This window comes from Pseudacidovorax sp. DMC4 (assembly GCF_056314265.1).
Genome location: NZ_JBQUYR010000006.1, coordinates 169,967 through 227,637, shown reverse-complemented (window position 1 = coordinate 227,637; position 57,671 = coordinate 169,967). Strand labels below are relative to the sequence as shown.

The window sequence follows — 57,671 nt, the reverse complement described above, 5'->3', positions numbered from 1 at the left end:
TGTTCGTGCTGTATGCCGCCTTCGCCACCTGGGATTACCGCGTGCACGGCACCGGCCAGCTCGCCACCGACAGCACGCGGTTGCTGGCGGCCGGCTACGACGGCCGCGTCGACAGCGCCGAGGCCAGTGCCGGCGAGCGTGTGCAGGGCGGCCAACTGCTGGCCACGCTCGACACGCGCGAGCTGCGCCAGCAGGAGAACGATGCCGATGCCGAGATGCGCCGCTTCGGCGCCGAGGCCGACAAGGCGCGCGCCGCCGCCGCCTGGGCCGAGATGGAAGTGGCCAGCGCCCGCCAGCGCCAGGCCCAGGCGCGCCTGGCCCGCGTGCGCGAGGCGCTGTCCCAGGCCGAAGTGCGTGCGCCCTTCGACGGCGTGATCGTCGAGGGCGAGCGCAAGGACCTGCTCGGCGCCCCGGTCAAGAAGGGCGACAAGCTCTTTCGCATCGCCCGCGTGGAGGGCCTGTACGTGGTGGCCACCGTGCCCGAGGGCGACATGCCCCTGGTGCCCGCGCAGGCCAGCGGCGAGCTGGTGCTGGTCAGCGACCCCGACCGCCGCATCCCGCTGCGCGTGACGGCGGTGATCCCCGTGGCCCAGACCAAGGGCCAGGACGGCAACCAGTTCCTGCTGCGCGCCGAGATGCAGCAGCCCGCCGCCGACTGGTGGCGGCCGGGCATGAGTGGCGCCGTGCGCATCGACGCGGGCGAACGCAACGTGGCGTGGATCCTGACCCACCGGCTGGTGGACAAGCTGCGCCTGTGGCTGTGGTGGTAGCGGAGCGCACACGACATGCCCGGCGCCGCCTTCAGTGACACCTGGTACCGCGTGGCCGGCCAGCGCGTGGCGCTGCAGCCGGCCGTGCAGGCGCGGGCCCAGCGCTACCGCGGCCAGCTGTGGTTCGTGCTGGAGGACGTCTACGCCCACCGCTTCTTCCGCGTCACGCCGCAGGCCTACGACTTCGCCCGCGCGCTCGACACCGGCCGCACCGTCGACGAGGTCTGGCGCGAGTACGTGCGCGTGCACGGCGCCGCCGCGCCGGGGCAGGACGAGGTGGTGCGCCTGCTGTCGCAGCTGCACGTGTCCAACATGCTCGTGACGGCCGGCTCGCCCGACAGCCATGCCATCGACGAGCGCAGCCGCCGCCAGAAGGACCGCGAGCTGCAGGGCAAGCTGCTGTCCTTCCTGTACGTGCGGGTGCCGGTGTTCAACCCCAACCGGCTGCTCGACCGCCTGCGTCCGCTCGTCATGGCCTGCACCGGCCGCGCCGCGGGCGTGGTGTGGCTGCTGGCCGTGCTGGCCGGCGTGTGGACGGCGGTGGAGCATTCCGAGCGCCTGGGCCGCCATGCCGACGGCGTGCTCTCGCTGTCCAACCTGCCCTGGCTCTACCTGGGCATGACGCTGCTGAAGGTGCTGCACGAGACGGCGCATGCCTTCGTGGTCAAGCGCTACGGCGGGCAGGTCCACACCTTCGGCGTGATGTTCCTCATCTTCACGCCGCTGCCCTACGTGGACGCCACCGCCACCTGGGGCTTCGGCAGCCGCTGGCGGCGCGCCTACGTGGGCCTGGCGGGCGTGGCCACCGAGCTGTTCTTCGCCGCCCTGGCCGCGCTGGTGTGGGCCCACACGGCGGAGGGACCGCTCAACGGGCTGGCCTTCAACATCATGTTCATCGGCTCGGTCTCGGCGCTGCTGTTCAACGGCAACCCGCTGCTGCGCTTCGACGCCTACTACGTGCTCACCGACCTGGTGGAGATGCCCAACCTCTACCAGAAGGGCCAGCAGCAGGTGCTGGCCTGGTGCGACCGCGTGCTGCTGGGCAACCGCGCCGCCGCCGGCCCCGCCACTGATGCGACCGAGCGCCTGTGGTTCACCGCCTACGGCTGGGCCAGCTTCGCGTACCGCCTGCTGCTGAGCGCGACCATCCTGCTGACCACGCTGGACAAGTGGTTCGGCGTCGGCCTGGCGCTGCTGGCCACCACCGTCGTCACGCTGCTGGTGCTGCCGGGGCGCAAGTTCGCCGCCTACCTGGCCGGCCCGGCCGTGGCCGGGCGCCGCACGCGCGCCGTGGGCACCGTGGCGGGCCTGGTGCTGGTGGCCTACGTGCTGGCCGCCTGGGTGCCGCTGCCCCATGCGGTGCGCGTGCCCGGCGTGCTGGAGGCGCAGCGCCGCGCGCTGCTCTTCGTCGAATCGCCCGGCGTGCTCACCGAGCTTCGCGTGCGCCACGGCCAGAGCGTGCGCCGCGGCGAGGTGCTGGCCGAGCTGCGCAATCCCGACCTCGACCTCAACATCGACCTGGCCGCCCTGCAGCTGGATGAGCTGCGCACCCTGCAACTGCAGTCCCTGCAGCGCACGCCCGCCGACGCCGCGCCGCTGCAGGTGCGCATCGACGCCACCCGTCAGCAGCTGGACGAACTGCGCGCCCTGCGCGAGCGCCTCACCGTGCGCGCCCCGCAGGACGGCGAATGGGTGGCGCCCCAGCTGCACGAGCGCCGCCAGGCCTGGATCGAGCGCGGCCAGTTGCTGGGCGAGGTGGTCGATGCCGGCCACTACCGCTTCAGCGCCGTGCTGGCGCAGGGCGACGCGGCCGACCTGTTCGGCGCGCCGCCGGTGGCCGGCGAGCTGCGGCTGGCCGGCCAGGCGGGGCAGGGCATCGCCGTGCAGCGGCTGGAGGTGATCCCCTACCAGCGCGAGCGCCTGGCCTCGCCGGCCCTGGGCCTGCCCGGCGGCGGCGAGGTGGCCGTGCGGCCGGACGACAGCACCGGCACGCTGGCGGCCGAATCCTTCTTCGAACTGCGTGCACCGCTGCCCGCCGGCGCGCCGGCCACCACCTATGCCGGCATGTCCGGCGTGCTGCGGGTGGCCCTGCCCGCGCAGCCGCTGTGGGATCGCTTCCACAAGGGCTTCCTGCAACTGCTGCAGAAGAGGTACGCGCTGTGATCCTGCCCGGCGCCGACGCCTCCCACGACAGCACGCCGGCCGCGCCCGCGCTGCGCTCGCCCTGGGCCGGGCGCAGCACGCTGCCCGGCTGGTGGCGCCTGCAGGCCTGGCGCCGGCAGGCGATGCTGGCCGCCCTGCTGCAGGCGGCCCGCGCCGCCGAGCCGCCGTTGCAGCGGCTGGACGACGAGGCGCTGGCGGCATGCGCGCGCCAGGCCCGCCACGCCCTGCGCGCCGCCGTCCTGCGCGCCGGCGAGGCCGCCACGAGCGCCACCGTGCCCGCATGGGGCGCGGCTGCCGCGGCGGCGGCCGAGCTGGCCTCGCGCAGCCTGGGCCAGCGGCCCGCGCCGGCCCAGCTGCAGGCGGCCCTGGCCATGGCGCAGGGCCGGCTGGTCGAGGCCGGCGCCTGCAGCGGCAAGAGCCTCGCCATCGCGCTGGCCGCCGTGCTGGGCGCCTGGGCCGGCCGCCGCTGCCACCTGGTGTGCGGCAACGAACTGCTGGCCGCGCGCCATGCCGCCGCCTTCGGGCCGCTGTACCTGCGCTGCGGCGTGCCCTGCGCCGTGCTGCCGCCCCAGGCCCCGGCAGAAGCCGCGCCGCAGGCCTACGGCGCGCAGGTGCTGCTCGTCACCGCCCGCCGCCTCCTGGCCGACCGGCTGCGCGATCCCGCGCTGTGGCCGCGCGCCACGCCCTGCTGGGCCCTGGTGGACGACGCCGACCGCGTGCTCATCGACGACGCCGTGCAGCCGCACGTGGCCAGCGAGCCCGGCCACAACCCGCTGCTGCTGGAGGCCATCGCCTGCGCGCAGGGGCTGGCCGAGGGCTTCCGCGCCGGCGAGCACTACCACGACCGCCGCCGGCTGCTGCGCTTCACCCCCGCGGGCCAGGCGCTGCTGGCCGAGGTGGAGGCGCGGCTGCCCCCCTTCTGGCGCGCGCCCCGCCGGCGCGACGAGCTGCTGATGCAGGCGCTGGTGGTGCGCGACCGGCTGGTGCGCGGCCGCCACTACGACGTGCAGCCCGGCCCGGCCGGCGGCGCACGCATCGTGCTGGGCGGCGAGATGCCGCTGGCGCAGCTGGTGCCCGAGCGCAGCCTGCACACCGGCCTGCTGCAGGCGCTGGAGGCGCGCGAGGGCCTGCCGCTGTCGCATCCGCCCGCCACCCGCGGCCGGCTGTCGCACCAGGAGCTCTTCGGCGGCTACCGGCTGCTGGGCGGCATCGCCTCGTCGCTGCGCGGGCTGGAGTCCGAGCTGTGGCGCATCTACGGCGCCGTGGTGCTGCGCCAGCCGCGCACCGCCCCGCCGCTCGCCCTGCGGCATGCCCTGGCGGCGACCGATGACGAGGTGCGTGCCCGCCAGGCCGCCGAGGCCGTGGCCGAGGCCGTGCGGCAGGGCGCCGCCGTGCTGGTGGGTCTGCGCCGCATGGAGAGCTTCCGCCTGCTGGTGCCCGCGCTGCGCGCCCATGGCCTCAGCCCCGCCGTGCTGGGCGCCGCCGCCCCGGGCCCCGACGACGGGCTGCTGCGTCCCGGCGAGGTCGTGCTGGTGCCCGAGCCGCTGCTGGCCGGCCTGGATGTGCGCACGGTGCCGGTCACGACGCCGCTGCAGCTGCTGCTGCCCGAGCCGCTGGATTCGGCCCGCACCGAGGCGCTCTTCCATGCCCGCGGCCAGCGCCTGCCGGCGCCGCGCCGCGGCCTTCGGCTGTGGTCCGCCCCCGCCGGCACGCCGCTGGCGGCCGCCGTCGCGCGGCTGGAGTCGGCCCTGCCGGCGCGCCTGGCCGATCCCCTGGCGCTGGTGCTGCTGCGCACCGGCTTGCGCCTGCAGCGCGCCGTTGCCGCGCGCCAGGCGCGCCGCCAGCGGCGCCAGCTCTTCCTGCACGAGCAGCAGCTCGTGCTCCAACTCTCCTTCGCCGCCCGCGGCGAAGCCCCTGTCCTGCGAGGTGAACTGCATGCCCCCCTTCCTTGAACCGATGCGCGCCCTGCGCCGCGCGCGCCCCTGGCCGCTGCTCGTGCTGGCCCTCGCCGGCTGCGGCGGAGGCGGCGGCGGCGGTGGTGGCGGCGGCTTCTTCCTGCCGGTGCCCGAGACGCCGCTGGTGCTCAGCATGGCCGACAGCGTCGCGCTGGAGTCCGGCAACGGCATCATCTTCACGGTCAAGGTCGAGTCCGGCCCCAACGTGGACAAGACCATCACCTTCACCACGGCCGACCTGGCCCCCAACCTGGCCGCCAAGCCGGTGGCGGGCTATGCCCGCGGCGGGGCCAACTGCCCCGCCGGCGGCGACTACGTGGCCGCCAACGGCACCTCGCTGCGGGTGCCGGCCGGCGCCTCCAGCGTGACCTTCGCCATCCCGCTGTGCGACGACGGCACCTTCCAGGCCAACAAGCGCTTCCGCGTGAGCATCGGCGGCGCCTCCAATTCGCCGGTGGCCTACGGCACCATCCTCAACGACGATGCGGGCGGCCTCAACGACACCGGCATCGCCCAGTGCTACACGGCGGCGGGCGCGGCGGTGGCCTGCCCGGCCAGCGGCCTCGCGGGCCAGGATGCCGAATACGGCCGCGACAGCCGGGCCCTGACCGGCGGCGGCAGCGACGGCCCGGCCGGCTTCAGCTATGCCAAGGTCTCGGCCAGCGGCCAGGCCATGGCCTCCGGGGCCAGCGGCTGGGCCTGCGTGCGCGACGCGGTCACCGGCCTGATGTGGCAGGTGCAGCAGGGCGTGAGCCAGCCGGCCGCCACCGCCTTCGCCGACGTGCAGGCGCAGATCGACGCCGCCAACACCGCCCGCCTGTGCGGCGCCAGCGACTGGCGCCTGCCCGAGGTCGGCGAGCTGGACAGCCTGGTCAACGCCGGCCGCAGCACCGGCGTCGCCGCCACCACCGAGTGGTTCTCCGACCTGGCCGGCCTGGGCAACCAGGCGCGCTCGGTGTTCTGGAGCAACACCACCTATCCCGACGACGCGCAGACCGCCTGGGTGGTGGACTTCTCGCTGGGCATCGTGGGCCCGCGCAACAAGGCCGATTCGCCCGGCAATGCCGTGTCGCTGCGGCTGGTCAGCGGCGGCAGCGCGCCGGCCCTGTCGTCGGCGGCGCCGTGCACCGCCGATTCGGCCAAGTCGGCGTCCGACCGCTACAGCACACCCGGCGACGGCACCGTCACCGACCGGCGCACCCAGCTCATGTGGGCGCAGTGCCCGCAGGGCCAGAGCGGCGGCAGCTGCGAGTCGGGCAGCGCCGCCAGCTTCAGCTGGAGTGGCGCGCTGGCGCAGGTGGCGGCCGCCAATGCCGCGGGCTGGCTGGGCTACAGCGACTGGCGCCTGCCCAACCGCAACGAGCTGGCCTCGCTGGTCGAGCGCCACTGCCGGGCCCCCGCCTTCAACCGGGCGTACTTCCCCAACAGCGCGGGCGCCAGCTACTGGAGCAGCTCGCCGGCGGTGCCCAGTGCGGGCAGCGCCTGGTACGTGGACTTCGTCGATGGCGACGTGGCCATCGCGGACATGGCGGGCAACCGCCGGCTGAGGCTGGTGCGGGCGGGCCAATGACAACCGGCTGCCGGCTGGCGCCGCGCCCCCGTGCCGATCGCGCACGGGGGCGCTTCGCGCTTGCAGGCGGGCCGATGACGCAACCACAGGGCATGCCGCGGCCAGCCGCGGCGTGATGGCGAGACGGGCCGGCGAGAGGCCCGATCGGAAACGAGAGAGACGGAGAAGATCATGAAGAAGGCACTCAAGAAGACGGTGGCGCGCATGGTGCGGGACGCCTGGCGCCTGGAAGCCCTGGAGCCGCGCGTGCTGCTGTCGGCGGACCCGGTGCTGGGCGTGCTGCCCGTGGTCATGCCGGACGACCAGGGCCATGCCCAGGCCCTGCACGGCGCCTACGACTTCGACGCCGCCGACAGCCAGGCGCCGGCCTCGCCGCTGATCTCGCCCGAGGCCTACCAGGCGCTGGTCGAGCAGCCGCGCCTGACGGCCGTGCCCACCACCTTCTCCGTCGACAGCCAGGTCTTCGACGTCGGCAACCTCGCCAGCCAGGGCTATTTCGACAGCACGCTTGCCGTGGCGGCCAACGAGACGCTGTACGGCTCGGGCTCGCTCAACGTGGCGCTGCTCAACAGCGGCACCGTGAGCCCGGGGCATTCGCCCGGCGTGCAGAACGTGCTGTCGTACACCCAGTCGGCCGGCGGCACGCTGGAGATCCAGCTGGGCGGCAGCGACGCCGGCACCGGCAGCGGCCATTACGACCAGCTCAACGTGAGCCAGCTGGCCACGCTGGACGGCAAGCTCAGCGTCAGCCTGATCGACGGCTTCCGGCCCACCGAGGGGCAGGAGTTCACCTTCCTCACCTACGGCCAGCTCAGCGGCAGCTTCGCCCACGGCACGGGCTTCGTGCAGGCCGACGACGACCTGTACTTCACCATCGAGCAGCGTGCCGGCGACAACGGCGGCGGCGCACTGGTGCTGGTGGCCCACCAGCTCGACGGGGCCGCGGCCTTCCTGGTGGACGCGCTGGCCCAGAGCGCCGCGGGCACCACGGCCACCGACCGCATCGGCGAGTTCCTCAACCATTCCTACTTCGCCGACAACCAGAGCGTGGCCTTCAGCGGCGCGGTGGACCTGGGCCAGGGCCTGAGCCTGTCCGGCGACTTCCAGCTGGGCCACACCGCGCACCTGCTGCTGGGCGAGGGCGCCGACCAGGGCTACTACGACGTCTTCACGCTGTCGCTGGCCGGCGGCAGCGGCTACCTGGGCCTGGACGCGACCGACAGCCAGGCGCCCGGCCTCGCGTTCAGCGGCGCCGACGTGGGCATCGTCTTCATCGCCGCCACCGACGGCAGCGACCGCGGCTGGGTGATGGCGCAGGGCCAGGCCAGCGGCGCCAGCCTGCAGGGCGTGGCCATGCAGCTGGACGCGACGCAGCTCACGCTGGAGTTCAGCCTGGGGCTGGGCGCCGGCAACAGCGGCAGCCTGGACCTGCACAACACGCCGCTGCACATCACCGACGCGCAGCAGCAGGTGCTCTACACCTTCGACGGCACGGGCTCGGACAGCAACGCCGCCACCCTCGCCGGCCATGCCAGCCTGACCGTGGCGAGCGACCTGCGGCTGGAAGGCGACATGGGCTTCTCGGTGGCCGACGGCACGCTCCAGGCCGCGGGCCAGGACATCAGCGCGCGGCTGCAGGCCGGCGGCATGGCGGTGGGCATCGACCACGGCGCCTTCGGCCTGGTGGTCGACGGCGACGGGCTGATCGCGCTGGAGGCCTCGGGCCGCGCCTTCCTGCAGGGCGGCGACTTCGCCTCGGTCAGCGCCGACTCGGCCACGCTGCGCTTCAACCAGCAGGCGCAGGCGCTCACCGGCCATGCGCTGGCCTTCGGCGACTTCGCCTACACCTTCTCCGACCTGCCGGGCCACAGCGCGGCCACGGTGGGCATCTACGGCCTGCAGGCCGTGGTGGGCGGCAGCATCGCCATCCACGGCGACTTCTTCTTCCAGCCCGGGGCCGACGGCGCCATGGCCATCGTGGCCAGCAAGGCCTCGGTCGCGCTGCGCAGCGGCGCCTTCGATGCCGGCGTGACCGATGCCGATGTGGGCCTGCTCGTGCTGGCCGGCGGTGGCGGCACCGTGCTGGAGGCCACCGGCGGCATCGACGTCGCCCTGGGCGCGGACGTGACCCTGGCCGCGGCCGTGGCCAGCGTGCGCTGGAACAGCACCGCCGCCGATGCCAGCGGCACCGTGGTCGACGCCGCGGGCGGCAGCCACACCTTCGGCGACGGCCTGCTGGCCGGCGTGCAGGAAGTGGCCGTCAGCCAGGGCCTGCTCGAAGTCGCCGGCTTCTTCAGCGCCACCGGCGACTTCGCGCTGCACAAGGGCACGGCGCAGATCGTGCTGGCCGGCGATCCCGACACGCCGGTGCTGGCCGACGTGCTCACGCTGGGCGCCAGCCATCTGGACGCCAGCGCCGGCCTGCTGGGCACCGCCTTCGGCCTGCAGATGACGGGCGTGGAGTTCGCGCTCGCCCTCATGAGTGCCCGCAGCGATGCGAGCCGCACCTGGACCGGCCTCAAGGCCTCGGCCGAGACCGTCTCGCTGCAGGGCGTGCCGGGCGTCTCGGCCAGCGGCAGCCAGTTCGGCATCACCATCAACCGCGCCGGCCGGGCCGGCGACCCCGTGGCCGACCTGGCCCGCAGTCCGCTGCGCGTGGCCACCGGCGCCGACGGCGGCGAGATCGTGCTCGACATGGACGGCGCCGCCGGCGAGCTGCTGCATGCGCAGGGCACGCTGGACCTGTCGCTCTTCGGCTTCGTGCAGGCGCAGGGCACCGTCTCGGTGGACCGGCGCAGCGAATCGGTGGTGCTGGCCGACGGCAGCGTGGTCGATGCGCAGCTGCTGGCCATCGGCCTGCAGGACGCGGGCGGCCATGTGGGCATCGGCGGCGTGGGCTTCGACCTGGCCGGCGCCGACCTGGGCCTGGCGCTGCTGGCCGACTCGGCCGATGCCAGCCGCACCTGGGTCAGCGCCCAGGCCACGCTGGGCACGGCCAGCCTGAGCGGCATCGATGGCCTGTCGCTGTCCGGCAGCGACCTGGGCCTGACGATCAACCAGGCCGGCCGCCAGGGCGACGCCGTGGTGGACTACCTGGCCTATGGCCTGACGGTGGGCGAGGGCGCCGATGCCGTGGCGCTGGACATGGACGGGCGCGACGGCACCCTGCTGCAGGTCAGCGGTCATCTCGACCTGCAGGCCTTCGGCTTCTTCAGCGCCGAGGGCGACTTCGCCCTGCGCAAGAGCAGCCAGACCGTGGTGCTGGCCGACGTGGCCGCCACGGCCGACGTGGACGAATCGGCCACGCCGGTGCAGGTGGACATGCTCAGCCTGGGCGGCCGCGGCATCGCCGCCTTCGCGGGTGTGCGCGACGGCCAGACCGACGCCTTCGGCCTGCGCCTGTCGGACGTGGACTTCGCGCTGGCGCTGCTGAGCGAGGCGGGCGCCGGCGCGCAGGCGCGCCACTGGAGCAGCCTGCAGGCCCGCGTGGGCGAGGCCGCCTGGGTGGGCATCGACGGCTTCGCGCTGTCCGGCAGCGGGCTGTCCATCGAGATCAACCGCGCCGCCGCCGACGGCAGCCTGGTGGACTACGCCAGCGGCCGCACCCAGCTGGCCGTGCCCGTGACCACCGGCACCACGGTGGCCCTGGCCATGGACGGCAGCGAAGGCGAACTGCTGCGCGCCAGCGGCCACCTGCGCGTGGACGCCTTCGGCTTCCTGCAGCTCGAAGGCGACTTCGCCCTGGCCAAGTCCACCCAGACGCTCACGCTGGCCGACCACAGCCAGGTGCGGGCCGACCTGCTCACCCTGGGTGGGCACGACCTGCAGGCCTTCGCCGGCACCGGCGGCGGTACCGCCCAGGCGCTGGGGCTGCAGCTGTCGGGCGTGGACTTCGCGCTGGCCCTGTCCACCGAGCAGGTGGCGGCCGGCCAGCCGGCACGCAACTGGACCAGCCTGCAGGCCCGCGCCGACGGTGCCGCGCTCACCGGCGTGGACGGACTCGTGGCCGCCGGCGAGGACCTGCGCCTGGCCATCAACCGCGCCTCCTCCGGCCCGGTGGTCGACTTCTCCGCCGGCGCCACGGCACTCGCGCTCGACACCGGCGCCGGCCGCCTGGCCTTCGACATGGACGGCGCCGAGGGCGCCATCACCCGCGCCGCCGGCACGCTGCGGCTGGACGCCTTCGGCTTCTTCCAGGCCAGCGGCAGCTTCGCGCTGGAGCGCTACGACACCACCTTGCACACGGCCGACCTGGCCGGCACCGCCGCCGACGAGTCGGGCGATGTGCAGGTGCACCTGCTGACGCTGGGCGCGCACGACCTGGAGGCCTTCGCCGGCGTCGGCGACACCGGCTTCGGCCTGTCGGGCGTGGACCTGGCGCTGGCCCTGGCCACCGAGAAGACCGCCACCGGCCAGAGCGCACCGGCACGCCAGTGGAGCGTGCTTCAGGCCAGTGCGGGCACGGCCGGCTTCACCGGGCTCGACGGCTTCAGCGCCAGCGGGCAGGACCTGTCCGTGGCCATCAACCGCGCCGCCGCCGACGGCGTGGTGCTGGACTTCTCGGGCAGCCACGGCCTAGCCGTGGACACCGGCGCCGACACCGAATTCACCCTGGCCCTGGACGGCAGCGAAGGCGCCGTCACCCGCGCTGCGGGCCACCTCACCCTCGACCTCTTCGGCTTCGTGCAGCTCGAAGGCGACTTCGCCTTCAACCGCAGCAGCGGCACCGTCACCCTGGCCGACGAGGACCACACCCAGGTCGACGTCGACCTGCTCACCGTGGGCGCGGCCCATGCGCGCGGCTTTGCCGGCCTGGCCGGCGGCAGCAGCGACGCCATCGGCCTGCGCTTCGACGACGTCGGCTTCGGCCTGGTGCTGGCCACCGAGCAGCTGCAGGCGGCGGGCGGCACGGCCCGCCACTGGAGCGCACTGGAAGCCAGCGCCGGCAGCGCCGCCTTCATCGGCGTCGACGGGCTGGTCGCCACCGTCAGCCAGGTCGAGCTGCGCATCAACCGCGCCGATGCCGATGGCGTGGTGGTCGACTGGGCGGCGCAGCCGCTGCCCGTGGCCACCGGCCCCGACAGCACGCGCACGCTGGACTTCGCCGGCAGCGCCGGCGAGCTGCTCGAAGCCGCGGCCCACATCGAACTCAACGTCTTCGACTTCTTCGCCGTCGAAGGCGACTTCGCGCTGCAGAGCAAGCGCCAGGACCTGACCCTGTCCGACGGCAGCGTCATCCATGCGGACACCCTCACGCTGGGCGGCGCCGGCCTGTCCGCCTTCGCCGGCCTGCATGGCGGCAGCGACGACGCGCTGGGCCTGCGGCTGGGCCAGGCCGACTTCGGCCTGCTGCTGGCCACCGACCGCGATGCGCCGGCCCGCCACTTCACCAGCCTGCAGGCCAGCGCCGAGCTGGCCGACTTCGTGGGGCTCGACGGCGTGACCATCGCCGGCTCCGACCTGCAGGTGCAGATCAACCGCGGCATGCCCATCCCCGCGGTCGATGCCGGCACCGAGACGCAGAACGCGCAGTGGCACCTGCAACTGGCCGCCGGCACCTCCGGCACGCTGGACCTGGACTACGGCGGCCACCAGGCGCAGCTCGCGCTGGACGGCCGCGAAAGCAGCAGCGCCCTCATCGCCCTGCTCACCGGCGCGCTCGAAGGGCTCACGGGCATCGGCCAGGGCAATGTGAAGGTCAGCGGCTCACGGGCCGAAGGCTTCACCATCGAACTCGTCGGCGCCCTGGCGGGGGCCCAGGCCCAGGCGTTGACGGTGCAGGCCCATGCCGCGCCGGTCACGGTCACGGTGGGCACCGCGGCCGAGGCCACGGCCGGCGCCAGCGAGGTCAAGCAGATCGTCATCGAGGCCGAGCGCGTGCCCGCGCCGCCGGTCGGCATCGGCATCGCGCAGGTGGTGGCGGCCACCGCCGGGGCCGACGAGGTCAAGCAGCTGCTCTTCACCACGCCCTACTCGTCGCGGGGCACCTACACCCTCGAAATCGACGGTGTCGCCGGCTCGCGCACGCTGACCTTCGTGGGCAACGACGTCACCAACAACGCGCGCTACATCCACGATGCGCTGGTCGGCCTGCTGGGCGCCGCCGACGGCGACGTGCAGGTGCGCTTCGACACCCAGAGCCAGGGCGGCCACCGCTACAACATCCGCTTCCTCGGCGCACTGGCCGGCACCGACATCGGCGACCTGATCGTCACCGAGACCATGTCGGGCGACGTGGTGCCGCTGAACATCCGCCAGGGTGGCGGCGGCACGGGCGAGGTGCAGCGCATCGCCGTCGACACCGCGGCCACCGGCCACTACACGCTGTCGCTGGCCTTCGGCGGCCGCACCTACACCACCGCGGCGCTGGCTTTCGACGCCGATGCGCAGGCGGTGGAGGACGCCCTGAACGCCGCCTTCGCCGCCATCGGCGGCGAGGTGAGCGTCAGCACCACGGCCGGCGGCGCGCTGCTGGTGCAGTTCGGCGGCGTCTTCGTCGGCCAGGACGTGGCGACCCTGCGCAGCCAGGTGAGCGTGGACGAGATGCGCCCCTCGGGCAGCTTCACCATCGAATACGCCGGCGTGCGCACCGGCCCCATCGCCTACAGCGACGACCCGGCCGCCCAGGCCGCGGCCATCGAAGCCGCGCTGCTCGCCCTGGACGCTTTCGCGCCCGGCGACCTGCATGTGGCCTACAACGCCAATGCCTCGGGCAGCCGCTTCGCCAGCTACGACGTGGTCTTCACCGGCGCCCGCGCCGACCAGGACATCGGCGACTTCACCACCCACTTCGGCGACCTGGACCATGCCAGCGCCGCGCCCTTCAACCTCGTACAGGGCCATGCCGCGGGCGCCGAGTCGCAGCGCGTGCACTTCGACACCCAGGCGACCAGCGGTGGCTTCACGCTGTCCTTCAGCCACGGTGGGCAGACCTGGACCACCGCGGCGCTGGCCTTCGACAGCAGCCGCGCCGAGATCAATGCGGCGCTGGCCGCGGCCTTCGGTGCCCACATCGACGGAGCCCTGATCGAGGCCACCTTCTGGAACGGGCAGGACCTGGTGGTGCGCTTCGGTGGCAGCCTGGCCGGCGAGGACGTCGCGGCGCTGCAGGTGCAGGCCACGGCCGAGGTGCAGCAGCCCGTGCTGTCGCAGTTGCAGGACGGCTTCACCCACCACACGCCGGCCGAGCCGGCCGGCACGCTGGTCATCGACTTCGCGGCGCAGTCTGTGGACGTGGCCACGGGGCCCGGCGGCCAGGCCATGACCCTGGACATGGACGGTGCGCTGGGCGAGCTCACCCGCGTGCGGGGCCACCTGGAGGTGGACCTGTACGGCTTCTTTCAGGTCGGCGGCGACTTCGCCATCGACCGCAGCAGCAGCCAGGTGACGCTGGCCGACGGCAGCGATGTGGCCGTCGACCTGCTCACCCTGGGCGCGCATGACGCCCACGCCTTCGCCGGCCTGGACGGCGGGCGTGCCGACGACCGCACCGGGCTGGTGCTGGACGGCGTGGACTTCGCGCTGGCGCTCGTCACCGACAAGCTGGACGCCGAGCGCCACTGGACCAGCCTGCAGGCCACCGCGGCCCAGGCCGAATGGGTGGGCACCGATGGCCTGACCCTCGCCGCCACCGGCATCAGCGTGGCCATCAACCAGGCCAGCCGCGACGGCGACGCCGTGGTGGACTACGGCGACGGCGCCACGGCGCTGAGCATCGCCACGGGACCGGCGACCGAACTGGCGCTGGCGCTCGATGGCGACCAGGGCGAACTGCTGCAGGCCAGCGGCCACCTGACCGTTGACGTCTTCGGCTTCTTCCGCGTCGAAGGCGACTTCGCCATCGAGAAGAGTTCGGCCGAAGTCACCCTGGCCAAGACCAAGGACCAGACGGAAGCCGAGAAGGTCGACGTCGACCTGCTCACGATTGGCGGCACGGGCGTCGACGCATTTGCCGGCATCAATGGCGGGACCAGCAGCGCCATGGGTCTGGAACTGACCGGCGTCGAGTTCGGCCTGGCGCTGATGAGCCAGCAGATGGCGGCAGGCAGCACCACGCCTGCGCGGACGTGGACGAGCCTGCAGGCGACGGCCACGAGCGCCGAGTTCAAGGGCGTGGACGGCCTGGAACTCTCTGCCGGCGCCATCGCTGTGGCGGTGAACCAGGCCGGCAAGGCCGGCGACCAGGTGGTCGACTACGGCACTGGCAAGACCGAACTGAAAGTCGGCACCGGAACCGGCAGCGACCTCGAACTGACGCTGGACGGCAGCAAGGGCGAGTTGCTTCAGGCAAGCGGTCACCTGACCGTCGACGTCTTCGGTTTCTTCCGTGCGGAGGGCGACTTCGCCATCGAGAAGAGTTCGGCGGAGGTCACGCTGGCGAAGGCCAAGGACCAGGCCGAAGCGGAGAAGGTCGAGGTCGACCTGCTCACGATTGGCGGCACGGGCGTCGACGCATTTGCCGGCATCAATGGCGGCACCAGTAGCGCGATGGGACTGGAGCTGACTGGCGTCGAGTTCGGCCTGGCTTTGATGAGCCAGCAGATGGCCGCAGGCAGCACCACGCCCGCACGGACGTGGACGAGCTTGCAGGCAACGGCCACGAGCGCCGAGTTCCAGGGCGTGGACGGCCTGGAGTTGTCCGCGGGCGCCATCGCTGTGGCGGTGAACCAAGCCGGCAAGGCCGGCGACCAAGTGGTCGACTACGGCGCCGGCAAGACCGAATTGAAGGTCGGCACCGGAACCGGCAGCGATCTGGAGCTTGCCCTCGACGGCAGCAAGGGCGAGCTGCTGCAGGCCAGCGGCCACCTGACCGTTGACGTCTTCGGCTTCTTCCGCGTCGAGGGCGACTTTGCCATCGAGAAGAGCAGTGCCGAAGTCACGCTGGCCAAGACCAAAGACCAGACCGAAGCGGAGAAGGTCGAGGTCGACCTGCTGACCATCGGCGGCAGCGGCATCGATGCCTTTGCCGGCATCAACGGTGGCACGTCCAGCGCGATGGGCCTGGCGCTCACGGACGTCGAGTTCGGCCTGGCCCTGATGAGCCAGCAGATGGCGGCAGGCAGCACCACGCCTGCACGCACCTGGACCAGCCTGCAGGCCTCCGCCGCCTCCGTGGCCTTCGTCGGCCTGGGCGACGACGTGACGGCCTCGGCCACGGACCTGACGGTGCGCATCAACCGCGCCGGCCTGCAGGGCGATGCCGTGGTCGACTATGCCGACGGCGCCACCGACCTGAAGATCGACGTGGGCGCCGACGCGCCGCTGGCGCTGGACATGGCGGGCAGCAAGGGCGAGATGACCCAGGCCGCCGGCCACATCGCGCTGGACATCTTCGGCTTCTTCCGTGTCAGCGGCGACTTCGCGGTCGAGAAGAGCACGGCCGACGTGCAGCTGGCCGCCAAGGGCACGGCCCAGCCCGAGAAGGTCGCCGTGGACGTGCTGACCATCGGCGGCGCCGGGGTCGATGCCTTCGCCGGCACCGGCAACGCGGGCCTGCAGTTGCAGGACGTGGACTTCGGCCTGGCGCTGATGACGCAGCAGTCGGTGCCCGGCCGCACCTGGACCACGCTGCAGGCCACCGCCGGCAGCGCCTCGGTGCAGGGTCTGGGCGACCTGCAGCTGGACGCCACCGGCACGCGTGTGCTGATCAACCAGGCCGGCCGCGCCGGCGATGCGGTGGTCGACTACGCCAGCGGCGCCACCGAACTGGCCGTGGCCACCGGCGATGGCGACCTCGCCTTCGACATGGCCGGCAACCTGGGCGAGCTGCTGCAGGTCAGCAGCCACCTCAAGCTGGACGTCGACGGCTTCTTCCAGGTCGAAGGCGACTTCGCGATCCAGACCAGCACCCGCACCGTCACCCTGGCCGACGGCACCGAGCAGACGCCCGCGAGCCAGGTGAAGGTGGACGTGCTGACCATCGGCGGCCACGATGTGGACGCCTTCGCCGGCCTGCACGGCGGCCAGACCGATGCGCTGGGCCTGGCGCTGCACCAGGTCACCTTCGGGCTGGCGCTGATGACCGAGGCCGCGCCGGCCCAGGGCAGCGCCGCACGCACCTGGACCAGCCTGCAGGCCACGGCCGGCAGCGCCGGCATGGTGGGTACGGGCGATCTCACGCTCACGGCCTCGGACGTGGCCGTCGCCATCAACAAGGCCGGCACCCCGGGCGTCGCCGTGGTCGACTACGCGGCAGGCGCGACCCAGCTGGCGGTGGTCACCGGCAGCGGCACCGACCTGCAGCTGAGCATGGACGGCGCCGACGGCGCGCTGCTGCAGGCCAGCGCCCACCTGGTGGTGGACCTGTACGGCTTCGTGCAGGTCGAGGGCGACTTCGCCATCGAGACCCACACGGCCGAGGTGCGCCTGCAGGACCTGGCCTCCACGCCCGACGTGGACGAGGGCGCCCAGCCCGTGGCCGTGGACCTGCTGGCCATCGGCGCCCACAACGTGCATGCCTTCGCCGGCGTCAACGGCGGCACCAGCGACGCGCTGGGCATCGAACTCGACGGCGTGGACCTGGCCATCGCCCTGATGACCAGCCAGGCCGACCCGGCCCGCCGCTGGACCGCCGTGCAGGCCAGTGCCGATCAGGCGGCCTTCGTCGGCATCGACGCCATCACCCTGGCGGCGACCGATGTGGGCATCGCCATCAACCGCGCCTCGGGGACCGGCCAGCCGGTGGTGGACTTCGCCCACATGGCCGAGCCGCTCACGGTGAACCTGGGCGGCGGCGAATCGCTGGCCTTCGACCTGGACGGCCAGAGCGGCAGCACCACGGCCGTGAACATCGGCCGCGCCACGCTCGCCATCTCCGACTACATCTACATCAGCGGCGGCTTCCACCTGGAACAACTGGCCACCACGCATGTGGACGTGGTCACGGGCCTGGCCGCCAACGGCGCCGGCCTGTCGCCCGCGCTGCGTGCCGGCCTGGCCAAGGTGCAGGGCCTGTCGGCCGACGACCGGCTGATCGACGACCTGGAAGTCTCGGCGCTGCTGCTCAGCGGCACCGACCTGGAGATCTTCGCGGGCCTGGGCCCCTACTTCATCGACAGCAACGGCAACGGCATCCGCGATGCCGGCGAGGCGCAGAACCCCGACGCCTTCGGCGTCAAGCTCGACGGCATCGATGTCGGGCTGGTGATGTTCGACTCCACCCTGGCGGCCGACCCGGACTCGGTCATCCCCGACCTGTATGCGCTCAAGGTGAGCTGGGGCCAGGGCATCGACATCGACCTGGGCGGCATCTTCAAGTTCCAGACTCAGGGCCTGACCATCGACGTCAACCAGGGCGGCCAGTGGGCCGGCCAGCCCGCAGGCAGCGTGGCGCCCTATGTCGACTTCGCCAGCAGCTTCGAGGGCGGCCTGAAGGTGCCCACGGCCACCGGCACGCCCATCGTGCTGGACTACGACCGCGCCACCATCGCCGTCAGCCTGGCCCATGCGCTGCTGAACATCGGCGACTTCTTCCAGATCGAAGGCAGCTTCGCCTTCGAGCGCACCACCACGCAGGTGGACGTGGCCACGGGCCTGTCGGCCGCCGACAGCTTCGGCGCCCTGGGCACCGACCTGGCGCGCTTCAAGGCGGCCGGGCTGCTGTCGGCCGACAACAGCCGCTTCACGCACCTGGCGGTGGACAGCATCACCATCGGCGCCGCCGATGTGCGCATCACCATCGGCGACCCGGACGACCCGTTCTTCACGCTCGACCACATCGACGTGGCCTTCGCCACCTTCCGTGCCAGCAAGAGCGTGGACGCCAACGGCGTGATCCCGCTCATGTACGCCATGAAGGCGTCGTGGGCCAATCCGCTGGACGTGGACTGGGGCTTCATGCAGCTGCAGGTGCAGGACCTGCAGGTGCAGCTCAACCAGGGCTCCAGCTGGCGCGGCCTCACGGTCTCGCCCACCGTGGACTTCGTCTCCAGCTTCGGCACGCAGGGCATGCGCGTGGCCACCGGCGGCGACGACGTGTACCTGGACTTCCGGCAGGCCTACTTCGGCGTCGAGGTCGGCCATGCGCTGATCGCCATCGGCGACTTCTTCCACATCGAGGGCGGCTTCTCGCTCGGCAAGGGCAAGGGCGTGGCGGTGGACATCGTCACCGGCTTCGGCGCCTACGACCCGACGGCCGCCGCGGCCGTGGGCACCCTCGCCACCCCGGGCCACTACGACCGGATCGAGAACTACGCCATGAACATGGTCACGATCGGCCTGTCCGACGTGAAGCTGTTCGTGGGCGCCGGCCCCTACTTCGTGGACGAGGACGGCGACGGCGTCATCGACGCCACCCGCGACCCCGACGCCGTGGGCCTGGTGGTGGACAACCTCGACCTGGGCATGGCGATCTTCACGGACCCCAAGCACAAGGTCGGCCGCCTGTGGTCGCTGGAGGCCAGCGTCGACCAGATCGCCTTCGTGGGCCTGGACTTCCTCACCCTCAGCGCCGAAGGCGCCGAGGTGCGCGCCAACCAGGGCACCGCCTGGTCGGGTACGCAGATCCGGCCCTTCGTCGACTACCTCTCCAGCTTCGGCAGCGACGGGCTGGAGGTGCGCACCGGCGGCACGCCGGTGGCGCTGAAGTTCAGCACCAGCTACATCGGCGTGGACGTGGCGCGTGCCACCCTCACGCTGGAGAACTTCATCCACATCCAGGGCGGCTTCAGCTTCGAGCAGGGCCGCCGCGAGCGCTTCTCGGTCGACACCGGCGCCACCGCGGGCAACCTGCCGCTGTCGGCCGCGCTGCTGGCCGCGGGCGCCGCGGGGGCGCAGGTGTCCGAGGACCTCGGCCGGATCGACGGCGTCGAGTTCCAGCTGATGACCATCGGACTCAGCGACGTCGATGTCTTCATCGGCTACGGCAATCCCGACTTCGACAGCACCGTGCCCCTGCGCGAGCAGAGCGACCTGTTCGGCCTGGCCCTGTCCAACGTCGACCTGGCCCTGGCCATCCTCACGCCCACCGGCGCGCTGGCCAAGCTGCTGCCCAAGTTCACGGCCCTGAACGGTTCGGCCGACGAGTTCGTCGTCGCCGGCGGTGAGGGCCTGTTCGAGTTGTCCAGTGGCCGCATCGAGGTGCAGATGAACTGGAGCGACGGCTGGAAGGCCGATCCGAAGGTGCATGCCTCCATCGACTTCTCCGAGGCCACCGGCCGGCCGCTGCAGGTGCGCGCGGGCGACCAGCTGCTGACCATCGACTTCGCGGCCGGTGCCTTCATCCAGGCGCAGGTGCAGGGCGCGCTGCTGGCGGTCTCGGAGTTCGTCTACTTCCGCGGCGATTTCGCCTTCCGCATGGGCTCGGCCACCGACCTCACGGTCAAGACGGTGCTGGGCGCCACCACCGTCAAGGCCAATGCCATCGAGTTCGGCGCGAACAACGTGCAGGCCTTCGTGGGCATCAACGGCCCCTACCGGCAGGACAGCAACGGCGACGGCGTGGTCGACAGCCTGGACCCGGTCAACGACGAGGCCATCGGCCTGGTGATCGACGACTTCGACCTGGGCATGACGGTGCTGACCACCCAGTTCGACGCCCTCAACCCGCTGGTGCCCGCCAACACCAAGTTCGTCGGCCTGAAGGGCCATGGCGAGCAGATCGGCTTCGTCGGCTTCGGCAGCGACTTCATCCAGTTCAACCTGCAGGACATCGAGGTGGCGGTCAACGCCAGCAGCCGGCAGGACCTGGTGGCCGACTTCACCAACGGCGGCACCCGCGAAGGCCTGGCCATCGCCACCGGCGGCGAGCCCGTGGTGCTGGACTTCAGCAATGCGCTCATCGAGGCCACGGTGGCGCACGCCACGGCCTCCGTCGCCGGTATCCTGTCGCTGCAGGGGGGCTTCACCTTCCAGAAGCGGACCGTGGAGGACGTGGAGTTCCACCTGCCCGGCGGCAAGCTGACCACCTCGGCCGAGGCGCTGGTGGTGGCGGGCAAGGACATCTACGCCTTCGCCGGCATCAACGGCCCCTACCGCCGCGACACCAACGGCGACGGCGTCATCGACGAGCAGGACCCGCCCAACGACGACGCCATCGGGCTGGCCATCGACGACCTGGACTTCGCGCTGGCCATGATGACGCCCACGCTGGCGCAGGGCGTGCCGCTGCCCGGCAAGTTCTTCGGCCTGTCGGCCACCGCCGGCATGGCCGGCATCGTCGGCACCGATCCCTTCCTCACGCTCAACGCCACGGACCTGCTGCTGTCCTTCAACGGCGCCTTCCTGGGCTCCGCACCGGTGCCCGGCGCCTATGTGGACTTCAGCGCCATCGACGGCGGCCAGGGCCTGCAGATCCCCATCGGCACCCAGGGCGAGCACCTCACGCTCGACTTCGACAGCAACTCGCTGGGCATCGGCATGCAGGCGCACCTGGGCCTGTTCGACCTGATCAATATCGACGGCGGCTTCCACTTCGAGTTCGAGCTGCCCGACACCAGCCACCTGTTCCCGTCGATCAAGCTCTCGGGGCTGGGCGACCTGCTGCCCAAGTTCTCGCCCGACCTGGACTTCCTCAAGGGCGCGCTCGACTTCGTGCGCAACATCGACCTGTCCATCGGCTTCGATCCGAACCTGGGTCTGACGCTCTTCGGCTCGCTGTCGCTGCCCGACCTGTCGCTGGACCTGGGCGACTTCGTGCACCTGCGCGGCGACTTCCAGCTCAACATCGGCGAGACCTTCACCGGCACCCTCTACACCGGCCTGCCCTCCGAGGTGTCGCTCATCGAGACACTGCTGGGCGACCAGGCGCAGTCCATCCTGGGCGCGCTGAAGGCGCTGGGCGGCGTGGCGGACGACTATTCGACCATCCAGGACGTCAGCTTCAAGGGCCTGAGCTTCGGCGCGAGCAACGTCTATGCCTTCGTCGGCCTGGGCAACCCGGACTACGAGGAGGTGCCGGGCGGCAACGGCAAGCTGGAGATCGCCAACGGTGACGATCTCTTCGGCTTCAGCATGGAAGGCCTGGACGTGGGCCTGACCATGTTCAAGGCCCAGCTGCCGAGCGTGTTCAAGGCGCAGGACTTCTTCTCGCTCTATGCGCATGCCGACAGCGCCCGCACCTACGGCATGGGCGACGTGCTCAAGGTGCGCGCCGAAGACCTCACCATCGAGCTCAACCGCGGCGGCGAGATGTTCGGCGGCCTGCTGCACGGCACGGCCGACTTCGTGGACAGCTTCCCGGCCGACGACCAGGCGGGCCGGCCCGCCGGCTTCGAGGTGCGCACCGGCGGCACGCCGGTCTACATGCAGCAGCGCGGCACGCAGCTCATGGGCCTGGACATCGGCTATGCCGAGATCCAGGTGTCGCAGTTCCTGAGCCTCAGCGGCTCGCTGGCCTTCCGCAAGGGCGAGCGCATCGTCGGCGCCCAGGTCGACCTGGGCGGGCTGCAGACGCTGGTCAACCAGGCCACCGGCAACACCGGCACGCACCTGGCCATGGACATGGAGACGCTCACCCTGGGCGGCTACAACCTGCAGGGCTTTGCTGGCGTGGGTGGCCCCTACCGCTACGACAGTGCCACCGACGACAACGACCGCATCGACAACGACGACCCCATCAACGACGGCGCGGTCGGCGTGGCCATCGGCAACGTGGACTTCGGCCTGGTGATCGCCAAGCCCGCGCTGCTCACCAGCATCCCGGGGCTGGAGGCCGCCTCCCCGTACTTCCTGACGCTCAAGGCCGACGTCGGTTATGCCGGCCTGGTCGGCGTGGACCCGGACATCCTGGCCGTGCAGGCGCAGGACGTGTCGGTCAACATCAACACCTTCGTCCTCACCAACGACCCGACGGGCAACCTCAACCCGCTGCTGCAGCTCTTCGGGCCGCCCTCCATCGACTGGGCCGCGACCTACGACAAGTCGCCCGAGGACAAGAACAACAACGGCGTGCTGGACGCCGGCGAGGACCTCGACGGCAACGGCAAGCTCGCCACCCGCGGCTATGCGCTGCCGGCCGGCGGCGACCATGCGGTCATCATCGACTTCGACCAGGAGATCATCCAGGCCGCCATCGGCTATGCGCAGATCAACGTGGCCGGCTTCCTGCAGCTGTCGGCCTCGATGGCGCTGACCAAGAAGGGCTCCGAGACCGTCACCCTCAACAACGGGCAGCAGACGCAGGTGACGAGCCTGGCCATCGGCATCAACGACGCCTATGGCTTCATCGGCGTGGGCGGCTACTGGCGCGACAGCAACGGCGACGGCCGCATCGACGAGAACGACACGCCCAATGACAGCGCCGTGGGCCTGGCCGTCGAGAACCTGGACCTGGGCCTCGTGGTGGCCAAGGAGCTGGTGATCGGCCTGAACTCGGTGGACGTGGGCGTGTACCTCGCGGGCCGCGCCAGCGTCGAGTCCATCGAACTGGTGGGCGTGCCCGGGGCCGAGATCAACGCCGAGGGCATGGTCATCGAGATCAACACCGGCGTGCGCGCCTCGGTGGGCCTCGGCCATGTGGTGCGCGACGCGGCCTCGGGTGCCGTGTCCTTCGATCCGGACCTGAGCCTGTCCTTCAGCTTCACCACCATCGACTTCAGCAAGTCGACCTGGCTGGACTCGAACGGTGCCTCGCACCAGGGCTACGGCATTCCCACGGGCAATGCCGACGAGCCGGTGGTGCTCATGTACAACGAGCAGCTGCTGCGCGTGTTCGGCGAGGCGCAGCTCAAGCTCTTCGGCCTGGTCAGCATGACCGGCGTGCTGGACTTCCGCTTCAGCGAGAGCGAAGGCCTGACGGCCTTTGCCGACGTCACCGTCTCCATCGGGCCCGAGGGCCTGAACCTCAGCCGCCACGGCACCGGCCTGGTGGTGGTGCGCGGCGGCAGCGATCCGGGCGTGGCCCTGCGCCTTTCGCTGGACGCCGACCTGGCCATCGGCTCGGTGGTGCAGATCCATGCCGACCTGGACCTGTCGCTCAACACCTTCGGCCGCGACGTGGTCTACGTGGTGCCCGAGCAGTTCCGCGACAAGGTGGACTTCGACACCTTCACCATCGGCGCCGCGCCTCCGGGCAAGCCCGACTGGGTGGGCGTGTACGCGGCCGTGGTGGGCCACGGCACGCTGGACCTGCTGGACGGCGCGCTCACCCTCCAGGGCGACTTCAGCGTCATCGTCGCCGAGATCGACGGCGCGGTGCGCGCCGAGCTGGGTGCCACCGCCACGCTGGACCTGCCGCTGCTGGAGCCGCTGTCGGTCACCGGCACGCTGGGCATCGTGGTCGATGGCGGCAACACCGGCATCTACGGCGCCTTCGAGGTGGGCGGCAGCGGTGCCGACTCCATCATCATCGACGGCGGCGGCGTGTTCACTGTCTCCGGCCGCTTCCTGCTGCAGATCAACACCACCGCCGCCAAGCAGGAGGTGCGCACGCTGGCGGTCGACGCCGCCGGCAAGCCGCTGGGCACCGTGTGGCTGGATCCGCAGATGCTGCGCATCTCGGGTTCGGGCGCCGTGGCCGTGGGCCCGGTGGAGATGACCGGCGCCATCGACCTGCTGATCGACAAGCGCGGCGTGCAGGCCGCGCTGGACGTGGCGCTGGAGCTGGGCGGCTTCGGCCGCGTGGCCTTGGGCGGCTCGGCCGCCTTCCTGATGGACGGCGATGCGCCCGTCTTCGCGCTCAACATCCACACCCACGTCAACATGGGCGTGGACATCATCGGCATCAGCGCCGATGCGGACATCCGCATCAACACCGGCCACAGCGACTACACCGACCTGCACGGCAACGTGATCAAGGCCAACACGCTGTTCGACATGCAGATGCAGGGCGAGCTCAGCCTCTTCCTCTTCGATGTCGACTTCAAGGGTGGCATCAGCGTGATCGACAACGTGTTCAAGCTGTCCTTCGACGGCAGCCTGAACTTCTTCAACGCGCTGACCATCGACGTGGGTGGCTACGTGGATTCGGAGGGCAACTTCGAGATCCGCGGCAAGGCCGAGATCGACATCTGGCTGGGCCCGCTGCACCTCAACGCCGGCGCCTCGCTCGTGCTGTCGAGCCAGCCGCGCTTCGCGGCGGCGGTGTGGGGCTCGCTGGACTTCGAGATCGACCTGGGCCTGTTCTCCATCGACATCACGCTGGCGGGCTTCCGCGGCGAGATCGACATCAACGCCGCCAGCGCCTACCTGGCCGCGCGGGTGACGGTGATGGGCATCACCGTCTCGGGCAGTTTCAAGTGGTCGTGGGCCGATCCGCCGCAGATCGCCCACCAGGTGGGCGACACGCTCTACCTGAACATGGGCGACACCTCGGGCCGCTACGGCGACACCATCTACGACGACATCACCAACGAGTCCTACTCGATCGAGCAGGAGCGCGGCAGCGACACCGTGGTGGTGCATTCGCTGGGCGAGACGGCCAGCTTCACCGGCGTCAACCGCATCGTGGGCGTGGGCGGCAAGGGCAACGACTCGGTCTACGTCGGCAAGTACGTCACTGCGGCGCTGGACTTCGACGGCGGCGAGGGCAACGACAGCTTCGTCATCCTCGGCGGTGCGGCGGGCAGCGTGATCCGCGGCGGCGCGGGCGACGACGAATTCCTCAGCGGCGAAGTCAGCGGCCTGCGCTTCGAGGGCGGCGCCGGCAAGGACCGTTTCACCGGCGGCGATGCGGCCGACATCGTGGACATGGGCGAGGGCGTCAACACCATCTCGAGCGGCGGCGGCAACGACGTCATCTACGTCGGCGCCGGCGTCAACACCGTGGACGCCGGCAGCGGCGACGACCTCATCTACGTGAGCGGCGCGGGCACGCTCAACCTCAAGGGTGGCGGGGACACCGACCGCCTGGTGATCTCGCCCTTCTCCAGCACCGGCACGCTGCTGCTGGGCGACCACAGCCTGAAGGTGGCCATCGACGGCGCCGACCGCGTCATCAACTTCGACGACGCCCTGGAGCGCCTGGAACTCAGCGACACCAGCACCGGCCGCACCGTGCTGAAGATGACCGACGGCGCCAGCTGGGGCCACACCTCGCTGCACCTGGAGACGGCCGGCATCCTCGACGTGCGCCAGACCGCGCTCTACAAGGCGCCGGACGCCCTGCTGAGCATCAGCGCCGCCGGCATCGACGGCACGCTCGCCACGCAGGTGTCGCAGCTGAACGTGGTCAACCGCGGCACGGCCGGCGCGGCCTATGCCGACATCGTGGTGCGCGAGGCCGACAGCCTGAGCGTGGTGACCGACGGCTACGCAGCCGGCGGCCTGACCACGCCCGCCGGCCGCATCGACCTGCAACTGGGCAGCCACGAGGCGCTGCTGTCGCTGGACGGCGGCCAGATCTCCGCCGGCACCGGCGGCGGCGCCATCGCCATCGTGGCCGACGACGTGGACTTCGCCTCGGGCGACGACCGCGTCAGCGGCACCGGCAGCTTCAGCCTGCGCAGCTTCTCGGCCGACCAGGGCTACCGCGTGGGCGGCGCGGCCCAGGGCACCTATGGCGGCGACTACTCGCTGGGCAACGAGACGGGCTTCATGGAACTCGGCATGCGCGACCTGGCCGCGCTGCGCGACGGCTTCTCGTCCATCGCCATCGGCCACGCCGCGACCGGCGTGCGCATGTACGTGGGCGACGTCGAGGACGCCGTGGTGGGCACGCAGTTCTACTCGGCCCTGCTGCGCGACGACGCCACGCTCATCGCCGACCGCATCACCGTGCAGGGCGACGTGCAGTCCACCGAACGCCTGACCTTCGCCGGGCGGCTGATGGAGATCCAGCGCCAGAACGTGCGCGCGCCCATGGGCGTGCCCGACGCGGGCATCCATGCCCGCGAGACCGTGCTGCGCCTGACCGAGCAGCTGGTCGTGAGCGGCTGGCTGCGCGCCGACGACCTGCTGGACGTGCAGGTCGTGGGCAGCACCGGTACCGATGCGCTGGTGAGCTACGGCGCCGAGGCCAACAGCATCACCGCCGACAAGGGCGCCGCCATCGAGACGATGAAGGCGGGCAGCCATCTGTTCCTGGGCGGCTCGGGCTCGGTGGTGATCGCCGCTGGCGTGCAGGCCCATGGCGACGACGTGCAGCTGCAGATCGCCGCCGGTGCCTCGCTGCGCGTGCTCGAAGGTGCGACGGTGTCGGCCGAGGGCGCACGCTCCGTCATCGCGCTGAGCGCCACCGGCGCGCTCGGCCTGCTCTCGGGCAGCGCGGTGCTCTCGGGCGCGCGCTTCGGCGCCGACGGCCTCACGCCGGAGCTCACCGGCGCGGATGCCAGCGTGTCGATCCAGACGGCCGGCGAGCTGATGCTCGCGGGCTCGCTCACCGCGGCCGGCGCGCTGCACATCGATGCCGGCGCCGTCAGCGATGCGCATGCCGACTACTTCGACACCTTGCCAGGCCGCACGCTGGCCACGCTCAGCGACGTGCAGAAGTTCGCCGCCATCATTGAGGCGCTGAACCGCGGCGACATCCACGTCGACCTGCGCCAGCTCTTCGGCGGCGCCGACACGCCGCTGGCCGCGCTGGCCTCGGCCACGGCCCTGGCCAACTACACGCCCTTCGCCGAGCTGCCCGACGACGCCAAGGCGGCGCTGGTCGCCTCGCTGGGCTACACCACCTACGAGGACGGCGGCTACTGGAACGCGCAGACGCACAGCTTCCGCACCGCGCTGACCGAAGGCGAGCTGGTGGCCTACCGCAACGCCGACATCGACTGGGGCAGCGCCGGTGCACCGGCCACGGACGCCGGCTTCGACCAGCTCACGCTGGCGCAGAAGAAGGCCGTGGCCGCCTCGCTGGGCTATGCCACCTACGACGGGCTGGTGTTCACCCATACCGCACCGGACGGCAGCCTCACCGTGGCCACCGGCTTCACGCAGGGCGTGGCGCACGACTACGACAACGGCCACATCGACTGGGCCGCCGCGGGCGTGCCCGCGCCGGCGGCCGGCACGGCCTTCGACCAGCTCTCGGGCGCGCAGAAGCTGGCGGTGGCCCAGGCCCTGGGCTACACCTTCGACTACTACGCCATGCCCGGCGACCTGTGGAACGGCACGGGCCTGGACGCCACGCCGATCTCGCCGCTGCCCGCGGTGGACGCCGGCTGGAGCGAGCTCACCGCGCTGCAGCGCCAGATCGTGGTGGACTACCTGGAGCACGGCAGCGGCGAGAAGAACTTCTTCAACTACAGCGCCGCACCCGGCAAGAAGGTGCTGACCACCTTCAGCGAAGGCCCTGCCACCGACTACAGCAACGCCAGCATCTACTGGGGCAGCGCGGGCCAGCCCGCGGCCGACGCGGGCTTCGACCAGCTCACCGATGCGCAGAAGAAGGTGGTGGCCCGTGCACTGGGCTACGAGGTGCTCGATGGCCTGCACTTCATCAAGGCCGACGCCGACCGCACCGTGCGCATCGTCGACGGCTTCGCGCAGGGCCAGGCCGCCGACTACAACCTGGACGCCATCGACTGGGGCGGTGCCGCTGCCCCGGCCGCCGGCGCGACCTTCGAGGACCTCGACCCCTCGCAGCGTGCCGTGGTGCTGGACGCCCTGGGCTATGCGCAGGTGGACCGCGAGGTGTTCCACAACGCCGCCACCGGCCGCACCGTGGGCCTGCTGGTCGAAGGCGAGGGCCGCGACTACCGCAATGCCGACATCGTGTGGACGGGGGCCGACGGGCATGCACTCACCGTGCCGGCGCCCGGCACCACCTTCGACCGCCTGAGCCTGGAGCAGCAGGACGCGGTGCTGCGCCAGCTGGGCTATGCCCGCTGGGACGGCGCCGGCTACTACAACGCCAATGCATCGGCCGATGCGCAGTACCGCCTGAGCTTCGAGGCCGGGGTGGACTACCACGCCGAGACCCTGCACTGGAGCGACGTGGCGCGCCCCGCCGACGGCACGGCCTTCGCCCAGCTGTCGGGCGACCAGCTCTTCCGCATCGTCGACCAGAGCGGCTTCAAGTCCTACGCCGGCACCGTCTACTACAACGCCTCGGCCGCCGAGGGCAAGCAGGTCATGACCGGCTTCACCGAGGGCGTGGACTACCGCAACGACACCAGCGGCGCGGCCGGCACCGACCGCTGGGTGGTGCGCGACGGCAGCCACACCTACGTGGTCCAGGCCTACGACGCCAACAACGACGGCGTGGTCGACGAGATCCGCGTGCTGGAGCCGCATCCGCTGCTGGGCCAGCGCGGTTTCGGCTTCCTGCTGACGGGCACCGTCACCACGCTGCAGGACGATGCGGACTTCGTGGTCTCCACGGCCGACGACGTGATCGTGCGCGGCAACATCAACCTGCTGGGCCAGGGTTCGGACCTGGTGCTGCAGTCCGACCGCTGGGTCTACTGGGAAGGCCAGGCCCGCGTCAACGGCAGCATCACGCTGGTGGGCGGCATGTCGCTGGACGGCACCGACCTGCACGGCGCCAACGCCGACGGCACCAGCGTCTACGTCAACGCCTCCTCGGTGCTCAACACCACGGCGGCGGGCAGCAGCATCACCGTCATCGGCAGCCGCGACGTCGAACTGCATGGCGCGCTGGTGGCCGGCGGCATCATCGGCAGCAGCGGCATCCAGTGGAGCGGAGCGGACTCGTCCATCCGTGTGCAGGCCGGCGAACAGGTGCTGGTGGACACGGCCCTGCAGGCCACGCGCGCGGTGCAGATCCAGACCACCGGCCTGACCGGCGCGGACGACGACGGCTGGGGCGTGGTCATCGGCAGCGCGGCCGGCCTCAATGCGGCGGGCATCACCAGCGACGGCTCGGGCGGGCTGGTCTCGGTGGATGCTTATGGCGGCATCACCATCGGCGGCAGCATCCTGTCGGGCGGCACGCTGCAGCAGAGCGGCGCGCCGGCCACCGGCGGCGAACGCACGGAGACCATCGACTGGTCGACCGAGGCCTCGCGCGTGGTGCTGCGCTCGGCAGGCCAGCTCTACCTGGGCGCCCAGACCACCGGCGCCTCGGGCGCCACCGTGGAGGTGGGCGCCACCATCCGCGCCAGCGAAAGCGTGGAACTGGCCGGCGGCTACAGCAGCGACGGCATCGGCGTGCGCATGCCCGGCAGCGCGCGCGTGGCGGTGCACGACGCGGACGGCCGCATCGTGGTGAGCGCCTCGCAGGACGCTCAGCTCGACGGCCTGCTGGTGGCCGGTGGCGAGGTGGTGGACCACTTCGACCCGGCCGGCATGACGCTGGGCAGCACCGTCCACACCTTCGGCGGCGACTCCACCATCAGCATCACGGCGGGCCAGCAGGTGCGCCTGGGCCGCGACCTGATGGCCGGCAAGGCCATCGAGGTGCGCGGCGGCATCGGCGCCGGCACGCCCAGCAGCGCCAATCCCTGGGCCGACCAGGGCGTGGTGCTCGGCGGCAACGTGCACCTGAAGACCTGGTCCGAGGACAGCGCGATCACCCTGTCGGCCGCGGGCGACGTGTCGGTGCTCACGCCGGCCTGGACGCAGGAGCTGACGGCGGCGGGCTTTGCCGAGTACGCCGACGGCCACCTGAGCCGCGACGCGAGCCTGGTGCTCACCGTCAAGGACGGCAGCTACCTGCGCAGTGCCACCCTCACCGTGCCGGCCTCGGCCACCGCGGGCAACGCCGGGCTGGCCTCGCTGGTGCAGGACCTGCAGGCGGCCATCGATGCCGCGCCCGAACTGTCGGGCTACGGCCTGACGGTGCGCCTGACCGACGGGCGGCTGATGATCACCGGCGACTACGCCTTCACGCTGGCCGATGCCGGCGGCGGCGCCGGCCTGCTCGGCTTCACGCAGGCCGTGTCGGCCCCGGCCGATTCCGACCGCGGCTGGGCGCTGGACGCCAGCGCCCGCGGCTCGGTGGTCAACCTGGGCCGCGCCAACGCGCCGGGCGGCGAGATCACGATCGCCGGCGCGATCCGCGCCTACGGCGCCATCAACCTCTATGCCGGCACCAACGCCCTGGGCAACCAGACGGTGGAGCTCACCGAGACCGGCCTGCTGGAGACCCTCTCGGGCGGCATGCACCTGGCCCCGGCCGGCAACGCCATCATCCGCGGCGACCTGGTGGCGCGCGGCGCCAACGCCGACATCGTCATCGAGGCGCGCAACACCCTGGAGCTGCGCGGCGACCTGACGGCCCAGCGCGACATCATCGTCAGCGCCGGCAGCCAGGTGCGGGCCGGCGAGCTGAGCCTGGTCACCACCAACTCGGCCCACTTCAACACGCTGGACGCCAACGGCCGGATCCTCTTCAGCGGCGTCAACGACGTCTCCATCAACAGCGCGCTGGGCCGCGACAGCGGCGGCACGGGCCTGGTGCAGATCGTCTCCAGCCAGGGCACGCTGACGCTGCAGCACGAGGCCGGCTGGATCGAGACCGGCGGGCAGATCGTGCTGTCGGGCCGCAACGTGGATCTGGCCGGCACCGTGCGCAGCACGGCGGCCACGCCGGCCACCTACGACTACGAGGTCGACATCGCGGCCGCGCAGGGTGTGCAGCTGCATGCCGACATGCAGCTGGCCGGTTCGCTGCGCGTGGTGGCGGGCGGCAACGTGGCGCTGTACGGCTCGCCCATCACGGCAGGGGCCGCGGGCCAGGGCGTGCTGGTGCAGGCGGCGGGAGACATCGCCGTCGGCTCGGTCGGCGCCGCCAGCGGCGGCGCGGTGATCACGGCCGACCGGCTGCTCGAACTGCGCGCCGGCGGCAGCATCCGCTCGGCCGCCGATGGCCAGCTGGTGACGCTGGCCGCGGCCAGCGTGCTGCGCCTGGATGCGGGCGCACGCATCGAACTGGCAGGCGATGCCTATGCCGGCGGCCGCCAGCTGGACGGCGCCGGTGCCCAGATGCAGCTGCGCGCGGCGCTGGACATGGTGGTCGCGGCGCACCTCTCCGCCAGCGGCAGCCTGCAGGTCCTGGCGGGCACCGACACGGCCGGCAACGGCCTCACGGTGAGCTCGGCCGGCCGGCTGGGCGTGGGCGATGCCGACGCCCAGATCGTGGTCTCGGCCGATGGCGACCTCATCCTGCGCGGCGACGTGGTGGCCGAGGGCGAAGGCGCGGACATCACCCTGAGCTCGCGCTCGCAGGTGGTGGTCTCGGCGCTGGTGCGCGGGGACGACCAGGTGCGCGTCGAAGGCGGCACCGATGCCGCCACGCGCATCGGCGTGCTCATCGACACCCTGGTGCTCGACGCCGACGGCAAGCAGATCTCCGGCGGCGTGCTCGACACCGGCGAGGGCGGCACGGTCACCGTGCGCGCGGCCGACGGCATCACCATCTCGCACGTGATCGGCGAGCGCGTGGACGGCAGCAGCCCCACCCGCGCCCATGTGAAGGACGTGGTGATCGCCTCCACCTCCGGCGACGTCAACGTGATGCGCAACATCGAGGTGCAGGAGGGCGTGGCCATCACCGGCGCCAGCATCAACATGACGGCCGGCAGCCATGTCTTCGCCTTCGGCGAGGACTCGTCCATCTACATGCAGGCGCGCACGCGCCTGGTGCTGTCCAGCGCCTCCGCGGCGGGCAGCGACTCGCCCATCGTCAAGGCCGGCTCGCTGGTGCACCTGGCGGCGCCCACGGTGGTCATCAACGGCAACGTGCAGGTCGACCAGGACGCCGAGCATGGCCTGCTGCTGGTCAACGCGGGCACTTCGCTCACGCTGGGCGGCTTCCTGGGCTCGCGCCACGACGTGCACCTCAACGCGGGCGTGGACCTGGGCTGGAGCCGCGAGCGGCTGGAATCCGACATCGCGCGCGCGCAGCTGGCGGGCGGCAACATCCTGGTGCTGGAGCAGGGCAAGGTCAATGCCGAGGGCACGCTGGTCGTGCAGGCCGGCGGCGACGTGGTGCTCAAGTCCGCGCAGCAGCTCGCAGCCGTGCAGGCCGTGCAGGTCACCAGCTACACCACCACCGAACAGACGGTGGATGTGGTCACCGGCTACCAGCAGGTGGCCGACGGCACCATCCAGGTGCCCGAGGTGAGCTGGCAGACGACGCAGGTCACCGAGCAGGTGGGCACCGAGCTGGTCAAGGTGGGCAGCAGCTATCACACGATGGACGTGACGCTGTCGCAGACCGGCTACTACAACCCCTCCGCCGCGGCCGACCAGCAGTTCCGCGAGTTCTTCATCGAGGGCGTGGACTACTTCAACACGGCCGAGGAGAAGGCGCTGAGCACGCTGCCCAACAAGGCGGCCATCCCGGTGGTCGACTGGACGCGCGCCGGCGACGAGCAGAACCCCGGCCGCTCGGTCGCCGCCCCCAGCGGCGACTACAAGAGCTCGGACTACAAGAGCTTCTCGCAGCTTACCGATGCGCAGCGCTGGGCCGTGCTCAACACGCTCGGCTACATGCCGCTGTACGACTTCGGCTACGACAACGCCGTCACGCACCAGACGCTCAACGGCAACACCACCGAGTCGGCCTGGACGCCCGACTGGAAGGACGGCACGCTGCAGGTCTTCTATGTCAATGTGGCCGGCTGGCGCGACAAGTACGTGCTGATGCCCGTGGGCGCGCAGGAGGACGTGCTGCGCGTGGTCAGCCAGGGCAGTGCGCTCTACCTCGATGGCGACACCAGCGCCGACGGCAGCAACACCGGTGGCAACTGGGTGCAGGCCGGTGCCACCCACAGCGGCGAGCTGGTGGGCAGCTACATCGACAGCAGCAAGGTCTTCTACACGCAGGTCAGCTCCAGCTTCACGGGAACGGCCAGCAACTTCGACTGGTCGAACCAGTCGCTGGACTTCGACCACGACATCGGCCGCTGGAAGGTCAGCTACATGGACGGCACCGGCACCCGCCAGTACCTGGACATGGCCGACGACCACGACGCGACGATCAGCTACGCGCCGAAGTGGTCGTGGTTCGACAGCGAGGGCGCCAAGGTGCGCGCCAACAACGCCGCCTTCGGCATCAGCGCCATCCTGGCGAACGAGGACTACCGCGCCACCCTGGCCTCGGGCACGGCCTCGCTGGTGCTGCAGTCGTCGGCCTTCGACAGCACGCGGCAGGTCGGCGTGGCGCCGGGCATCCAGGCGGGCTATGCGGGCCCGGTCTTCTACTGGTGGGCCAACTACGTGGGCTATGCGCTGGAGGTCAAGAGCGACACCAGCAACCTCGTGGGCAACTACAACGGCTCGCGTGGCGGCGACGACTGGAACGACGACATCCAGGCGGTGCGGTTCAGCTCGGCCACCTATGCGGTGCAGGTCTTCCAGCACAAGAACTACGGCGGCTGGGAAGAGAAGCTCACGGGCAGCAAGCCGGACTTCGGCGGCCACAACGACGAGATCACGGCCATCAAGGTCTGGGGCTACCGCTACGAGAACTTCTGGAACTACACCTACCAGTGGACGGCCAAGACCGAGAACGTCTACGACCAGCGCGTGCAGCTCAAGTACCAGCTGGCCACGGTGGCGCAGGACATCGATGACTACCGGCCGGTCTACCAGACCACCACCAAGGAGGTGATGGTCACCACGCTGAAGGACGTGACCGTCTGGAAGTCGGTGCCGATCATCCAGAAGGTCACGCAGCTCGTCTCCGAGGCGCACACCGAGACGGTGGGCAGCAGCTACGGCGACTTCGGCGATGCCGCCGCACTGGGCGCGAAGAACATCGTCATCGACGCCGGCGCCTCGGTGCGCCTGTCGGGCGTCGTCAGCGCCAGCGACCGGCTGGACGTGAGCGCGCGCACGCTGGTGCAGGTGCAGGGTGTGGCCGACGCGCAGGGCCGGGACGTGCAGTCCACGCTGCAGGCCCACAGCCTGAGCCTGACCGCCGGCACCAGCCTGGAGGTGGCGGACAACGCCACCCTGCTGGGCATCGGCAGCGGCGCCACCGTGACGCTGCTGGCCGCGCAGGACCTGACGCTGGGCGGCGCCACCCATGCCGGCGCCGCCGCCGGCGACAGCCTGGCGAGCGTGACGGTGGATGCGGGCCGCGACCTCTTCCTCAGCGGCGCCGTGACCGCCGGCAGCATCGACCTGGAGGCCGGCTCGGCCGCCGCCGCAACGGCGCGCGACGGCGGCATCGAGGCCGACGCACAGACGGTGCTCAAGGCCACGGAGGGCGGACTGTCGCTCACCGCGGGCCGCTTCGGCGGCGACATCGTGCTCGACCATGCGACGCTGGAGGCCAGCGCCACGCAGGGCGTGCTGCACCTGCAGGCGCAGGCCGGCTTCATCGAACAGCGCCGCGACCTCGTGCAGCTGCCGAACACCACGGGCGACGAGAACAAGGTCTGGGTGGCCGTGGGCACCATCGCCGCCCGCCGCCTGGAGGCCTCGGCCGAGACCGGCCTGACCCTGGGCACCCGCGTGTCCGAGGCGCAGCTGGCGCTCACCGGCGTGGGCAACATCGACCTCGTCAACGCCGGCCCGCTGACGCTGGACGCCCAGACCGCCGACGGCGGCATCACCGTGAGCAACACCGGCCTGCTCAAGGCCATCCGCGTGCTCACGCTCGGCACGAGCGACCGCAACGACATCAGCCTCTCCACCCTCAGTGCCGCCGGCCTGACAGGCGACCTGGTGCTGGGCGACGTGCGCAACGACGCACGCGGCGACGTCACGCTCAGCGCCCAGGGCCAGGTCTGGCACGACGACGACACCCGCGTGGTGGCCGACGAGCTGGTGCTGACGAGCACCGGCGCGGTGGACATCGCCACCAACGTCAACAGCCTGCGCCTGGCGGTGCAGGACACCGCCAGCGCCACCGTGGCGCAGGGCGAGCGCCGCCTGACGGTGCAGGACGTGGAGATCGCCGATGGCAGCTTCACCCTCACCGGCGAAGGCGTGGTCGAACTGGTCGAGGTGGTGCTGCGCACCAACAAGGCCGGCAACGACGTCAAGGTGGATGCGCTGCAGGACCTGCTGGTGCGCCATGTCTCGGCGGGCGTCCATGCCGCCACCGCGGCCGACCTGCCGGTGGTGGACGGCCAGGCCCAGCAGAGCCTGAGCTCGGCCGGCCTGGTGACGCTGATCTCGCGCCAGGGCGCCGTGGCCGAGTCCTTCGCCGACGCGGCGGTGGACGTGGTGGCGCAGCGCCTGACGGTGCGCGCCGCCACCGGCATCGCCGGGCTGGAGATCGCCGTCAACGAACTCGACGCGACCACCACGGGCGGCGACATCGCGCTGCACGACTTCGACGGCGTGGGCGAGAAGTACGCCGGCCTCACCGTGGTCCAGGCCTTGAGCAGCGTGACCGCCGGCACCGGCAACACGCGCGTGGCCATCGAGAGCGAAGGCAGCCTGCTGGTGGACGTGGACGGCCGCATGGCGGGCGACACCGTGTCGCTCACCAGCCACCAGGGCAGCGTGGTCGTCAAGGCACCGGCGGCGGGCGACTCGCTGGCCTACAGCCGCGGCGTGGTCTTCGACGCGGCGCAGACGGTGGAGCTCTACCGCTTCTTCGAGGCGCCCGAGTGGATGGAATACCGCGCGGGCAAGTACTTCGTGTTCGGCACCGAGGCCTCGGGCGGCGAGCCGGTCACCAAGCTGCTGCCCACCACGCTCAGCGCCGACACGCTGATCCTGCAGACGGGCGAGAGCCTGAACCTCAAGGACGTGACGCTCAGCGTCAACCGCCACCTGGAACTGGTGGCGGGCCAGAACGTCAACCTGAGCGGCACCATCGCCGTCAAGGCGCAGCACTACGACGGCAGCGCCGCGCTCGATGCCATCGAGCAGGTGATCGTGCGCGCCGATGGCGCCACGGCCGTGCAGCAGTCGGTGGACGTCAACGCCAGCGGCAGCACCTCGGTCAACGCGCCGGCGCAGGAGACGGGCTTCATCAACCTGCAGGTGGACCAGCTGCCCGCGCTGCGCTTCGACCTGCGCGCGCGGCAGGACATCTTCGTCCACGTGCAGGACGACCTGACGCTCAGCGGCTTCGTCGGTGGGCTGCAGGGCTTCGATCCGGCCCGCAATGTGACGCTGATCGTGGAGGGCACGCTGGCCGTGCAGAGCGGCATCGTGGCCGCGGCCACCACCGGCGGCGTGCTCAGCCTCACGGCGCAGGCCGTCACCAGCGACGGCGCCTCGGTGTTCATCTCCGACCGCCTGGAAGTGCAGACCGCGGGCGACGCCCAACTCAACACGCTGGTGGACACGCTCAAGGTGCGCTCGACCGTGCACGGCGCCATCCGCATCAACGAGGCCACGGGCCTGGTGGTGGAGCTGGCCAGCGCGCGCGACGGCCTGATCGACATCGCCGCCGGCGGCGACCTGTACCTGCGCGAGGTGCGCAACTTCGCCGGCGGCAGCGACATCGACCTGCGCGCGGCCGGCGTCATGTACGTCGACCTGGTGGAAGCCGCGACCGACCTGGGCGCCGAGAAGACCTCCGGCCGCATCACCGCCGATGCACTGCACGGGGTGAAGGAATGGAAGGCCCTGTCGGTCGCCACGCTGCAGCCCGACGGCACCACCACGGTGGTGACCGATGCCTATGACGACCGCACCGCCGACCTCTACGGCTACCAGGTGACGGTGCGCGGCGCGGCGCAGATCACCCAGCTCACCGACCCCGGCAAGCACGGCAATGGCGACGACGTCGAGGTGCGCACCATCGCCGCCGGCGGCTTCAGCTACGACCCGCAGAGCACCGTCACCGAGCATTCGCTGCTGGAGGCCGGCGGCGCCATCGTCAACCTGCAGGGCCAGACGCTCACGCCGGCCGGCGTGTCGGTGGCGCAGGTCAGCACGCTGGCCTTCGGCATCCAGCCGGCGGCGGGGCAGATCTACGCCGTCACCGTCAACGGCCATGCCTACAGCGTGACCGCGGCCCAGGGCGACACGGCGGCCGGCGTGCTCGGCGCGCTCAAGACACGCATCGAGCAGGGCGAGGCCATCGCCGTCACGGTGGATGCGGACAACCTGCGGCTGGTGCTCAGCGCCGAGCAGGGCAACACGCCCTTCACCCTGGCCGGCGTGTCGCTGACGCTGCCCACGCTCGATGCCGTCACCGGCGGCGTGGCCAAGGACGGCGGCAGCCTCGACACCGGGGCCGGCGACGTGGCGCCGGGCTTCGACCAGGCGCAGCACACCAACGTGCTGTTCGACAGCGGCACCGCGCCGCAGTCCGGCAAGCTCTACGGCCTCACCCTGGACGGGCACGACTACCTCGTGCGCCTGGGCACCAATGCCTTCATCGACGTCACCGGCCTGGGCAACGGCAGCGGCAGCCTGGACGTGCTGGCGCTGCAGGCCGACAGCCGCCTGGGCACGGCCAGCGGCACGGCCTCGGGCAACGACGTCACGGTCGACCTGACGGGCCTGTCCGGCATCGTCGCGGGCGCGCACTACACGCTCACCGTGGCCGACGGCAAGCGCTTCGACGTGATCGCCGCCGACGGCGACACCCGCGCCAGCATCGCCGGCAAGCTGGCGGCGCTGGCCGATGCCGACGCCACCATCGCGGCCCAGGCCTCGGGCACGGTCATCACCTTCAGCGCGGGCGCCACGCTGGCGGCCACCCAGGTCGGCGGCAGCTCGATGCAGAGCGTGCAGGCCGGCCAGGCGGGCCTGCTGCAGGACGGCACCACCGAGGGTGGCCGCCACTTCGACCTGAGCAGCCTGCAGGTGCAGCAGGGCTGGCGCTACGTGTTCACCGTGGGCGGCCAGAGCTTCAGCTACACCGCGGCCAGCGGCGACGGCCTGGCGGCCGTGGTGCAGGGGCTGGCGGTGGCGGTCGACGCCCATGCCAGCTACGGCGCCACCGCCACGGTGGCCAGCGTGACCGACTGGGCTTCGCTGCGCACGGCGCTGGCGGCTCAGATCGAGCGCGGCGAGGCCATCGACGCCACGGCCTACGACGGCCGCGTGCTCGACCTGCGCAGCCTGACGGTCGCGGCCGGCACGGCCTACACCATCACGCTCGACGGCACGGCCTACAGCTACACCGCGCAGGACGGCGACAGCGCCCAGGCCGTCACGGCCCAGCTGCTGACGCTGATCCAGGACGGCGGCTACAAGGTCAGCAGCGACTTCGCCGATCCGCAATCGGGCGCCGGCGGCCTGCTGACGGTGCTCAGCACCTCGACCATCGCCTCCGCCTCCACCAGCTTCGGCGCCAGCGTGGCGCAGCGCAGCGTGGTCGGCCTCGCGGCCGAGGTGGCCAACGACGCCTTCGGCACCGCGGCCCTGGGCCAGGCGGGTGCGGCCGCCGCCACCTTCGACACCGACATGGACGCGGGCGCGCAGGTGCAGCAGAAGAGCCATGTGGTCTTCGCCGATCCGGCGACGGCCGGCTACACGCTGGCCGCGGGCAGCGTCTTCACCGTGGAGGTCAACGGCCACAGCTACAGCGCCACCGTGGGCAGCGGCGGCGTGACCGCCAGCTGGGCCTCGGTGCTGGGCGCCCTGGCCACCGCCATCGAGGCGGGCGAGGTGGACGGCGGCCATGCGCTGCTGGACGTGGGCTTCGATGCCGCCACGCGCCAGCTGGTGCTGACGGCCAACGATGCCAACCAGGCCTTCACCGTCGATGACGTGACGGTGCAGCGCCTGTCGCAGACGGCGGTGGCCGGCGGCGTGATCGACGCGGGCAGCGTGCTGGCCGCAGCCGGCCAGGACGCCACGCAGGCCAGCCGCCTCAGCTTCAGCGGTACGCCGCAGGCGGGCGTGGACTACACCGTGCAGGTGGGCGCGCGCAGCTACACCGTGCATGTGGGCGACACCGTGGGCGGCCAGGCCGTCACGGCCGACTGGGCCTCGGTGCTGGGCGCGCTGGAGCAGCGCATCGAGCAGGACGGCGTGGTCTCTGCCAGCGTGCAGGGCAGCACCCTCACGCTCACGGCGCTGCAGGCCAATGCGGCCTTCGAGCTCAAGGGCAGCGTGCGCGATGCCGCCGCCACCCAGGCGCTCACCAAGAGCGGCGACTATGTGCTGATCGTCCCCGACCGCAGTGCCGGCGATGCCAGCCTGCTGGTCAGCGGCAGCCTGACGGTGGTCAACCTGCCCACCTACGACGGCGACAACCTCACGCTCGGCGCGGGCCGCGACCTGGTGGTCGTCTCCGACATCGACGTGGGCAGCGGCGGCACGGTCACGCTCAGCGCCGGCGCCTCGCTCACGCTGGGCGGCACGCTCAGCGCGGGCGCGCTCACGGTGTCGGCCGGCCACGACCTGACGCTCACCACCGAGGTCGGCACGCTGCAGGTCACCATGACCGGCGACGGCAACCTCACGGTGATCCAGACCGGCGCGCTGGAGATCACCGGCATCCAGATGGCCGGCGGCAACATCACCATCGTGGCCGACGGCGACGTGCGCATCGGTGCCATCACCGGCACCGCGGGCGACGTGAGCATCACCTCGCGCACCGGCGCCATCGCCATCGACAGCATGGCCTCGGCCGGCGCGGTCACGCTGACGGCGGCCGGCGCGGTGTCGGCGGGCCGGCTGGTCAACGGCGCGGTGGTCGGCACCATCGAGGCCGACACGCTGACGGTGACGGCCGGCTCGGCCATCGACATCTACGAGAAGGACGGCATGACGGTCACCCAGGCGCTGAGCACCAGCCACGCGGCGGTGCACCTGCAGTCCGGCGGCGCCATGACCGTCGACGGCGCCATCGCCGCCACCGGCAGCGCCGGCATCTCGCTGGTCACCACGGCCGGCGTGCTGACGCTGAACCAGGCGCTGTCCAGCGCCTCGGGCGACGTGACGGTGCGCGGCCAGGGCGGCCTGGCCATGAGCGGCCAGGGCGACATCACCAGCGTCTCGGGCGCGGTGACGCTGGACGCCGGCGCCGGCAGCCTGTCGATGGAAGGCGACACCGTCGTCAATGCCGGCAGCGGCGCCATCTCGCTCGATGCGGGCGGCGCCATCCTGCTGGGCAAGCTGCGCACCACCCACGACGGCGAGCTGCGCATCGTGGCCGGCGGCGTGCTGGACGTGGCCGAGGGCAGCACCGACGTCATCGCGGCCGACGCGCTGCTGTACATCCGCTCCAGCGGCGGCATCGGCGAGGACGGCAATGCGCTGGAAGTGCAGGTGCGGGCGCTGGACTTCGTCAACGCCGGCCACGGCGACGTGTTCATCGAGGAGGTGGACGGCCTGCAGCTGGTGGGCGTGGACCAGCAGGCCGCGGGCCGCGTCTCGATCCTGGCGCGCCATGGCGACATCGACGTGCTGGCGAGCGGCACCGGCGTGCACAGCGCCGGCGGCGACCTGGCGCTGTATGCGGGCGGCAGCCTGCACATCGGCCAGGCGGTCGACACCACGGGCGGCAGCATCGCCCTCACGGCCGAGGGCGGCGACATCTCGCTGGGCGCCACCGTCAAGGCCGGCGGCAGCGGCAACATCGGGGTGCGTGCGATCACCGGGTCGGTGGTCAACGACAGCGCCGCGCTGGGCTGGCTGCGCGACGGCAGCGGCTTCGACGCCGACATCGACTGGATGCTCTCGCGCAACAAGTTCACCATGGACCAGGCCACCGGCCTGATCACCGTGGCGAACCTGGAGGACTACAACGCCGCCTCGCACGTGGCCAACGGCACGGTGCTGCGCAGCGCCGGCGGCCCCATGCTGTCGGCCGCCGGCGGCGGCATCACCATCACGGCCAAGGGCTCGGTGGGTCAGCGCTACGAGGACTTCACCTTCAGCCCGCAGGCCATCGTGGTGGACGCGCAGTCGCTCACCGTCTCCAGCACCAGCCGGCAGGACGTGGTGGTGTTCGCCACCGGCTCCATCGTCGTGCACTCGGACGCCGCGGCGGCCGGCTCGCGCGGCGGCCAGACCGACGTGGCGGCGCTGCAGGGCGAGCAGAAGTTCGTGAGCGACGTGGACGCGGGCGGGCAGGACATCACCATCCGCTCCGACCAGGTGAGCATCGCCGCCGACGTGCGCAGCGCCGGGGCCACGCTCACCTTCAAGCCCTCGGACCCGACCGGCACCGTGGTGCTGGGCGATGCCGGCAGCACCGGCGGCGGCATGCAGCTGAGCAACGACTCGCTGTCGCACCTGCAGGACGGCTTCGGCCAGATCGTCATCGGCGGCACCGACACCGCGCTCAAGGTCTACCTGGGCGGCGAGGGCGTGTCCGGCGGCACGATCCAGGTCAAGGACGACCTGGTCATCCTCAACCCCAACCTGGGCGGCGAGGTCTACATCAACCAGGAGCTGGTGCTGACGCACGACGCCTCGCTGACCATCAGCGGCTCGGGTAACACCACCACGGTCTCGGCCAACGCGTCCTCGGACTCGGACATCACCATCAACGACTCGGTGCGCATCAACGGCGGCACCGCCAGCGCGCCGATCACCCTGCGCGCCGGCACCGACGGCACGGGCAGCCTGCAGCTGGGCAGCCTGCCGTCGCACATGCTCAACGGCAACCAGGACGCCACGCCCGACTACCTGCGCCTGGAGGCGGCCGACAACATCGTCATCAGCGGCACCGTGGGCGGCGACGATGCGCTCGAAGGCCTGACCATCGGCGGCGTGACGGTGGGCAGCGAGGTCAACCTGCCCAACAACGTCACCTTCTACGGCCCGGTCACCGTCAACGGCGACCTGCAGATCACCGCCAGCGGCGTGGTCACCTTCTACAGCGACGTGGTGCTCACCTCGGGCAAGCTGGTGATCCAGGGCGCGAGCCAGGTGATCTTCAAGGGCGGCGTGGTGGTGCAGGGCGGTGGCGACATCGTGCTGCAGGGCGACGAGATCGACTTCCAGGGCGGCGACGAGTCCATCGTGGGCACCGGCACGCTCTGGCTGCGGCCCACCACCACCAGCCTCAACATCGAGGTGGGTTCGCCGATCAACAGCGTGACCAACGCCACGCTCAACATCAACGACCAGGAGGTGCGCAAGCTGGCCGACGGCTTCGGCACCATCGTGATCGGCGGCTACGACAGCAGCACCGGCCATGCCACCGGCACCGGCACCGTGCGCATCGCGGCGCTGACCACGGCGGGCCAGCCGCTACTGCGCGACAACCTGGAGGTCTACGGCCAGAACATCACGGTGGAGGATGCCAACCTCGCCAACCAGACGCTGCTGGTGGAAGGCACGGTCAAGCTCGACGCGATCGGCAACATCCGCATCGGCAACACCATGGAGGCGCGCACCGCCGCCGGCGTGCAGGACATCGTCCTGTACTCGGCCACGGGCTCGGTGCAGCAGTTCGACGCCGCCACCGACGGCGCCACGGGCGAGGCGCTGATCGGCGGCCACCTGACGGTGACCGCGGCCTCGGGCATCAACCTGGGCGCCACCCAGCTCGACAGCGTCAGCGCCACGCACACCGGCACGCTGGGCGACATCACCATCCGCGAGACCGCGGCCGGCGGCGACCTCACGGTGCTGGGCGTGGCCCAGACGCAGGCGGGCGCCAGCGGCAACATCGGCGTGGCCACCACGGCCGGGCAGCTCACGGTGGCGGCTTCGGGCACCGGCGTGCTGCAGGCCGGCAGCGGCAGCGTGTCGCTGACGGCCGACGGCGGCAGCCTGGTGGTGCACCAGGCCATCGCCAGCACCACCGGCGCCGTGTCGCTCACGGCCAGCGGCGGCATCGTGCTGCTGGACGACACCACGCACGACGGGCGCATCGCCACCACCGGCGGCAGCGTGACGCTGCGCGCCAATGGCGGCAGCGCCTCGCTGGGCGGCGACATCGCCGCCGCGGGCGGCCTGGTGGACGTGCGCGCCAGCGCCGGCATCGCCATGGCCGACGGCGCGACCATCGGCTCGGTCAATGCCGGCAACACCGGCGCCGTGACGCTGACGGCCGACAGCGGCGACCTCTCGCTCAGCCGCATCCTGGCGGGCGGGCTGGTGACGCTCACGGCCACCGGCGGCGCGATCCGCGACAACCTGAGCGGCGACGGGCCCAACATCGACGGCGACACCGCCGCTCTGCGCATGAGCGCCGCGGCCGGCATCGGCGCCGCCTCGGCCGCGCTGCAGACCCGCGTGGCCCAGTTGAGCGCCACCAACGGCGCCACGGGCGGCGTGTACGTGCAGGAGGCCACGGCCTTGCGCCTGGTGGCCTCGGGCATGACCGCCATCGACAACGCCGGCAGCGGTGCCATCGTGATCCAGACCACCGACGGACGGCTGGTGGTCGAAGGCACGGTGCGCCAGACCGGCAGCGGCCACATCCGCCTGCGCAGCGGCGAGGCGGCCGAAGGCACCGATGCCACGCTGGAGCTGCGCGCCGACGTGAGCGCCGCCGGCGGCGGCAGCCTCTCGCTGCTGTCGGCCGACGGCATCGTCGGCAGCAGCGCCTTCAAGGCGCAGGCCCTGGGCGGCAGCGCCACCGTGGAGCTGGCGGCCGACGCCGGCATCGCGCTGGACGCCGCGGCCCGCGTGCTGAGCGCGGGCGGCAACATCCGCATCGATGCCGCCGGTGGCGACGCCGTGATCGGCACCGTGGGCACCGGCAGCAGCACCGCGGGCCTGATCGCCATCGGCGCCTCGGGCTCGATCCTGGACGCGGATGCCGACGGCGCCTCGCCGCAGCTGGTCAACCTGACGGCAGGCTCGGTGCGCCTGGTGGCGGGCGGCAGCATCGGCACGGCGGCCAACCGCATCGAGACCTCGGTGAGCACCCTGGCCGCCAGTGCGGGCGGCGGCGGGCTCTTCGTGGGCGAGGAGAACGGCCTGACGATCGGCAGCGTGGCGGCCGTGGCGGTCAACCGCATCGGCGCCGACGGCAGCAGCGTCTCGTCCGCCAGCGGCAGTACCCTGGTGGGCCTGCGCAGCGGCGACGGTGGCGCCATCGTGGTGACCAACGGCCTGTCCCGCGCCGGCGACCTGATCGTGGACGCGGCCGTGACGGCCGGCGGCAGCGGCAACGTGCTGCTCGCCAATGCCTGGACCGGTGCCACGCCGGGCAGCCTGCAGATCCGCGCGGCCGTGAGCTCCGGCAGCGGCGACCTGACGCTGAGCGCGGGCGGCGCCATCGCCCAGGCCGCGGGCATCGCCCTGGCCACGGGCGGCGGCCACATCGCGGTGCTGGCCGGCACCAGCTTCACCATGGGGGCGGGCGCCGTGGCCCAGACCGACGGCGGCAACATCCAGGTGATGGCCACCACCGGCTCGGCCACGCTGGGCCTGCTGGACGCGCGCAGCGCCGCCGACCGCACGGCCGGCAGCCTGAGCGGCCAGTCCGGCTGGGGCTCGGTGAGCGTGCAGGCGGGCGCCTCCATCCTCGACGACGAGGGCGAGACCGTGCCGTCGGTGGACGTGTATGCGCGCAACCTGCGCCTGCTGGCGGGCAGTGCCGCAGGCAACGGCATCGGCAGCGGCAGCAACGCGCTGGAGATCGAGGCGGCCGTGATGGGCGCCGCGGCCACCGGCACGGGCGGCGTGTTCGTGGCGGACGCCAGCGACCTCACGGTGGACACGATGAGCGTCATCGTGGTCAACCAGGTCAGGGTGGACGGCGGGAGCAGCGGCACCTCCGCCGGCCGCATCTCCGATGTGGTCAGCGGCGGCAGCGTGGTGCTCACGGCCGCGGGCAGCCTGACCGTGAACGAGGGCACGGCCAACGACCGCGGCATCGACGCCGCGGGCACCCTGCGGCTGGAAGCCGGCACCGACCTGGCGCTCAATGCCCGCATCGGCGCGGGCGGCGCGGCCAGCCTGATCGCCGGGCGCGACCTGCTGCAGGCGGCCACGGTGGCCAGCAGCGGCACCGGCGCCAGCGTGGAGCAGGTGGCCGGACGCGACCTGCTGCAGACGGCCGGCAGCGGCCAGACCCGCACGGCGGGCGGCAACGTGGTCTTCACCGCGGCGCGCGACGTGGGGCTGGAGCTGGTCGACGCCGGCAGCGGCAGCGTGGCCATCGCGGCCACGGCCGGCAGCATCCTGGACGTGGATGGCGGCAGCGACCTGGACGTGAGCGCCACGGCGCTGCGCCTGACGGCCGGCACGGCCATCGGCAGCGGCAGCAATGCGCTCGACACCTCGGTGGGCACGCTCAGTGCCGCGGCGGGTGCGGGTGGGCTGTTCGTCAGCGAGGCCGACGGCCTGGTGGTGGGCAGCGTGACGGTCGACGCGAGCCGCGTTGCCGCCACCGGGCTGGCCGGTACCGTGGCCGGCACCGCGCAGGAGGACCTGTCGGCCACCGGCGCGGGCGCCATCGTGCTGCAGGTGCAGGCGGGCAGCCTGACCGTGGGCGCCGGCACGGCCGGCACCGCGGGCGTGAGCGCGGCCAGCGGCGCCGTGCGGCTGCAGGCCGCGGGCGACGTGACCCTCGCGGCGGACGTGGGCGCGGACAGCGGCAGCGTGAGCGTGCTTTCCACCGGCGGCAGCCTCGCGCTGTCGGCGGGCGTGGTGATTTCCACCGGCGGCAGCGGCACGCTGGACCTGCAGGCGCAGGGCGGCGTCGCCATCGCCGACGGCAGCGTGCTGCGCACCGGCGGCGGCAACATCCGCGTGGAAGCGACCACCGGCGACCTGACGGTCGGCCTGGTCGATGCGCGCACCGCGGCCGACCGTGCGGCCGGCAGCCTGGCCGGCCAGTCCGGCTGGGGCTCCGTGAGCCTGGTGGCCGGTGGCGCGATCCTGGACAACGCCAGCGAGGCCACGGCGGGCGCCGTCGACGTGCTGGCCTACCAACTGCGCCTGTCGGCGGGCGGCGCCATCGGCAGCGGCGCCAATGCGCTGGAGACGGAAGCGGCGGTGCTGAGCGCCTCGGCCGGCGCCGGCCTCTTCGTCGCCGAATCCACGGCCCTGACCGTGGGCGCGGTGGGCGAGATCGCCGTCGTGCGCGTCGGGCTCGATGGCAGCGGCACGCCGTCGCGCGTCGATGCCGCGCAGGCGGCCTTCACGGCGGGCGGCGCACTGGTGCTGACCACCGCGGCGGGCACGCTCACCGTGCAGACGGCCGGCACCGCCGGCGGCAACCTGCTGCTGCAGGCCGGTGGCACCGGGGCCGACCTGGTGATCGATGCGGCCCTCACGGCCACGGCCGGCCACATCACGCTGGCCGCCGCGCAGGACCTGCGCCAGAACGCCGCCATCCTCACGCTGGGCAGCGGCGCCACCGTCGGCGCCACCGCCGGCCGCGACCTGGTGCAGGCGCAGGGCAGCGGCACCATCGCGACGGTGGACGGCAACGTCCTGCTGAGCGCACTGGGCGGCGACCTGACGCTGGAGTCGGTGGACGCCGGCAGCGGCCGCGTGTCGCTGAGCGCGTCGGGCCGCATCGTCGACGGCGACGCGGCCGGCGACACCGAAGTGGACGTGCGCGCCAGCGCCCTGCGCCTCGACGCGGGCACGGCCATCGGCAGCGGCGCCAACGCGCTGGAGACCACCGTCGCCACGCTGAGCGCGAGTGCCGGTGCGGGCGGCCTGTTCATCGCCGAAAGCGATGGCCTGGCGGTGGATGCCGTCACGGTGGACGTGCAGCGCGTGCAGGCCGACGGCAGTGCCGTGGCCACCCAGAATGCGGCGCAGGAGGACCTGGCCGCCACCGGTGCTGGCGCCATCGTGCTCACCAGCGTCACCGGCGACCTGGTGCTGCGCGCCGGCACGGCCGGCAGCGGCGGCGTGAGCGCCGGCAGCGGCCCCGTGCTGCTGCAGGCCCTGGCCGGCGCCATCACCCTCGACGGGGCGGTGGTGTCGCAGGGCGGCGCGATCAGCGTGCGGGCCGGCACCGCGGTCACGGCCAATGCCGACATCCGCAGCAGCGGCGCCGGCAGCCTGGACGTGCAGGCCGGCAGCGGCGCGCTGACGCAGACGGTGGGCAGCAGCTTTGCCACCGGCAGCGGCGACATCCGCCTGCAGGCGGGCGGTGCGGCCACCCTGGCGCGCGTTGGCACCGCGGGCAATGTGTCGGTGACGGCGGGCGGCGCGATCCTCGACGCCGACACCGCGGGCGACAGCACGGTCAACATCCAGGCCGCGGGCCTGCGGCTGGATGCGGGCGGCAGCATCGGCACCGGCGCCAACGCGCTGGAGACCACGGTGGCCACGCTCTCGGCGCGCGCCGGGGCCACGGGCATGTTCCTGCTCGAATCCGACGGCCTGGCCGTCGGCGCGGTGGCGGCGAGCGTGCAGCGCGTGGCGGCGGACGGCAGCCTCTCGGCCCTGGCCGATGCCGCGCAGTCCGACATCGTCACCACCGGCAACACCGGCGTGGTGCTGCGCAGCACCACCGGCGACCTCGTGCTCGGCGACGGCGGCAACGCCGACGGCGTGGCCGTGGCGGCCGGCAACGGCAGCGGCGCGGGCGGCCATGTGCGCATCGAGGCCTTGGCGGGCCGGGTGATCGCCGACGCGGCCATCACCACCAGCGGCAGCACGGGCGGCTTCGTCACGGTGCTGGGCCAGGCGGGCGTGCGCTTCAACGGCGCGGTGGGCATCGCCACCGGCCTGGTGGGCGGCGTGGACGTGGAATCGGCCCAGGGCAGCATCGTCCAGGTGGCTGGCAACACCATCACGGCCGGCGGCACGGTGCGCCTGCTCGCGGCGCAGGACGTGGTGGTGGGCGTGATCGCGCTCACCTCGGCCACCGGCGGCGTCTCGGTCACCGCCACCGCGGGCAGCATCCTCGATGCCGACGCGGACGGCGACAGCAGCGTCAACATCACCACCGGCAATGTCTCGGGCGGCCTGCGCCTGGCGGCCGGCACCGGCATCGGCGCCGCGGGCAACCACCTGGAGACGGCCACCGTCAACCTCAGTGCCCAGGGGGCCGGCGGCGGCCTGTTCCTGAGCGAGGCCGACGGCGTGACCGTGACCACCGTCTCGGTGGCGGTGCAGAAGGTGAATGCGGCCGGCACGCTGGACGCCGCCACCGTGGACGCGGCCCAGTCGGACCTGCGCACCACCGGCGGCAACGGCAGCATCGTGCTGCGCACCGGCGGCACCGGCACGCTGACGCTGACCGACGGCCAGCCCGGCTCGCTGGACGGCGCGGCCGTCTCGGCGAACGGCAGCGGCAATGTGCTGCTGCAGAGCGCCGGGGCGATCAGCGCCGCAGCCAATGCCGACGTGCTGAGCGGCAGCGGTGCGATCAGCCTGCGTGCGGGCGGCGCCATCGGCTTCGACGCCGGGGCGGACCTCCGCACGGGCGGCGCCGGCACGGTGGACGTGGACGCGGCGGGTGCCCTGGCGATGAACGCCGGCAGCCTGCTGACCAGCGGCACGGGCACGGTGCGCGTGAACGCGGGCACCACGGCCACCGTGGGCCGCATCACGACCGGCGGCACCGTCTCCCTCGTGGCCGGCACGGCCATCGTGGACGCGGACGCGGCGGGCGACAGCACGGTCAACATCGAGGCGGCCAGCCTGCGCCTGCAGGCGGGCACGGCCATCGGCAGCGCGGCCAACGCGCTGGAGACCAAGGTGGCCCTGCTCAGCGCGAGCGCCGGCAACGGCGGCCTGTTCGTGCTGGAGGCCGACGGCCTGACGGTGGGCGACGTGTCGGCCAGCATCAACCGCGTGGGCGCCGACGGCGCGACGACGGTGGTGAGCGATGCAGCGCAGTCGGACCTGCGCACGCTGGGCGGCAACGGCGCGGTGGTGCTGCAGAGCACGACGGGCGCCCTGGTGCTGGGCGACGGCACGGCCAACGGCGCGGGCGCGAGCGTGTCGGCCCATGGCAGCGGCAACGTGCTGGTGCAGGCGCTGGCGGGCAACGTGACGGTGCAGGCGGACGTGCTGAGCACGAGCGGTGCGATCAGCGTGCGTGCGGGCGGCGCCATCGGCTTCGACGCCGGGGCGGACCTCCGCACGGGCGGCGCCGGCACGGTGGACGTGGACGCGGCAGGTGCCCTGGCGATGAACGCCGGCAGCCTGCTGACCAGCGGCACGGGCACGGTGCGCGTGAACGCGGGCACCACGGCCACCATCGGCCGCATCACGACCGGCGGCACGGTTTCCATCGTGGCCGGCACGGCCATCGTGGATGCGGACGCGGCGGGCGACAGCACGGTCAACATCGAGGCGGCCAGCCTGCGTCTGCAGGCGGGCACGGCCATCGGCAGCGCGGCCAACGCGCTGGAGACCAAGGTGGCCCTGCTCAGCGCGAGCGCCGGCAACGGCGGCCTGTTCGTGCTGGAGGCCGACGGCCTGACGGTGGGCGACGTGTCGGCCAGCATCAACCGCGTGGGCGCCGACGGCGCGACGACGGTGGTGGCCGATGCGATGCAGTCGGACCTGCGCACGCTGGGCGGCAACGGCGCGGTGGTGCTGCAGAGCACGACGGGCGACCTGGTGCTGGGCGACGGCACGGCCAACGGCGCGGGCGCGAGCGTGTCGGCCCATGGCAGCGGCAACGTGCTGGTGCAGGCGCTGGCCGGCAACGTGACGGTGCAGGCGGACGTGCTGAGCGGCAGCGGTGCGATCAGCGTGCGTGCGGGCGGCGCCATCGGCTTCGACGCCGGGGCGGACCTCCGCACGGGCGGCGCCGGCACGGTGGACGTGGATGCGGCAGGTGCCCTGGCGATGAACGCCGGCAGCCTGCTGACCAGCGGCACGGGCACGGTGCGCGTGAACGCGGGCACCACGGCCACCATCGGCCGCATCACGACCGGCGGCACGGTCTCCATCGTGGCCGGCACGGCCATCGTGGATGCGGACGCGGCGGGCGACAGCACGGTCAACATCGAGGCGGGCAGCCTGCGCCTGCAGGCCGGCACGGCCATCGGCAGCGCCACCAACGCGCTGGAGACGAAGGTCACCACGCTGAGCGCGAGCGCCGGCAACGGCGGCGTCTACCTGCTGGAGGCCGACGGCCTGACCGTGGGCGACGTGGCGGCCAGCATCAACCGCGTGGGCGCCGATGGCACCACGACGGTGGTGGCCGATGCGGCGCAGTCGGACCTGCGCACGCTGGGCGGCAACGGCGCGGTGGTGCTGCAGAGCACGACGGGCGCCCTGGTGCTGGGCGACGGCACGGCCAACGGCGCGGGCGCGAGCGTGTCGGCCCATGGCAGCGGCAACGTGCTGGTGCAGGCGCTGGCGGGCAACGTGACGGTGCAGGCCGACGTGCTGAGCGGCAGCGGTGCGATCAGCGTGCGTGCGGGTGGCGCCATCGGCTTCGACGCCGGGGCGGACCTCCGCACGGGCGGCGCCGGCACGGTGGACGTGGATGCGGGCGGCAACCTGACCCAGTCGGTCGACAGCGTGCTGAGCGCGCAGGCCAACATCCGCGTGGCGGCCGGGCAGCAGCTGACGCTGGGCCGCATCGTGACCGACGCCGACGTGGCGGCGATCGCCGGCGGCAGCCTGGTCGACGGCGGCAACGGGGCGCAGGCCACGGTGCAGGCCCGGGCCCTGCTGCTGTCGGCCGGCCAGGCCATCGGCAGCGCGGCGCGCGCCATCGACACGCAGGTGCAGCGCCTGGCCGCCACGGCCGGCGACGGTGGCCTGTTCGTGCAGGAGCGCGACGCCCTGGCGGTCGGCCCGGTCGGCGTCACCGTCTCGCGCGTGGCGGCCGGCGGCACGGCCACGGCCCTGGGGGCGGCCACGGCCGATGGCCTGCAGGCCACCGGCAGCGGCGCCGTCGTGCTGGGCAACGGCAGCGGCGACCTGACGCTGGAGGCCGGCAGCGCCGGCGCCCGCAGCGCCCAGGGCGTGATGCGGCTGCAGGCGGCAGGCGAACTGGCCCTGCTGTCGGATGTGCACAGCGACGGCGGCGCCGTCAGCCTGCTGGCCGGCGGCGACCTGCGCACCGGCGCGGGCGTCACCGTGGCCACCGGCGGCAGCGGCACGCTGTACCTGCGTGCCAGCACCGGCGGCATCGCCATGGGCACCGGCAGCCTGCTGCAGGGTGCCGCGGACATCCGCGTGCAGGCGCAGGGCGACCTGCGCATCGCCCGCATCCAGACGGACGGCCAGGTGGCCCTGCTGTCCGACCAGGGCGCGGTGCTGGACAACGGCGATGCGGGCGTGCACGTGCAGGCCGCGGGCCTGGCGCTGCAGGCCCAGTCCGTGGGCCGGGCCGACGACGTCTTCGCCGTCCAGGTCGGCACGCTCAGCGCCCGCGCGGGTGCCGGCGGCCTGCATCTGGACGAGGCCGACGGCCTGACCGTGGGCGAGGTCGGCGTCTCGGTGCGGCGCGTGGATGCAGCCGGCGCCACCACGGTGCTGGGCCTGGCCCAGTCCGACCTGCGCACCAGCGCGGGCGGCGACGTGGTGCTGACGGCGCATGGCGATGTGCGGCTCACCGACGGCCAGTCGTCCGCGGGCGATGGCGCCATCGCCGCCGTGGGCGGCGGCGCGGTGCGCATCCTGACCAGCGGCGGTGGCATCACCGGCGCGGCGGGCGGCGACATCGTGGCCGCCACCGGCGCGATCACGCTGCAGGCCTCGGGCGACATCGACGCGGCCGCGCTGACGGCCAGTGCAGGCATCCTGCTGCAGTCCGATGCGGGCGAGCTGCGCGTGACGCGCAGCGTCGCAGGCGGCGGCGGCAACGTGACGCTGGCGGCCGACCGCATGGAGCTGTCGGCGGCCATCGCCAGCGCGGGCGGCGTGCTGGCCATCCACGGCGCGAGCGCGGGCCATGCCATCGCCATCGGCGACGCTGGCCTGCACGCGGCCCAGCCCGACGCGCTCTACCTGGGCGTGGACGACCTGTCCTTCCTGGTGCCGGGCTTCTCGCGCATCGTGATCGGCAGCGACGCCGCCGGCCAGCAGGTGCAGATCTCCGGCCGCGACGAGGCGGTGCACCTGGCCGACGCGCTGGTGCTGCAGGCGACGGGCAGCGGCGGTCAGACGCTGCTGCAGGGCGCGATCTCGGCCGCCTCGCTGGCGGTGCAGGGTTCGGGTGCGGGCACGACGGCGAAGGACGCCAGCATCCTGGTGCAGGGCGGCATCGACGTCGACGACCTGCTGGTCGTGGCCGGCGAGGTGCACCTGGAGTCGGGCGTGGGCGGTGCCGGCGACATCGTGCTGCACCGGGCGGTGGACGGCCAGGGCGGCGCGGCCGATTCGCTGATCCTGGCGGCCTCGGGCGGCTCGGTGAGCGTGACCGGCCCGGTCGGCCAGAGCACGCCGCTGGACGTGCTGCGCGTGAGCGATGCGGTCGACGTGGTGTTCGAGCGCTCGGTGCATGTGTCGGGCGAGCTGGTGGTCGAGGCCACGGGCAGCGTGGCCTTCAAGGAGGCCGTGACGCTCGGCGGCGGCACGCTGCGCATCGTGGGCGCCGCCTCCGTGACGCTGGCCGACGTGGACGTGGGCACCGGCGGCGACCTGCTGATCGCCGCCGACAGCCTGCGCTTCGACGGCATCGTGCATGGCGCCGGCGATGCCACCGCGACGCTGACCACCGCCACGGCGGGCGGCAGCATCCGCGTGGACAGCACTGGCAACGCGGCTGGCGCGGCCGGCTTGCTCATCAGCGGCGAGACGCTGGAAGCGCTGCAGGGCTTCGCCCGCGTGGACCTCGGCCAGTCGGCCGCCGCGGGCGACGTGCCGGCCTCGGGCGACGCGCTGCTGGCGCTGGAGACCCTTTCGCTGCTGACCACCGGCGAGCTCAACGTGCACGGCCGCGACGTCAGCCTGCGCGGGGCCGGTGCGCTGGACATCACCGGCGTGTTCCAGGTCGATGCCACCGGCGCCATCCGCATGGAGGCGGCGACGGCCCTGGTGCTGCACGGAGCGGGCGCGGCCTTCGCGGCTGGCGGCGACGTGGTGCTGGGCCGTGTCGATGCCGGCACCGGCGTGGTGGCCGTCAGCAGCAGCCGCGGCACCGTGCGTGCGGCGGCCGCGGGCGGTGCGGTCAACGTGGTGGCGGGCGACTTCGTCATGCGCGGCCGCGGCCCGCTGATGCAGGGCGGCCAGCCCACGCTGCCCGCGCTGGTGGTGCAGGCCAGCCGCATCGACGTGGACGCGCCCGATGGCCTGGTGGTGCGCGACAGCGACGGCAGCGTCTCGGCCTTCAACCTGCTGGCCGGCGGCCAGAGCTACCGCCAGCTGCTGGCGGTGGGCCAGCCCACGCGCACGACCTCGCCGATGGACCCGGCCGAGGCGGGCCCGCTGGGTGCCTTCGCGTTGCAGCTGGACACGCCGCTGCGACAGGCCTTCTCGGCCAGCAGCCTGGCGGCCGTCTCGCTGTCGCTGGCCCCGGCCGACGCGGACAGCGCGACGCAGGCCTACCTGGACGGGCTGGCCGGCGGCAGCGTCGCCGTGGCTGTGGCCCAACTGGACGCGGGCGACGCAACTGGCGCGCTGGGCACCGCGCTGGCGCAGTCGCATGTGCTGGGCACCGCGGCGGCGCAGCCCGATGCCGCAGGCACCGCGACGGTGCAGGCGCAACCCTTCGACTTCTGGGAGGACGAAGTGCTGGCGCTGTGACCCCATTTGGGTGCCACAAACCGGCCCGTGGCGCTACCACGGGTCGGCCTTGTCAGGATTTGTAAACCTTTTGACACTTGCTGTAAGAAAAATCCTAGCCCGAATAGCCTATATCCCTAGCATCCTCAGTGGGGGCTACGTAAAGGAGATGGGCAGCTGCAATCGCAGAAAGCCCGCAACCATCAAGGAACTGGCGCTCCAAAAAAGGGAGTGCCCGATCACTCGACGCTTGCGAAATGGATCAAATGTTCGACGTCTTTTTCTGGCCCGAAAGAGCCGCCTATCGCTTCGGTGCCAAGCGGGGACTCATCATCCTCGGCTGGGCCGTGCTGCCGGCGGTTCTGAGCCTGTCGCTGCTCTTCGCCGGCCTGCTGAACGGCAACGGACTCATCCTGGCCGTGGTGGGTTCGGTGGCGCTGTGCATCGTGCTGCTGATCGTCGGCGGCCGGACGCTGTGGGTGGACGTGCGGCGCGGCGAGCACCGCAGCCTCGCCTTCCGCTACCGGCGCGGCTGGCGCTGAGCGCACCTTCGGCGCCGCCCGGCGGCGCTGACTAAACTGCGGGGCTTCACGCCCCGCTGTTGCATTCCGAGCCCATGCATTCCACCGCCGACGCCCGTTCGCCCGACTGGGAACACGTGCTGCGCGAGCACGGCCTGCGCGTGACGCGGGCGTCCGTCGCGGTGCTGCGGGTGCTGTCGGCCACGGCCTCGGCGCTGTCCCATGACGAGGTGCTGCAGGTCTGCATGCAGGACGCCGAGCAGCCCTTCGACCGCGTGACGGTCTACCGTGTGCTGGACCGCCTGACGCAGGCCGGCCTGGCGGACCGGCTGATGGGGTCGGACGGCGTCGCGCGCTTCATGCTGCACGATGCGCATTCGAGCCAGCTCTTCGAATGCCAGGCCTGCCACCGGCTGGTGAGCCTGCCGCAGGATGCGCAGCTGCAGGCCGTGCTGGAGCGGCTGAACCGCTCGCTCAAGCGGCGCGGCATGCAGCCCAGCGAGAGCGCGCTGCGCATCCGGGGCACCTGCGCCGACTGCAGGTAGAACGAGAAGTCACCCCCATGCCGCTTCGCGGCGGCCGACGGCGCATCTTTACTCCCAGGCGGGGAAGGGGTCGTCGTAGCGCAGCCAGGCTTCGGGGCCCCGGGCCATCTCGGCGTCGGTGAGCAGGCAGGCGTCGAGGCGGGCGCGCAGGGCGGCTTCGTCCATGTCCATGCCGATGAGCACCAGTTCCTGCCGGGCGTCGCCCACCTCGGGCAGCCAGTGCCGCTCGATGGCGGCCAGGGCCTCGGGGTCCTCGGGCCAGTGCTCGCGCGGCACGGCGGCCCACCAGTAGCCGCCCGCACCGTGGCGGGCCACGGCCCCGGCCTGCGACCACGACCCGGCCAAGGTCGGCCGGCTGGCCAGCCAGAAGAAGCCCTTGGAGCGCACCACGCCGGGCCATTCGCTTTCCACCCAGTCGAAGAAGCGCCGCGGATGCAGCGGCCGGCGCGCGCGCCAGCAGAAGCTGGCGATGCCGTAGGCCTCGGTCTCGGGCACATGCGTGCCGCGCAGCTCCTGCAGCCAGCCGGGCGCCTGCGCCGCCTGCTCGAAGTCGAACAGGCCGGTGTCCAGCACCTGCGCCAGCGGCACCCGGCCGAACTGGCTCAGCACGATGCGGGCGCGCGGGTTGAGGCCACGCAGGATGGCCAGCAGCCGCTCGCGCTCCCCGGCGCTCACCAGGTCGGTCTTGTTGACGACCAGCACGTCGCAGAACTCCACCTGCTCGACCAGCAGGTCGACCACCGTGCGCGCGTCTTCCTCGCCCATCGATTCGCCGCGCGCGGCCAGGCTGTCGCGCGAGCCGTAGTCGCGCAGGAAGTTGCAGGCATCGACCACGGTGACCAGCGTGTCCAGCCGGGCGACGTCGTCCAGCCGGCGGCCGTCCTCGCCGGCGAAGGTGAAGGTCTCGGCCACGGGCAGCGGCTCGGAGATGCCGGTGGACTCGATGACGAGCTGGTCGAAGCGGCCTTCGCGCGCCAGGCGTCCGACCTCGATCAGCAGATCCTCGCGCAGCGTGCAGCAGATGCAGCCGTTGCTCATCTCGACCAGCTTCTCCTCGGTGCGGGCCAGGCTGGCGCCGCCCTGGCGCACCAGCTGGGCGTCGATGTTCACCTCGGACATGTCGTTGACGATGACGGCCACGCGACGGCCCTCGCGGTTGTGGAGGATGTGGTTGAGCAGCGTGGTCTTGCCCGCGCCCAGGAAGCCGGACAGGACGGTGACGGGCAGGCGCGGCGGGGTGGTCGCCAGGGAGTCGGACATGTGAGGGCTCCAGGTCGGTCGGCCTCCTTAGGAATGGAGGCCTTTAATGCAACGGAATTGCATTTTATGGAGATGCAACGCGATTGCATCAAGGACCCGATTGCCGAAGTGTGCGGCGCCGCTGCCGCCGTGCGGGCAAAAAGAAACCCGCCGAAGCGGGTGAAGGCAGCCCTCGAGGGGGGAATCAAGAGTCAGGAAGTCGGGCTGCGGACGCAGTGTGCGGCCCGATCTGGGAGGAATCTGGTGGGCCCGCCGCCCACCGGGCGAAATCCAGGTGATGCATCAGCTCGCGCAGCACCAGGATGGTGGCGGTGGAGGCCGCATCCTGCGGCAGGCCGGCGCCGGGCCGGCCGAGGGAGACCGCGGCGAACTGCTGGAAGAGCGCCTCCACGTCCTCGCGGGTGGCGCCCCCGACGAGCGGCAGCACACATCCGAAGGCACCGGCCGGCCACAGCACGCGGCCGGCCGGCAGGGGCGGGTGCGGGCGCATCAGGGCGTCCTCGACGGTGTCGATGGCGGCTTCGAGTTCCACGGGCCGCGCAGGCCGGTGGCGGAAATGCGCGTCGCCCAGCGTGTGCAGGCCGAGCGGCAGGGCATGGGCCTGCAGCGCGCCGTCGTGCACCCAGGCCAGCAGGAGCCGGGTGTCGTCCAGCGTGGCCAGCACGGGCGTGCCGGGATGCGGCCAGCGTGCCAGCCGGGCGGCCGTCTCGGCGGTATCGGACGCAGCGAGGGACGTCACGGTGGGGGACTCATTCATCCGCATTGCGCCAGGCCAGGGCCTGGGCATAGAGGGCGTTGCGCGGCGCGCCCGTGATGTCCGCGGCCAGGCGCGCCGCGCTCTTGAGCGGCAGCTCGGCCAGCAGCAGGCGCAGCACACGCTCGGCCTCGGCGCCGATGCCGTCGCCGTCGACCTGGGCGGGCTGCGGATGCAGCAGCAGCGCGAACTCGCCGCGCGTGCGCTGCGCGCCGGCGGCCAGCCAGTCCGCCAGGGCCTGGGCGGGCACAGTGGCGATCTCCTCGAACTGCTTGGTCAGCTCGCGGCCCACGGTCACCGGCCGCGTGCCCAGCACGGCCAGCGCGCGCGCCAGCGCCTCGATGCGGTGCGGGGCCTCCAGCAGCACCACGGCGCGCGTCTCGCCGGCCAGGGCCTGCACCGCGGCATCGCGCTCGCCGGCCTTGGCCGGCAGGAAGCCCGCGAAGACGAAGGCGCCGCCGCGTGCGTCGTCATGCGCGCCGGCGGCGCTGAGCAGCGTGGTCACGCTGGACGGTCCGGGAAGGGGCAGCACGCGCTGGCCCGCGGCCTGCACGGCGGCGGCCAGCCGCGCGCCCGGGTCGCTCACGCCCGGCGTGCCGGCGTCGCTGACGTAGGCGATGCGCTGGCCCTCGGCCAGGCGCGCGATCACGGCCTGCGCCGCCTCGGCCTCGTTGTGCTGGTGCACCGCCAGCAGCTGGCTGCCGGGCCGGTCGATGCCGCAGGCGCGCAACAGCTGGTGGGTGTGGCGCGTGTCCTCGCAGGCGATGGCATCGACCAGTTGCAGCACATGCAGCGCCCGCAGCGACAGGTCGGCCAGGTTGCCGATGGGCGTGGCCACGACGTAGAGGGTGCCCTGCGGATAATGCTGGCCGCCGGCCGCGTCGCGGGCGGCCTGGACAGCGGCGCCGAAAGAAGCAGCCGTGGGGAGGGTGTTCAAGATGGGTCTTCTTCCGTTCAAGCGGGGGCCGGT

The 57,671-nt window shown here is 72.5% G+C and carries 11 protein-coding genes (2 of these 11 running past the window's edge); 8 read left to right on the top strand and 3 right to left on the bottom strand.

Going from position 1 to position 57,671, the window contains the following annotated elements; all coding sequences use genetic code 11:
* The 7 genes from ACT54X_RS13220 to ACT54X_RS13190 all read left to right on the top strand — a co-directional run.
* Nucleotides 1-770, top strand: partial view of a hypothetical protein gene (locus ACT54X_RS13220; RefSeq protein ID WP_476346939.1) — the 3' portion only. 1,111 nt of this gene lie to the left of the window's left edge; only the last 770 of its 1,881 coding nucleotides appear in the window; the start codon falls outside the window, past its left edge; its stop codon occupies nt 768-770.
* A gap of 15 nt (nt 771-785) precedes the next feature.
* Nucleotides 786-2,933 (top strand): hypothetical protein, encoded by a 2,148-nt coding sequence (locus ACT54X_RS13215; RefSeq protein WP_476346937.1) that lies wholly within the window; start codon nt 786-788, stop codon nt 2,931-2,933.
* Complete coding sequence (locus ACT54X_RS13210; protein ID WP_476346936.1) at nt 2,930-4,885, top strand: hypothetical protein; 1,956 nt, start codon at nt 2,930-2,932, stop codon at nt 4,883-4,885. Before ACT54X_RS13215 ends, ACT54X_RS13210 begins: the two co-directional genes overlap by 4 nt.
* Entirely contained in the window at nt 4,869-6,458 is a 1,590-nt protein-coding gene (locus ACT54X_RS13205; protein ID WP_294368009.1) for an Lcl C-terminal domain-containing protein, read from the top strand. The genes ACT54X_RS13210 and ACT54X_RS13205 overlap by 17 nt, the downstream gene beginning before the upstream one ends.
* Before the next feature lie 171 nt (nt 6,459-6,629).
* The gene (locus ACT54X_RS13200; protein WP_476346934.1) at nt 6,630-53,642 is read left to right on the top strand and encodes an LEPR-XLL domain-containing protein; all 47,013 of its coding nucleotides are present in this window, start codon (nt 6,630-6,632) and stop codon (nt 53,640-53,642) included.
* Nucleotides 53,643-53,887: 245 nt separating this feature from the next.
* A complete protein-coding gene (locus ACT54X_RS13195; RefSeq protein ID WP_017757757.1) occupies nt 53,888-54,163 on the top strand; it encodes a hypothetical protein in 276 nt (91 codons plus the stop codon).
* 74 nt (nt 54,164-54,237) lie between these two features.
* Nucleotides 54,238-54,687, top strand: coding sequence for a Fur family transcriptional regulator (locus ACT54X_RS13190; protein WP_234193141.1), 450 nt, complete (start codon nt 54,238-54,240; stop codon nt 54,685-54,687).
* A gap of 48 nt (nt 54,688-54,735) precedes the next feature.
* Here the strand turns inward: ACT54X_RS13190 and zigA are convergent, their stop codons facing one another.
* From zigA to rsmI, 3 genes are all read right to left on the bottom strand, one after another.
* Nucleotides 54,736-55,947, bottom strand: coding sequence for a zinc metallochaperone GTPase ZigA (gene zigA, locus ACT54X_RS13185; RefSeq protein WP_294368021.1), 1,212 nt, complete (start codon nt 55,945-55,947; stop codon nt 54,736-54,738).
* Between the two features lie 184 nt (nt 55,948-56,131).
* A complete protein-coding gene (locus tag ACT54X_RS13180; protein WP_476346931.1) occupies nt 56,132-56,686 on the bottom strand; it encodes a hypothetical protein in 555 nt (184 codons plus the stop codon).
* 10 nt (nt 56,687-56,696) lie between these two features.
* On the bottom strand, nt 56,697-57,638 hold the full coding sequence (gene rsmI, locus ACT54X_RS13175) for a 16S rRNA (cytidine(1402)-2'-O)-methyltransferase (RefSeq protein ID WP_354320428.1): 942 nt from the start codon (nt 57,636-57,638) through the stop codon (nt 56,697-56,699).
* Nucleotide 57,639: 1 nt separating this feature from the next.
* Between rsmI and ACT54X_RS13170 the strand changes: the two genes are divergently transcribed.
* Nucleotides 57,640-57,671 carry the start of a YraN family protein gene (locus ACT54X_RS13170; RefSeq protein WP_234193137.1) on the top strand. The gene runs 361 nt beyond the window's last position, so the window shows 32 of its 393 coding nt (coding positions 1-32); its start codon is at nt 57,640-57,642; the stop codon falls past the right edge of the window.

Bases quoted from the DNA above. Each gene is read 5' to 3' on its own strand.
- ACT54X_RS13215 (WP_476346937.1), top strand. From the start codon at position 786: ATGCCCGGCGCCGCCTTCAGTGACACCTGGTACCGCGTGGCCGGCCAG.
- ACT54X_RS13205 (WP_294368009.1), top strand. From the start codon at position 4,869: ATGCCCCCCTTCCTTGAACCGATGCGCGCCCTGCGCCGCGCGCGCCCC.
- ACT54X_RS13200 (WP_476346934.1), top strand. From the start codon at position 6,630: ATGAAGAAGGCACTCAAGAAGACGGTGGCGCGCATGGTGCGGGACGCC.
- ACT54X_RS13195 (WP_017757757.1), top strand. From the start codon at position 53,888: ATGTTCGACGTCTTTTTCTGGCCCGAAAGAGCCGCCTATCGCTTCGGT.
- ACT54X_RS13190 (WP_234193141.1), top strand. From the start codon at position 54,238: ATGCATTCCACCGCCGACGCCCGTTCGCCCGACTGGGAACACGTGCTG.
- zigA (WP_294368021.1), bottom strand. From the start codon at position 55,947: ATGTCCGACTCCCTGGCGACCACCCCGCCGCGCCTGCCCGTCACCGTC.